The 57,671-nt window shown below is 74.8% G+C and carries 46 protein-coding genes, 1 tRNA gene, 1 other RNA gene and 1 riboswitch (1 of these 49 running past the window's edge); of the genes, 37 read left to right on the top strand and 11 right to left on the bottom strand.

Annotated features, from left to right (window positions below):
* Positions 1-183: 183 nt before the first annotated feature.
* On the bottom strand, positions 184-2,913 hold the full coding sequence (locus ACIQVD_RS27520) for an FtsK/SpoIIIE domain-containing protein (RefSeq protein WP_402292016.1): 2,730 nt from the start codon (positions 2,911-2,913) through the stop codon (positions 184-186).
* A gap of 341 nt (positions 2,914-3,254) precedes the next feature.
* On the opposite strand from ACIQVD_RS27520, the gene ACIQVD_RS27525 reads away from it, so the two are divergent.
* The 3 genes from ACIQVD_RS27525 (at position 3,255) to prfB (ending at position 7,612) form a co-directional block, all read left to right on the top strand.
* Entirely contained in the window at positions 3,255-5,078 is a 1,824-nt protein-coding gene (locus ACIQVD_RS27525; RefSeq protein WP_402292017.1) for a protein kinase, read from the top strand.
* A 142-nt stretch (positions 5,079-5,220) separates the two neighbouring features.
* Positions 5,221-6,474: a protein kinase gene (locus ACIQVD_RS27530; protein WP_400692623.1), complete on the top strand. Its 1,254-nt coding sequence runs from the start codon at positions 5,221-5,223 to the stop codon at positions 6,472-6,474.
* A gap of 34 nt (positions 6,475-6,508) precedes the next feature.
* On the top strand, positions 6,509-7,612 hold the full coding sequence (gene prfB / locus ACIQVD_RS27535) for a peptide chain release factor 2 (protein ID WP_100838057.1): 1,104 nt from the start codon (positions 6,509-6,511) through the stop codon (positions 7,610-7,612).
* A gap of 157 nt (positions 7,613-7,769) precedes the next feature.
* Here prfB and ACIQVD_RS27540 read toward each other — a convergent pair whose 3' ends face one another.
* Positions 7,770-7,961 (bottom strand): hypothetical protein, encoded by a 192-nt coding sequence (locus ACIQVD_RS27540; RefSeq protein WP_400692627.1) that lies wholly within the window; start codon positions 7,959-7,961, stop codon positions 7,770-7,772.
* Between the two features lie 261 nt (positions 7,962-8,222).
* Between ACIQVD_RS27540 and ftsE the strand changes: the two genes are divergently transcribed.
* The 11 genes from ftsE (at position 8,223) to ACIQVD_RS27595 (ending at position 21,344) form a co-directional block, all read left to right on the top strand.
* Positions 8,223-8,912, top strand: a complete 690-nt coding sequence (gene ftsE, locus ACIQVD_RS27545) for a cell division ATP-binding protein FtsE (RefSeq protein WP_035863161.1) — start codon at positions 8,223-8,225, stop codon at positions 8,910-8,912.
* A gap of 11 nt (positions 8,913-8,923) precedes the next feature.
* Entirely contained in the window at positions 8,924-9,829 is a 906-nt protein-coding gene (gene ftsX, locus ACIQVD_RS27550) for a permease-like cell division protein FtsX (protein ID WP_100838059.1), read from the top strand.
* 54 nt (positions 9,830-9,883) lie between these two features.
* On the top strand, positions 9,884-11,116 hold the full coding sequence (locus ACIQVD_RS27555; RefSeq protein WP_402292018.1) for a S41 family peptidase: 1,233 nt from the start codon (positions 9,884-9,886) through the stop codon (positions 11,114-11,116).
* Positions 11,117-11,160: 44 nt separating this feature from the next.
* Positions 11,161-11,643 carry an SsrA-binding protein SmpB gene (smpB, locus tag ACIQVD_RS27560; protein WP_123555373.1) on the top strand — a complete coding sequence of 161 codons (483 nt, stop codon included), beginning with the start codon at positions 11,161-11,163 and terminating at the stop codon, positions 11,641-11,643.
* 67 nt (positions 11,644-11,710) lie between these two features.
* The gene (locus tag ACIQVD_RS27565) at positions 11,711-12,976 is read left to right on the top strand and encodes an alpha/beta hydrolase (protein ID WP_402292019.1); all 1,266 of its coding nucleotides are present in this window, start codon (positions 11,711-11,713) and stop codon (positions 12,974-12,976) included.
* Between the two features lie 148 nt (positions 12,977-13,124).
* Positions 13,125-13,503, top strand: a transfer-messenger RNA (tmRNA) gene (ssrA, locus tag ACIQVD_RS27570).
* Positions 13,504-13,688: 185 nt separating this feature from the next.
* Positions 13,689-15,062: a nitrate/nitrite transporter gene (locus ACIQVD_RS27575; protein ID WP_402292020.1), complete on the top strand. Its 1,374-nt coding sequence runs from the start codon at positions 13,689-13,691 to the stop codon at positions 15,060-15,062.
* A 175-nt stretch (positions 15,063-15,237) separates the two neighbouring features.
* The gene (locus ACIQVD_RS27580; RefSeq protein WP_233533496.1) at positions 15,238-16,410 is read left to right on the top strand and encodes a uroporphyrinogen-III synthase; all 1,173 of its coding nucleotides are present in this window, start codon (positions 15,238-15,240) and stop codon (positions 16,408-16,410) included.
* A gap of 117 nt (positions 16,411-16,527) precedes the next feature.
* A complete protein-coding gene (locus tag ACIQVD_RS27585; RefSeq protein WP_400692639.1) occupies positions 16,528-18,822 on the top strand; it encodes a HelD family protein in 2,295 nt (764 codons plus the stop codon).
* A 323-nt stretch (positions 18,823-19,145) separates the two neighbouring features.
* A complete protein-coding gene (locus ACIQVD_RS27590; protein ID WP_400692643.1) occupies positions 19,146-20,621 on the top strand; it encodes an NAD-dependent malic enzyme in 1,476 nt (491 codons plus the stop codon).
* A 441-nt stretch (positions 20,622-21,062) separates the two neighbouring features.
* A complete protein-coding gene (locus ACIQVD_RS27595; RefSeq protein ID WP_030459611.1) occupies positions 21,063-21,344 on the top strand; it encodes an HU family DNA-binding protein in 282 nt (93 codons plus the stop codon).
* A 75-nt stretch (positions 21,345-21,419) separates the two neighbouring features.
* On the opposite strand, the gene murA is transcribed toward ACIQVD_RS27595, so the two are convergent.
* Positions 21,420-22,775 carry a UDP-N-acetylglucosamine 1-carboxyvinyltransferase gene (murA, locus tag ACIQVD_RS27600; RefSeq protein WP_100838067.1) on the bottom strand — a complete coding sequence of 452 codons (1,356 nt, stop codon included), beginning with the start codon at positions 22,773-22,775 and terminating at the stop codon, positions 21,420-21,422.
* A 226-nt stretch (positions 22,776-23,001) separates the two neighbouring features.
* Between murA and ACIQVD_RS27605 the strand changes: the two genes are divergently transcribed.
* The 6 genes from ACIQVD_RS27605 to ACIQVD_RS27630 all read left to right on the top strand — a co-directional run bounded on the left by ACIQVD_RS27605 (position 23,002) and on the right by ACIQVD_RS27630 (position 30,060).
* Positions 23,002-23,571, top strand: a complete 570-nt coding sequence (locus ACIQVD_RS27605; RefSeq protein ID WP_400692647.1) for a YqgE/AlgH family protein — start codon at positions 23,002-23,004, stop codon at positions 23,569-23,571.
* 60 nt (positions 23,572-23,631) lie between these two features.
* On the top strand, positions 23,632-23,907 hold the full coding sequence (locus ACIQVD_RS27610; RefSeq protein WP_030459614.1) for a DUF3039 domain-containing protein: 276 nt from the start codon (positions 23,632-23,634) through the stop codon (positions 23,905-23,907).
* A 73-nt stretch (positions 23,908-23,980) separates the two neighbouring features.
* Positions 23,981-25,618, top strand: coding sequence for a beta-N-acetylhexosaminidase (locus tag ACIQVD_RS27615; RefSeq protein ID WP_402292021.1), 1,638 nt, complete (start codon positions 23,981-23,983; stop codon positions 25,616-25,618).
* Positions 25,619-25,847: 229 nt separating this feature from the next.
* On the top strand, positions 25,848-26,744 hold the full coding sequence (locus ACIQVD_RS27620) for a xanthine dehydrogenase family protein subunit M (RefSeq protein WP_282205819.1): 897 nt from the start codon (positions 25,848-25,850) through the stop codon (positions 26,742-26,744).
* Positions 26,741-27,742: a (2Fe-2S)-binding protein gene (locus tag ACIQVD_RS27625; RefSeq protein WP_402292022.1), complete on the top strand. Its 1,002-nt coding sequence runs from the start codon at positions 26,741-26,743 to the stop codon at positions 27,740-27,742. The genes ACIQVD_RS27620 and ACIQVD_RS27625 overlap by 4 nt, the downstream gene beginning before the upstream one ends.
* Entirely contained in the window at positions 27,739-30,060 is a 2,322-nt protein-coding gene (locus ACIQVD_RS27630) for a xanthine dehydrogenase family protein molybdopterin-binding subunit (protein ID WP_400692655.1), read from the top strand. Before ACIQVD_RS27625 ends, ACIQVD_RS27630 begins: the two co-directional genes overlap by 4 nt.
* 7 nt (positions 30,061-30,067) lie before the next feature.
* Here the strand turns inward: ACIQVD_RS27630 and ACIQVD_RS27635 are convergent, their stop codons facing one another.
* A complete protein-coding gene (locus ACIQVD_RS27635) occupies positions 30,068-31,594 on the bottom strand; it encodes a hypothetical protein (protein ID WP_402292023.1) in 1,527 nt (508 codons plus the stop codon).
* A gap of 335 nt (positions 31,595-31,929) precedes the next feature.
* Here ACIQVD_RS27635 and ACIQVD_RS27640 point away from each other — a divergent pair, with 335 nt between their 5' ends.
* The 3 genes from ACIQVD_RS27640 to ACIQVD_RS27650 all read left to right on the top strand — a co-directional run bounded on the left by ACIQVD_RS27640 (position 31,930) and on the right by ACIQVD_RS27650 (position 35,284).
* On the top strand, positions 31,930-33,309 hold the full coding sequence (locus ACIQVD_RS27640; protein WP_402292024.1) for a S8 family serine peptidase: 1,380 nt from the start codon (positions 31,930-31,932) through the stop codon (positions 33,307-33,309).
* Positions 33,310-33,423: 114 nt separating this feature from the next.
* Positions 33,424-33,747, top strand: a complete 324-nt coding sequence (locus ACIQVD_RS27645; RefSeq protein WP_100838073.1) for a hypothetical protein — start codon at positions 33,424-33,426, stop codon at positions 33,745-33,747.
* A gap of 7 nt (positions 33,748-33,754) precedes the next feature.
* A complete protein-coding gene (locus ACIQVD_RS27650; RefSeq protein WP_402292025.1) occupies positions 33,755-35,284 on the top strand; it encodes a hypothetical protein in 1,530 nt (509 codons plus the stop codon).
* 111 nt (positions 35,285-35,395) lie between these two features.
* On the opposite strand, the gene ACIQVD_RS27655 is transcribed toward ACIQVD_RS27650, so the two are convergent.
* Positions 35,396-36,115 (bottom strand): DUF427 domain-containing protein, encoded by a 720-nt coding sequence (locus ACIQVD_RS27655; protein WP_402292026.1) that lies wholly within the window; start codon positions 36,113-36,115, stop codon positions 35,396-35,398.
* A gap of 149 nt (positions 36,116-36,264) precedes the next feature.
* Positions 36,265-36,339, bottom strand: a tRNA-Cys gene (locus ACIQVD_RS27660).
* A gap of 291 nt (positions 36,340-36,630) precedes the next feature.
* Positions 36,631-36,698: riboswitch (guanidine-III (ykkC-III) riboswitch) on the top strand.
* Between the two features lie 34 nt (positions 36,699-36,732).
* Between ACIQVD_RS27660 and ACIQVD_RS27665 the strand changes: the two genes are divergently transcribed.
* Together ACIQVD_RS27665 and ACIQVD_RS27670 are read left to right on the top strand one after the other, a co-directional pair.
* Positions 36,733-37,047, top strand: a complete 315-nt coding sequence (locus ACIQVD_RS27665) for a multidrug efflux SMR transporter (protein WP_100838077.1) — start codon at positions 36,733-36,735, stop codon at positions 37,045-37,047.
* A 206-nt stretch (positions 37,048-37,253) separates the two neighbouring features.
* A complete protein-coding gene (locus ACIQVD_RS27670; RefSeq protein ID WP_402292027.1) occupies positions 37,254-38,702 on the top strand; it encodes an MFS transporter in 1,449 nt (482 codons plus the stop codon).
* Between the two features lie 106 nt (positions 38,703-38,808).
* Here ACIQVD_RS27670 and ACIQVD_RS27675 read toward each other — a convergent pair whose 3' ends face one another.
* Positions 38,809-40,116 (bottom strand): hypothetical protein, encoded by a 1,308-nt coding sequence (locus ACIQVD_RS27675; RefSeq protein WP_400680238.1) that lies wholly within the window; start codon positions 40,114-40,116, stop codon positions 38,809-38,811.
* Positions 40,117-40,407: 291 nt separating this feature from the next.
* On the opposite strand from ACIQVD_RS27675, the gene ACIQVD_RS27680 reads away from it, so the two are divergent.
* Both ACIQVD_RS27680 and ACIQVD_RS27685 read left to right on the top strand, forming a co-directional pair.
* Positions 40,408-42,945, top strand: coding sequence for a phosphatidylglycerol lysyltransferase domain-containing protein (locus ACIQVD_RS27680; protein ID WP_402292028.1), 2,538 nt, complete (start codon positions 40,408-40,410; stop codon positions 42,943-42,945).
* A gap of 101 nt (positions 42,946-43,046) precedes the next feature.
* The gene (locus ACIQVD_RS27685) at positions 43,047-43,667 is read left to right on the top strand and encodes a class F sortase (RefSeq protein WP_400680233.1); all 621 of its coding nucleotides are present in this window, start codon (positions 43,047-43,049) and stop codon (positions 43,665-43,667) included.
* A 36-nt stretch (positions 43,668-43,703) separates the two neighbouring features.
* Here ACIQVD_RS27685 and ACIQVD_RS27690 read toward each other — a convergent pair whose 3' ends face one another.
* Positions 43,704-44,192 carry an SsgA family sporulation/cell division regulator gene (locus tag ACIQVD_RS27690; RefSeq protein ID WP_402292029.1) on the bottom strand — a complete coding sequence of 163 codons (489 nt, stop codon included), beginning with the start codon at positions 44,190-44,192 and terminating at the stop codon, positions 43,704-43,706.
* A 320-nt stretch (positions 44,193-44,512) separates the two neighbouring features.
* Here ACIQVD_RS27690 and ACIQVD_RS27695 point away from each other — a divergent pair, with 320 nt between their 5' ends.
* From ACIQVD_RS27695 to ACIQVD_RS27720, 6 genes are all read left to right on the top strand, one after another.
* Positions 44,513-45,358: an RNA polymerase sigma factor gene (locus ACIQVD_RS27695; protein ID WP_402292098.1), complete on the top strand. Its 846-nt coding sequence runs from the start codon at positions 44,513-44,515 to the stop codon at positions 45,356-45,358.
* 251 nt (positions 45,359-45,609) lie between these two features.
* Positions 45,610-47,433 carry a DEAD/DEAH box helicase gene (locus ACIQVD_RS27700; RefSeq protein WP_400681525.1) on the top strand — a complete coding sequence of 608 codons (1,824 nt, stop codon included), beginning with the start codon at positions 45,610-45,612 and terminating at the stop codon, positions 47,431-47,433.
* A gap of 193 nt (positions 47,434-47,626) precedes the next feature.
* Positions 47,627-47,863, top strand: a complete 237-nt coding sequence (locus ACIQVD_RS27705; protein ID WP_400680225.1) for a TM2 domain-containing protein — start codon at positions 47,627-47,629, stop codon at positions 47,861-47,863.
* Positions 47,864-47,963: 100 nt separating this feature from the next.
* The gene (locus ACIQVD_RS27710) at positions 47,964-48,341 is read left to right on the top strand and encodes a DUF2752 domain-containing protein (RefSeq protein ID WP_402292099.1); all 378 of its coding nucleotides are present in this window, start codon (positions 47,964-47,966) and stop codon (positions 48,339-48,341) included.
* Between the two features lie 389 nt (positions 48,342-48,730).
* A complete protein-coding gene (locus ACIQVD_RS27715; protein ID WP_014135981.1) occupies positions 48,731-49,381 on the top strand; it encodes an IclR family transcriptional regulator in 651 nt (216 codons plus the stop codon).
* 86 nt (positions 49,382-49,467) lie between these two features.
* On the top strand, positions 49,468-50,286 hold the full coding sequence (locus ACIQVD_RS27720; protein WP_402292030.1) for a hypothetical protein: 819 nt from the start codon (positions 49,468-49,470) through the stop codon (positions 50,284-50,286).
* A 46-nt stretch (positions 50,287-50,332) separates the two neighbouring features.
* On the opposite strand, the gene ACIQVD_RS27725 is transcribed toward ACIQVD_RS27720, so the two are convergent.
* On the bottom strand, positions 50,333-50,821 hold the full coding sequence (locus tag ACIQVD_RS27725) for an Lrp/AsnC family transcriptional regulator (RefSeq protein WP_100838086.1): 489 nt from the start codon (positions 50,819-50,821) through the stop codon (positions 50,333-50,335).
* Positions 50,822-50,909: 88 nt separating this feature from the next.
* Entirely contained in the window at positions 50,910-51,461 is a 552-nt protein-coding gene (locus ACIQVD_RS27730; protein WP_402292031.1) for a hypothetical protein, read from the bottom strand.
* Between the two features lie 179 nt (positions 51,462-51,640).
* Between ACIQVD_RS27730 and ACIQVD_RS27735 the strand changes: the two genes are divergently transcribed.
* The 3 genes from ACIQVD_RS27735 (at position 51,641) to ACIQVD_RS27745 (ending at position 55,487) form a co-directional block, all read left to right on the top strand.
* Positions 51,641-52,345 carry a response regulator transcription factor gene (locus tag ACIQVD_RS27735; RefSeq protein ID WP_100838089.1) on the top strand — a complete coding sequence of 235 codons (705 nt, stop codon included), beginning with the start codon at positions 51,641-51,643 and terminating at the stop codon, positions 52,343-52,345.
* 17 nt (positions 52,346-52,362) lie between these two features.
* Positions 52,363-53,751 (top strand): ATP-binding protein, encoded by a 1,389-nt coding sequence (locus tag ACIQVD_RS27740; RefSeq protein ID WP_402292100.1) that lies wholly within the window; start codon positions 52,363-52,365, stop codon positions 53,749-53,751.
* A 323-nt stretch (positions 53,752-54,074) separates the two neighbouring features.
* Positions 54,075-55,487: a glycosyltransferase 87 family protein gene (locus tag ACIQVD_RS27745; RefSeq protein ID WP_402292033.1), complete on the top strand. Its 1,413-nt coding sequence runs from the start codon at positions 54,075-54,077 to the stop codon at positions 55,485-55,487.
* A 181-nt stretch (positions 55,488-55,668) separates the two neighbouring features.
* Here ACIQVD_RS27745 and ACIQVD_RS27750 read toward each other — a convergent pair whose 3' ends face one another.
* Positions 55,669-56,088 carry an SsgA family sporulation/cell division regulator gene (locus ACIQVD_RS27750; RefSeq protein ID WP_400680212.1) on the bottom strand — a complete coding sequence of 140 codons (420 nt, stop codon included), beginning with the start codon at positions 56,086-56,088 and terminating at the stop codon, positions 55,669-55,671.
* A 408-nt stretch (positions 56,089-56,496) separates the two neighbouring features.
* Between ACIQVD_RS27750 and ACIQVD_RS27755 the strand changes: the two genes are divergently transcribed.
* Positions 56,497-57,671, top strand: the 5' portion of a protein-coding gene (locus ACIQVD_RS27755) for an RDD family protein (protein WP_402292034.1). Its footprint extends 583 nt past the window's final position; 1,175 of the gene's 1,758 nt are visible here — the first part of the coding sequence; it begins with the start codon at positions 56,497-56,499; its stop codon lies off the right edge, out of view.

The raw sequence follows: 57,671 nt of genomic DNA on the forward strand, positions 1-57,671 counted from the left end.
GGGGTTGCGCACAACACCGGGGGCCCCCCCCCCCCCGCCCCCGGGGGGGCCCCCCCCCCCGGGGGCCCCCCGGGGGGGGGGGGGGGGGTGTTGGGGGGGGGGGGGGGGGGGGGGGGGGGGCCCCCCCCCCCCCCCCCCCGGCCGCGTGCCCGGCGGCTCCCCGGGCCGCCGGGCACCCGGCCCTCAGCTCTCCGTCGCCCGGCGCAGGGCGGAGGCCAGCAGCGCCAGGTCCGTGGGCCCGTTGCCGAGTTCGCGCACCGGGCGGGGCGAGGGCGCGGCGCCGTGGTCCTCCAGGCGCTGGGCGACGACGGTGGGCCGCAGGGTCGCGGTGCGGGGGATGCGGCCGCTGACCCGGGCGCCCTGGAAGGCGGTGACCGCCCCGTCCGGGCGGCGCAGGTAGCCGCGGCCGGGCGTCGCCCCGGGGAGCGCGGCGGCGTCGGGCAGGTGGATCAGCAGGTCGGAGTCGCCGGCCTGCTCGGTGCGCAGCGCGATCCGCAGCTGGGCGGCCTCGTCCAGCTCGGTGCCGGCGGTGCTCTCGGGCGCGCCGGTCGCGGCGACCACGTGCACGCCGAGCCGGGCGCCGTGCACCGCGACGGCGGCGAGGGCGCGGGCGAGCGGACGGCCGCCGGGGGAGGCCGGGCCGAGCAGCGCGTCGTAGTCGTCGACCAGGACGACCAGCCGGGGCGGTGCCGCGTCGGCCGGGGGCGCGTCGGGGGAGCGGCGCGGTTCGACCACCCGGAGCGGCGCGGCCGGGTCGGCCGGGCCGCCGACCAGCGCCGGGGTCCGGGCGAGGGCGAGGGCCCGCCTGGTGTGCCAGTCGGTGAAGGTCAGGCCGTCGAACAGGGCTTCGCGGTGGGCGAGTTCGTCGCTGATCCGCTCGGCGGCGAGCAGCGCGCCGCGCGGGTCCTCGGCGGCGTTGACGTGGCCGGTGACGTGCGGGAGGTCGGTGCAGGCGGCCAGGCCGCCGTCCTCCGCGCGGTCCCCGTCGACCATCAGCAGGGCGAGCCGGTCCGGGCGTTCGGAGACGGCGAGGGAGGCGGCCAGGCTGCGCAGCAGCTCGGACTTGCCGGAGCCGGGGCCGCCGCCGATCAGCAGGTGGTCGCCGTCCTCGGCGAGGTCGACGGCGCAGTTCTCCTCGCCGCCGGGACCGCGGGCGGTGCCGAGCAGGGCGGCGGCGCCGCCGGCCCCGGCGGGCAGGGACTGCCAGCTCTCGGCGAGCCGGGCCGGGGAGAGCGACTCGGAGCGCAGCAGGTCGAGCAGGCGCAGCGCCTCGGGGAGCGGGCCGCGCGGCGAGGCCCCGGTGTCGGCCTCGGTGAGCGGGGCGAGGGTGCGGGCGAGGCGCTCGGCCCAGGCCGGGGAGACCGCGTCGAGGGCGACGTCGGTGAGGCGCTCGCGGGCGCCGGCGGCCGGGCGGTCGAGGGTGAGGCGGGTGGAGACCTCGCCGGTGACGGTGCCCAGCGCGCCGAGGCCGGTGGGGAGCTCCTCGGGGGACTCGGCCAGGCAGAGGGCGAAGACGCCGGCCGCGGGGCCCTGGCGCAGCAGCAGCCCGAGGGCGTGCCGGGCGGCCTCGGTGCCCGGGTCGCCGTCGACCAGGACGACGGTGGCGGGCGGGCCGGCGGTGGCGGCGGCGAGTTCGGTGAGGCGGGCCTCGGCCTGCTCGGGGCCGAGCCCGTACAGCAGGCGGCAGGACTGGCCGTGGGCGGGCCGCAGGTGCGGGAGCCACTGGGCCCAGGCCCAGTCCTCGGCGGGCCGCTCGGCGGCGACCACGACCAGGGCGAGGCCGCTGGGCGGGTGCAGGGCGGCGAGCTGGGCGAGGGCGGCCCGGGCCAGGCCGGTGAGGCGGTGGCGCGGGCCGGCCAGGCCGAGGCTGCCGGCGGTCTGCAGGTCGACGGTGACGGGGACGGCGGGCAGCAGGCTGCCGGGGGCGGTGCCGGGGCCGCCGGGCAGGTCGGCGGTGCCGAGCCGGAGGGTGAGCGCGTCGGGGTGGTCGGGGCCGCGCTCCCACAGCCGGGGGCCGGTGCCGAGCGCGGTGAGCAGCAGGGCGGCCGGGTCGGGCCAGCGCTCGCGCTGGTGGGCGGCCTGGCGCAGCCGGGCGGCGTCGTGCTGGCGGTCGGTGTCGGCGGCGGGCGGCTCGTTCCGGCCGCGGCGCAGCCAGCGGCCGCCGCGCCCGGCGGCGGCGGGGGCCGGGGCGGGCTCGGGCGGCCCGGCGGGCGCGGCCGGGCGGCCGGGGGCGGTGCGGGCGCCGGTGCGCGGGGCGAGCCGGAGGCGGCCCTCGCCGTCGGGTGCGGTGGGCCGGGCCGCCATGTCCTCGGCGCGGGCGAGCTGGAGGGTGGACTCGCCGATCCGCAGCAGGGTGCCGGGGGCGACGTCGGTGCTCTCCTCGCGCAGCCAGTGCTCGTCGAGCCGGGTGCCGTTGGTGGAGCCGAGGTCCTGGACGGTGGCGCGGCCGTCGGCGGCCAGGTGCAGGGCGAGGTGCAGCCGGGAGACGTCGGGGTCGTCGAGCGGGACGTCGGCCTCGGCGGAGCGGCCGATCCGGATCCGCTCGCCGTGCAGGCGGTGGACGCCGCCCGCGTCGGGGCCGCCGACCACCCGCAGCTCGGCGGCGGGGCGCTCGTCGGGGCCCTCCGCGTCCGGGTCGGGCTCGCCGAGGGCGAGCACCGCGCCGTCCACCAGCGGGGGGTGGCCGAGCGGGGTCTGCTCGTCCAGGCGCCGTTCCCCGTCGTAGAGGTGGACGTGCGTGGCGGAGCGGGGACCGCGGACGCCGACCGCGCCGGCCAGCGCGGCGGCGACGGCACCGAGCGCCGTCCCGGCCGGCGCGGTGACCAGTACGTCGGCGGAGCTGCCGGAGCTGCCGGCGCTGCCGGGGGCGGCCGGCCCGCTGCGCGGTCGAAGGACGGTGAGCCGGATCTGCATCTCGCCCGGGGTCCCTTCTGCACACGTGTGGTGCGTGCCATCCTGCCACTCGGGACGGACAGTCCGCGCACGGTACCGGATTTGACGATCTTGCGATCATCGCCATGGTGAATCCGACGGGGAGTCAGGTCAAGGCGCCCCGGGCACCCCGCCGGCCGACCGCGCGCGCCCCGGCCGGGCAACACCTCGGAAACCCGCTCGGGCACCGTTAGAGTTGCCGGACACACGGGAGCCCGTCCGCCCGGGCGGACTCCCCAGGCCCCGGCGCCGTTCACGGGAACGGGGGAGTGCCGGAACGCGGCCCCGGCAGCGGGCGCCGGGTGACCGAACGGAGTGCACAGGTGCGGCCTGTCGGCAGCAAGTACTTGTTGGAGGAGAGCCTCGGGCGCGGAGCGACCGGCACGGTCTGGCGCGGCCGGGTGCGCGAGGACGCCGCCGTGCCGGGCCTGGTGCCCGGCCAGGCGGTCGCGGTCAAGGTGCTGCGCGAGGAGCTGGCCGCCGACCCGGACGTGGTGATGCGCTTCCTGCGCGAGCGCTCCGTCCTGCTCCGGCTGACCCACCCCAACATCGTCCGCACCCGCGACCTGGTGGTCGAGGGCGAGCTGCTCGCCCTGGTGATGGACCTGGTCGACGGCCCCGACCTGTACCGCTACCTGCGCGAGTCCGGCCCGCTGTCGCCGATCGCCGGCGCGCTGCTGATGGCCCAGATCGCCGACGCGCTGGCCGCCAGCCACGCCGACGGCGTCGTGCACCGGGACCTCAAGCCCGCCAACGTGCTGCTGGCCACCCTCGCGGTGGACGGCGACGAGCGGATGCACCCGATGCTCACCGACTTCGGCATCGCCCGGCTCGCCGACTCCCCGGGCATCACCCGCACCCACGAGTTCGTCGGCACCCCCGCCTACGTCGCCCCCGAGTCCGCCGGCGGCCGCCCGCAGACCGCCGCGGTGGACGTCTACGGCGCCGGCATCATGCTGTACGAGCTGGTCACCGGCCGCCCGCCGTTCCAGGGCGACAACCCGCTGGCGATCCTCCAGGCGCACCTCGCGCAGGAGCCGCAGCGCCCCCGTACCATGCCCGAGCCGCTGTGGACGGTGGTCGAGCGCTGCCTGCGCAAGGACCCGGCCCAGCGCCCCACCGCCGTCGCGCTGGCCGAGGCGCTGCGGGTGGTCGCGGCCGGCGTCGGCGTGCACTCCGCCCCGGCCGCGGTGGAGGCCGCGCTGGCCGTCGGCGACCTGCTGGTGCCCGACCCGGCGCTGGCCGCCCCCGCGGTCTCCCCGCACGACGCCACCCTGCCCGGGGTCGGGTACGACCCGGCCGCCGCCACCCAGGTCATGGCGCACCGGCCGCCCGCGCCCGGCGCCGAGGACCGCACCCAGCTGATCGGCCCGCCGCCCGCCGCCCCGGCCGCGGAGCGCACCCGGGTGATGCCCGCGGTGCCGCCCGCCCCCGAGCAGGCCCCCGCGCAGCCGGACGGCCCGCACCCCTGGCAGACCCAGCTGCGCGCCGCCCGGGACCGCAACGCGCAGACCCAGGTCGGCTGGTTCGAGCCGGACGGCTCCGGCGAGCCGCAGGTCGCCCCGCGCCCGTACCAGGCCGGCCAGCCCCCGCAGCACGGCGGCCAGTACCCGCAGCCGGGCCCCGCCGGCCGCCCGCCGGCCGCCCCGCAGTCCTACCAGCGGCCCCCGCAGGACGGTCGGTACGCCCCGCAGGACGGCCGCTACGCCCCGCAGCAGGGCCCGTACCAGGCCCAGCAGCCGCACCCGCCGCAGGGCGGCCGGCAGTCCCGGCCGGGCTCCGGCGGCCGTCCGCCGGTCGCCCCGCCGCCGTACCAGGCCCAGCAGCAGCCGCCGGCCGCCTACAGCGGGCAGCCGCAGGGCTACGGCGCCCCGCAGCGCCGCTCCGAGCCGCCGGCCCCGCAGCGCCGCCCGGAGCCGGAGCCGCCCCGCGAGCGGGAGCGCGAACGCGAGCGCGAGCCGCGGCGGCGCAGCCCCAACCGGATGCGCATCCCCGGCCTGGGCTGCCTGAAGGGCTGCCTGCTGGTGCTGGTGGTGCTGGCCGTGGGCTGCCTGGCGCTGTGGAACTTCACGCCGCTGCCGCACTACTGGGACAACGTGGTCGGCTGGTACGACACGGCCCGGAACTGGGTCACCAGCCACACCTGACCGGGTAATTGACGCTTTGTCGACAATCCCGCGAAATTCCACCGGATCGGTACCTCGCCGGGGGCCCTCCGCGGCCCCCGCGACCGTCGCGGGCGCGTAGGTTGTTCGGCGAGCACCGACCTCACGAGCCCACGGAGCAGCATTGGCACGCAAGATCGGCAGCCGGTACACCGTCCACCAGGTGATCGGCCGCGGCTCGGCCGGCACCGTGTGGCTCGGCGAGGGCCCGGACGGCCCGGTCGCGGTGAAACTGCTGCGCGAGGACCTCGCGGCCGACCAGGTGCTGGTCGGCCGCTTCGTCCAGGAACGCGCCGCCCTCACCGGCCTCGACCACCCGCACGTGGTCGGCGTCCACGACATGGTGGTCGACGGCAGCGACCTCGCCCTGGTGATGGACCTGGTCCGGGGCAGCGACCTGCGCACCCGGCTGGAGCGCGACGGCGTGCTCAGCCCGCTGGTCGCCGCCTCGGTGATCGCCGACGTCGCCGACGGCCTGGCCGCCGCGCACGCGGCCGGCATCGTGCACCGCGACGTCAAGCCGGAGAACGTCCTGCTCGACCTCGCCGCCCCGCCCGGCCCCGGCGGCGCCCCGCGCGCCAAGCTCACCGACTTCGGCATCGCCCGCCTGGTCGACGCCCCCCGCCGCACCCGGGCCACCCGGATCATCGGCACCCCCGACTACCTCGCCCCCGAGATCATCGAGGGCCTGGAGCCGCGCGCCGCCGTCGACATCTACGCCACCGCCACCGTGCTGTACGAGCTGCTCACCGGCGCCACCCCGTTCGGCGGCGGCCACACCGGCGCGGTGCTGCGCCGGCACGTCACCGAGAACGTCCCCCCGGTCGAGGGCATGCCGGACGGCCTGTGGCGGATCATCTCCGAGTGCCTGGCCAAGGCCCCCGCCTCCCGGCTGCGCGCCGCCGAGCTGGCCGCCCGGCTGCGCGCCCTGCTCCCCGAGCTGGCTGGCCTCGGCCCGCTCGCGGTGCCCGCCCAGCGCGCCGCCGCCGAGGAGGTGCCCACCCCCGGCGAGGCGGTCTACGCCGAGAGCGACGCACTCGCCGGCGGCGCCCACCGCCGCCGCCGCGGCCCCGCCGTCCCGCTGGTGCCCGGCCCGCAGCCCGACTCCACCCGGGACACCCACACCAGCCTGCGCCGCCCCTCAGCCCAGGAGCTGGCCTCCTACGCCGAGGAGTCCCGGGCCCAGCGCGACCGCCCCGGCTCCGGCCCGCACCGCCGCACCCGGGCCCAGATGATCCGCCGCCGCCGCACCCTGGCCGTGCTGATCGCCGTCGTCCTGCTGCTGGCGGGCGCCGCCGCCGCGTGGACGGCGTTCGCCGCCGAGCCCCCCGCGGGCCCCTCCGCGGCGGTGCGCACCACCTGGTACCCCCGGTTGTAGCCGAGCCCCCCCGCGGAACCATTACCCTTGAGGCGTGGCAGCCGTCGATCCTTCCGAAGAGCTCAAGAACCTCGACTCGACCATGGCGTCGATCGAGGCCGTCCTCGACCTGGACAAGATCCGGGCCGACATCGCGACCCTGGAGGAGGAGGCAGCCGCCCCCACCCTGTGGGACGACGTCGCGAACGCACAGAAGGTCACCAGCCGGCTCTCCTTCCTCCAGGGCGAACTGCGCAAGTTCGAGACCCTGCGCGGCCGGGTCGAGGACCTGGGCGTCCTGTTCGAACTGGCCGAGGCCGAGGACGACGCGGACACCCGCGTCGAGGCCGAGGCCGAGCTGGTGTCGGTCAAGAAGGCCGTCGAGGAGCTGGAGGTGCGCACCCTGCTCTCCGGCGAGTACGACGCCCGCGAGGCCCTGGTCAACATCCGCGCCGAGGCCGGCGGCGTCGACGCCGCCGACTTCGCCGAGCAGCTGATGCGCATGTACCTGCGCTGGTCCGAGCGGCACGGGTACCCGACCGAGGTCTACGACACCTCGTACGCCGAAGAGGCCGGCATCAAGTCCGCGACCTTCACCGTCAAGGCCCCCTACGCCTACGGCACCCTCTCGGTCGAGCAGGGCACCCACCGCCTGGTGCGGATCTCCCCGTTCGACAACCAGGGCCGCCGCCAGACCTCCTTCGCCGGCGTCGAGGTGCTCCCCGTCGTCGAGACCTCCGACCACGTCGACATCGACGAGGGCGACCTGCGGATCGACGTCTACCGCGCCTCCGGCCCCGGCGGCCAGGGCGTCAACACCACCGACTCCGCGGTCCGGATCACCCACCTGCCGACCGGCATCGTGGTCTCCTGCCAGAACGAGCGCTCCCAGATCCAGAACAAGGCCTCGGCGATGAACGTCCTCCAGGCCAAGCTGCTGGAGCGCCGCCGCCAGGAGGAGCGCGCCGCGATGGACGCGCTCAAGGACGGCGGCTCGTCCTGGGGCAACCAGATGCGCTCCTACGTCCTGCACCCGTACCAGATGGTCAAGGACCTGCGCACCGAGTACGAGGTCGGCAACCCGCAGGGCGTGCTGGACGGGGACATCGACGGTTTCATCGAGGCCGGCATCCGGTGGCGCAAGCAGCGGGAGAGCTGATTCCACGGCGTGAGGAGGCCGGCTGAGATGAACGTCGGACGCAGCATCGAGGCCGGCATCCGGTGGCGCGAGCAGCGGGAGAGCTGAGCACGCCCGAACAGCAAGGGAGGGGCCCCACCGCCGCGGCGGTGGGGCCCCTCCCGTTCAGCGCTCGGGGTCAGTGCAGCAGCAGCAGGGCCAGCATGAGCACCGCGACGAACAGCAGGCCCAGCAGCACCGCGGGGTTGAGCGTCGCGAACGGCCCGTGCGGCTCCTGCTGGAGCCGGGCCCGGTTGGCGCGGCACACCGGGCAGCGGCCGTCGATCACGCGGCCGTTGCAGTTGGCGCACACCAGTTGGTCGCAGGTCATGCGATCTCCTCCTTGCTGCATAGCCAACGCGCCGGAGGCGGATTCGGTTCCGACTGCTTACCACTCTGCCAGGTTCCGTACCCCTCGGCTCCCGGAGGAGAAGGGTTATCGATCTGTGACGTACCTCGCAATTTCCGGGGCGAACCCGAACAACACCTGACGAAACCACGTTCAGTACGCGCCCCGCGACTGCGGGTGCGGTTGGGCATCGCGTAAGGTCACTGGCTCCGATCCACCTAGGATGGCCCCCGTGATGCAGCCGTGATCAGATTCGACAACGTCTCCAAGACCTATCCCAAGCAGAACCGTCCGGCCCTGGACAACGTCTCGCTGGAGATCGAGAAGGGCGAGTTCGTCTTCCTGGTGGGCTCCTCGGGTTCGGGCAAGTCGACGTTCCTGCGCCTGTGCCTGCGCGAGGAGCGCCCGTCCACCGGCGCGGTGCACGTGCTGGGCAAGGACCTGGGCAAGCTCTCGAACTGGAAGGTGCCGCACATGCGGCGCCAACTGGGCACGGTCTTCCAGGACTTCCGCCTGCTGCCGAACAAGACGGTGGGGCAGAACGTGGCGTTCGCCCTGGAGGTCATCGGCAAGCCGAAGAGCGCCATCAACAAGGTGGTGCCCGAGGTGCTCGACCTGGTCGGCCTCGGCGGCAAGGAGGACCGGATGCCCGGCGAGCTGTCCGGTGGTGAGCAGCAGCGCGTGGCGATCGCCCGGGCGTTCGTGAACCGCCCGATGCTGCTGATCGCCGACGAGCCCACCGGCAACCTCGACCCGCAGAACTCGGTCGGCATCATGAAGCTGCTCGACCGCATCAACCGGACCGGCACCACCGTGCTGATGGCGACCCACGACCAGGCCATCGTCGACCAGATGCGCAAGCGCGTCATCGAGCTCGACAAGGGCCTGCTGGTCCGTGACCAGGCCCGCGGCGTCTACGGCTACCAGAGCTAGAAGAGAGAAGCATGCGCGCCCAGTTCGTTCTGTCGGAGATCGGCGTCGGTCTCCGCCGCAACCTGACCATGACCATCGCCGTCGTGGTCAGTGTCGCGCTGTCGCTCGCCCTCGCCGGTGCCTCGCTGCTGGTCCGCGACCAGGTCAACTCCATGAAGGACTACTGGTACGACAAGGTCGAGGTCAGCATCTACTTCTGCACCAAGGCGGAGCACAACTCGCCGCAGTGCGCGGACGGCGAGGCGACCCAGGACCAGATCCAGGCGGTCAAGGACGGCCTGGCGAAGATGCCGCTGGTGCAGAGCTACACCTTCGAGAACTCGCAGGAAGCGTTCAAGCACTTCAAGGACAGCAACCCGGACAACCCGCTGCTGGCGGCGGTCGGTCCGGACTCCATGCCGCAGTCCTGGCGGGTCAAGCTGAACGACCCGACCCGGTTCGACGTGATCCAGAGCGCCTTCGCCGGCAAGCCCGGCGTGAAGTCGGTCGAGGACCAGCGGAAGATCCTGGAGAACCTGTTCGGCCTGCTGCGCGGCCTGCAGACCGCGGCCTTCGTGATCATGGTGCTGATGCTGTTCGTCGCGCTGCTGCTGATCGTCAACACCGTCCGGGTGTCCGCGTTCAGCCGCCGCCGCGAGACCGGCATCATGCGGCTGGTCGGCGCGTCCAACTTCTACGTGCAGATGCCGTTCATCGCGGAGGCCGCGTTCGCCGCGCTGCTCGGCTCGGCGCTGGCCTCGGCGCTGCTGCTGGGCGGGCACTTCTTCGTCCAGGAGTGGCTGGCCAAGAAGGTGGCGTTCATCCACTTCATCGGCCTGTCCTCGGTGTTGGCGGTGATCCCGCTGCTGGTCGTGGTCGGCATGGCGATGGCGGGCGTGGCCGCGTTCTTCACCCTGCGCAAGTACCTGAAGGTCTGACGGGTCGTCGGCGTCACAGGTCCACGTGCCCGTCGCGGCACTAGACTCGCGCACATGCCGACTGCACCGCGGGTACGCCAGGGGATGACGCTGGGCCTGGTGTTCGGCGCGGTGCTGTTCGCCGGAGCGGCCTCGGGGGCCTGGGGGGAGCCGGACGGCTCGCTCCGGGCCCCCTCGTCGTCCGAGGGACTGCCGCCCGCCGCCGACCTGGCGGGGGCGGACCTCACCCCGCAGCAGGCCAGGCAGTTGGTCGGCGCCAGCGGCGACCGCTGGGCGGCCTACCTGAGCCCGCAGCAGTACGCCGACCTCACCGGCGGCCGGTACGCGGGCGTCGGGCTGAGCGTGGACCGGGAGGCCGGCGGGCCCACCCTGGTCGCCGAGGTGGCGCCCGGCTCGCCCGCCGCCCGGGCCGGCATCGCGCCCGGCGAGCTGCTGGTCACCGTGGACGGCGCCGCCGCCGAGCAACTGCCGGTCACCGAACTGGTCTCCCGGCTGCGCGGCGGCCCGGCCGGCAGCGCGGTCGCGGTGGGCGTCCGGGACGCGGCCGGGCCGGTGCGCCAACTCACCCTGACCCGGGCCGAGCTGTCCACCCGCGAGGTCGAGGTCGCGCACCCGGCGCCCGGGGTGGTCCGGATCGCCGTGCACGCCTTCACCGAGGGCGTCGCCGACCAGGTGCGGGCCGCCGCGGCCGGCTCCCGGGGCGTGGTGCTCGACCTGCGCGGCAACTCCGGCGGACTGGTCGGCGAGGCCGTCGGCACCGCCTCGGTGTTCCTCGACGGCGGGCCGGTGGCCAGCTACCAGGTGCACGGCGAGCACCGCGAACTGACCGCCGCCCCGGGCGGCGACACCGCCGTCCCGCTGGTGGTGCTGGTCGACGGCGGCACCATGAGCGCCGCCGAACTGCTGGCCGGCGCGTTCCAGGACCGCAGCCGGGCCGTCCTGGTCGGCAGCCGCACCTTCGGCAAGGGCACCGTCCAGCAGCCCAGCCGGCTCGCCGACGGCTCCGTGCTGGAGCTCACCGTCGGCCGCTACCAGACCCCGGCCGGCCGCTCCCCGGACGGCACCGGCGTCCAGCCCGACGTGCCGGCCGCCGGCGAGGACCCGCAGGCGCTCGCCCTCAAGGTGCTGGCCGGGCTGCGCGGCTCCGCCCCCGACGCCACCGACGCGCCCGCCGCCGCCGCACCCACCGCCGGCCCGGGCGCCACCGCGCCCGCCACCGCCCCCGACGGCCCCCGCCCCGGCCCCGCCGCGGCCCCTTCCGCGCCGCCCGCGCCCGCCGCGCCGTAAAGGGGCTGCCGCGTCCGCCGCCGAAGTGCGAGAATGGCCGGGCTATGGCAAAGGAAACGGGCAAGAAGCTGGTCGCGCAGAACAAGAAGGCGCGGCACGAGTACACCATTCTCGACACCTACGAGTGCGGCATGGTGCTCACCGGTACCGAGGTCAAGTCGCTGCGCGAGGGCCGGGCCAACCTGGTCGACGGCTACGCGTACATCCAGGGCGGCGAGGCCTGGATCGACAACGTCTTCATCCCCGAGTACGCCCAGGGCACCTGGACCAACCACTCGGCGCGGCGCAAGCGCAAGCTGCTGCTGCACAAGATGGAGATCCGCAAGATCGAGTCCAAGGCGAAGGAGAGCGGCCACACGCTCGTCCCGCTGTCGCTGTACTTCAAGGACGGCCGGGCCAAGCTCGAACTCGCCCTCGCCGTCGGCAAGAAGCTCTACGACAAGCGGCAGACCCTGCGCGAGCGCCAGGACCGCCGCGAGTCCGACCGCGCGGTGGCGGCCGCCCGCCGCCGCTCCGGCCAGGGCTGATCCGCCGTCAAGCGCCTGACGGGGCCCGGCCAACCGGCGTGATGGAGCGTCTCCGTATCATCTCCGGGTGGACATCTCGCTGTTGAGTGGCTGGCTGCCGTGGACCTTCCGAATACTGGCCGTGGTGGCGGTCGCGGCGGCGCTGTTCAGGGGCAGCCCGTTCTGGGTCCGCCGCCGGCTGCCCTGGGTGGTCGGCGGGGCCGCCGCCGGCACCGGGCTGGCCGCGCTGCTGGTGCTGGCGTTCGGCGACGTCCAGGACCCGCTGCCGCCCGGCCTCTGGCTCTGGGTCTGCTGCGCCCTGCTGGGCCTGGGCGGCCTGGCCGCCGGGGTGCGCCGCTCCAGGTGGTGGAACCTGGCCGCCGTCCCGGTGGCGGTGGCGATGTCCCTGCTGTGCGCGGCCAACTCGATCAACATCTCCACCGGCTACTACCCCGACGTGGAGGCGGCGGTCGGCGACCTGTCCGACGCCCCGGTGCCGCAGCAGATGACCCTGGAGGAGGCCCTGGCCACCGTCGGCCGGGCCACCGAGGGCCGGGTGGTCGCGGTGGACGTCCCCGCCGAGCCGAGCGGCTTCAAGCACCGCCGCGAACTGGTCTACCTGCCGCCGGCCTGGTTCCGCAGCAAGGCCCGGCCCAAGCTGCCGGTGGTGGAGATGATCGGCGGCCAGTTCGCCGCCCCCGACAACTGGATCCGGGCCGGCGCGGCGGTCGAGACCGCCGACGCGTACGCCGCCGCCCACAACGGCTACGCCCCGGTGCTGGTGATGGCGGACGCCACCGGGAACTTCAAGACCGACACCGAGTGCGTCAACGGCAAGCACGGCAACGCCGAGGACCACCTGGTCAAGGACGTCCCGCCGTACGTCGCCCGGACCTTCGGCACCGCCACCGACCCGCGCTCCTGGGCCGTGGTCGGCTGGTCGATGGGCGGCACCTGCGCGGTCGACCTGGGCGTGGTGCACCCCGAGGTGTTCGGCCACTTCGTCGACATCTCCGGCGACCTCGGCCCCAACCTCGGCGGCCGGCAGGCCACCGTCGACGGCCTGTACGGCGGGGACGCCGCCGCCTGGGAGGCGCACGACCCGCTGACCGTCCTCGGCCGGGCCGGGAAGGACGCCTACCGCGGCTCCGGCGGCTACTTCCTGGTCGGCGCCGACGAGGGCGGCAAGCACCTGGAGAACGCCCAGGCCCTGGACCGGGCCGCCCGGCAGGCCGGCCTGGACACCAAGGTGGAGGTGCACCCCGGCAAGCACGACTGGCAGTTCGGCGGCGCGGGCTTCAGGCTGGCGCTGCCCTGGCTGGCCCAGCGGACCGGCCTGCCCGGCGCGAACTGACCGGCGCGAACCGGTGCGGATCCGCGCCGGGCCCGCGCCGGGCCCGCGCCGACCGTTAATGCGCTGGACCCTTGACGCGCGGGTTGAGTACTATGGCAGCGCACCACCCGGCGGGCCCGCCCGCCGGCGCTGTTTCTCAACACAACATGGGGATGATCGGTTTCGACAGTGACAGTCGAAACAGGAGAAGCGAGCCGAGGAACGCGGCAATGATCTCGTTAACCACCTGTCGCAAAAAAATAATCGCCAACTCTAAGCGCGATTCCCAGCAGTTCGCTCTCGCAGCCTGATCTGCGAAAGTGAATGGGTGTCAGCCCGGGGCGTTCCCGACCCGGATCCTGGCATAATCTAGGGAACTCAACCCGCCACCCGGGCCACGGGGGTGGCGGGGAAACCAAACAGTGGCTGGGCCTGTTGGCGGCTTGTCCGCGTGACCGCCAGGGCCGAGAAAATCACAGCGGACTGCGCTCGGAGAAGTCCTGAATCCACTTCACTGGACCCGGGTTCGATTCCCGGCATCTCCACCGCCCCATGTGCACCGCAGAGCCGCCCTCCGTCCGGAGGGCGGCTCTCGTGCGTTCCGGCCCCCTCACACCCCCGCCCCGCCCCGGGTGAGAGGACGGTTCCGCACCCTTCACACCGCACAACGGTTCCGAAATCGTGGACTCCTAGCGTCAGTGGCACAGGGCAACGGAACGCGAAGGAGCAGCCCATGGACGGCACCACCACGCGCGGCAGGACGGGCGGCCGCTGGATCCGGCGCTGGGACCCGGAGGACACCGCGTTCTGGGAGGCCACCGGCCGCCGCACCGCCCGCCGCAACCTCGCCTTCTCGGTGCTCTCCGAGCACGTTGGCTTCTCGATCTGGAGCCTGTGGTCGGTGATGGTGCTCTTCATGGGCAAGGAGTACGGCATCGACCCGGCCGGGAAGTTCTTCCTGGTCGCGATGCCCACCCTGGTCGGCTCCTTCGTCCGCATCCCCTACACCGTCGCGGTCGCCCGGTTCGGCGGCCGGAACTGGACGGTGGTCTCCGCGCTGCTGCTCCTGCTGCCCACCCTGGCCGCCGGGTACGTGATGCACCCCGGCACCTCGTACACCGCGTTCATGCTGGTCGCGGCGCTCACCGGGTTCGGCGGCGGCAACTTCGCCTCCTCGATGACCAACATCAACGCCTTCTACCCGGCCCGGCACAAGGGCTGGGCGCTGGGCCTCAACGCGGGCGGCGGCAACATCGGGGTGCCCGTCATCCAGCTGGTCGCGCTCGGCGTGATCGCCTGGGCCGGGGCCGGGCACCCGCGGATCGTCCTCGGCGTCTACCTGCCGCTGATCGTGCTCGCCGCGCTGTGCGCCGCCCTGTTCATGGACAACCTGGCCCCGGTGCGGGCCGACACCCGCTCGCTGGCCGCGGTCGTCCGGGAGCGGCACACCTGGCTGATGTCGGTGCTGTACGTCGGCACCTTCGGCTCCTTCATCGGCTTCTCCTTCGCCTTCGGCCTGGTGCTGCAGAACCAGTTCGGCCGCACCCCGCTCCAGGCCGCCCAGCTCACCTTCCTCGGCCCGCTGCTGGGCTCGGTGGTCCGCCCGCTCGGCGGGAAGCTCGCCGACCGGTTCGGCGGCGCCCGGATCACGCTGTGGAACTTCGCCGCGATGGCCGCCGCCGCGAGCGTGGTCACCTACGCCTCGTCGATCCGCTCGCTGCCGGTCTTCCTGGTCGGGTTCGTCGCCCTGTTCGCCCTCGCCGGACTGGGCAACGGCTCCACCTACAAGATGATCCCCGGCATCTTCGACGCCAAGGCCCAGGACCGGATCGCCGCCGGGGCCACCGCGGAGGAGGCCGCCGCCTGGTCCCGGCGGATGTCCGGCTCCGCGATCGGCGTGATCGGCGCGGTCGGCGCCCTCGGCGGGCTGTTCATCAACCTGGCCTTCCGGGAGTCCTTCCTGGTCGCCGGGTCCGGCACCCCGGCCTTCGCCTCCTTCCTGGCCGCCTACGCGGTCTGCTCCGCCCTCACCTGGACGGTGTACCTCCGCCGCCCCGCCGGCACCCCCGCCGCCGCCGGCGACGGCGCCGCCCTCGCGCGGGTCTGACCCCCCGCCCCCCGGGACCGCCCCGCCCCCGGGACCGCCCCGACCAGCGGCGAAACACGCCGGTAATCGGAGCGACCCGGGGGTGACACCGCGACCGGACACGATTGATCACCCACCCGACCGCGGCCCGTCCCCAGCCAGGACACCCGGGCCGCGCAGCTAAGGACGACACCGCATGGCCGACCCGAACCGACGCCAGCCGGACGGACCCGGGACCGCCGGGACCGCCGGGAGCACCGAGAGCACCGAGGCCGGCCCGCTCGCGGGCTGGACCGTCGGCATCACCGCCGCCCGCCGCGCCGACGAACTCGCCGCCCTGCTCCAGCGCCGCGGCGCCAGCGTGCTGCGCGCCCCCGCCCTGCGGATCGTCCCGCTCGCCGACGACACCGAACTGCACACCGCGACCCGGGCGCTGATCGCCGACCCGCCCGACCTGGCGGTCGCCACCACCGGCATCGGCTTCCGCGGCTGGCTGGAGGCCGCCGAGGGCTGGGACCTGGGCGACGAACTGCGCGGGGCGCTCGGCCACGCCGCGGTGCTCGCCCGCGGCCCCAAGGCCAAGGGCGCGATCCGGGCCGCCGGGCTGCGCGAGTCCTTCTCCGCGGCCACCGAGTCCTCCGCCGAGGTGCTCTCCCACCTGCTCGACCAGGGCGTCGACGGCCGCCGGATCGCCGTCCAGCTGCACGGCGCCCCGCTGCCCGGCTTCGTCGAGTCGCTGCGCGCCGCCGGGGCCGAGGTCGTCGAGGTCCCGGTCTACCGCTGGCTCCCGCCCGTCGACCTCGGCCCGCTCGACCGCCTGCTCGACGCGGCCTGCGCCGGCGCGCTCGACGCCGTCACCTTCACCTCCGCCCCCGCCGCGATCAGCCTGCTGGAGCGGGCCGCCCAGCGCGGCCGCACCGAGGAGCTGCTGCACGCCCTGCGCCGCGACGTCCTCGCGGTCTGCGTCGGCCCGGTCACCTCCGCCCCGCTCGACGCGCTCGACGTCCCGACCGTCTGGCCCGAGCGGATGCGCCTGGGCGCGATGGTGCAGACCCTCACCGCGGCGCTGCCCGGCCGGGCCCGCCCGCTCCGGGTGGCCGGCCACCTGCTCGAACTGCGCGGCCAGGCCGCCCTGGTCGACGGCCGGCTGCGCCCCGTCCCCCCGGCCGGCATGGCCCTGCTGCGCACCCTGGCCCGCCACCCCGGCTGGGTCGTCCCCCGGGCCGACCTGCTCCGCGCCCTGCCCGGCAGCGGCGACGACGAGCACGCCGTGGAGACCGCGATGGCGCGCCTGCGCCAGGCGCTCGGCGCGCCCCGGCTGATCACCACCGTCGTCAAGCGGGGGTACCGGCTGACCCTCGACCACTGAGGCCCGGGCCCCCGCCCCTGCCCGCTCCCGCTCCCCGCCCGCCCCGCCGTTCGGAGCGGTCCCCGGTTCCCTGTAGGATCTTCCGTCCGCCTTTTTCTCCGCACCTTTGGGGGCTCCTTGGGCGCGCACGGTTCTACCGAGCACCGATCCGACACTGTCCGCGACCGCGAGATCGCCGGGGAGCAGCGGCATCTCGACACCGTCTACCGGCGGTTGGAGGAGAAGCTGGCCGAGGCCGAGTACATCCTGGAGGACGCCGCCAAGCGGGTGCAGGTCGGCACCCCCGGCGCGCTCGCCGAGCGCGACGCGCAGGTGTACCGGGCCGGCGCCCACCTGCAGCGGTTGAACAACGAGTTCGAGGACTTCCTGTTCGGCCGGATCGACCTCCAGCAGGCCGACGCGCCGGAGGAGCACGGGATCCCGTCCCAGACTCCGCTGGACCCGGCCGACCCGGCCGTCGCCGAGAGCCTGCACATCGGCCGCCTGGGCGTCCTGGACGCCGAGTACGGCCCGTTGGTGATCGACTGGCGGGCCCCGGCCGCCGCGCCGTTCTACCGGGCGACGCCGCTGGAGCCCGGCCGGGTGGTCCGGCGCCGGGTGATCCGGTCCAAGGGCCGGAAGGTGGTCGGCGTCGAGGACGACCTGCTCCGTCCCGACCTGGCGCCGACGCTGGACGGCGAGGAGCTCGCCGTGGTCGGCGACGGCGCGCTGATGGCGACGCTGGGCCGGGCCCGCGGCCACTCGATGCGCGACATCGTCTCCTCGATCCAGAAGGAGCAGGACGAGGTGATCCGGGCGCCCGCCGCGGGCGCGACCCTGGTCACCGGCGGCCCCGGCACCGGCAAGACCGCCGTCGCCCTGCACCGGGCCGCGTTCCTGCTCTACCAGGACCGCCGCCGGTACGCGGGCGGCATCCTGGTGGTCAGCCCCACCCCGCTGCTGGTCTCGTACACCGAGGGCGTGCTGCCCTCGCTGGGCGAGGAGGGCCAGGTGGCGATCCGCGCGGTCGGCAGCCTGGTCGACGGGATCGAGGCGACCCGGTACGACAGCCCGGAGGTGGCCCGGATCAAGGGCTCGGCGCGGATGGTGCAGTTGCTGCGCCGGGCCGCCCGGGGGGCCCTGGAGCTGGGCGCGCCCGCCGAGCTGCGGGTCTTCGCCCGGGGCCGGGCGCTGCGGCTGGACGCGGGCCGGCTGAAGGCGGTGCGCGGCAACGTGGTGGGCGGCGGCGGCACGCCGCTGAACCTGCTGCGCCCGCGGGCCCGCCGCCTGCTGCTGGACGCGCTCTGGTCGGAGGCGGTGCGCGACCTGCCGAAGCCGAACACGTACGCCGAGCGCGAGCAGCGTCAGGAGGAGCGCGAGTCCTTCGACGAGTACGTCTCCGACGAGGCGGTGTTCCTGGACTTCCTGGACGCCTGGTGGCCCGCCGTCACCCCGCGCCGGGTGCTGGCCACGCTCCGGCAGCACCGGCACACCAACCGGATCGCCCGCCGCGCGGTCACCCCGGAGGAGGCCCGGCTGCTCGCGGCGTCCTGGCGGCACCTGGACGAGCGCGGCGCGGGCGCCCTGTCGGCGCACGACGTGGCGCTGGTGGACGAGCTCCAGGTGCTGCTCGGCGAGCCGGCCCGCCCGAAGGTCCGCGAGGTGGACGCGGTGGACGCGCTCACCGGCCTGGACGAGGTCACCACGTACGGCGAGCGGACGTACGGCCGGCGCGAGCGCGTCGCGGAGGAGCGCCGGGAGTACGCGCACGTGATCGTCGACGAGGCGCAGGACCTGACGCCGATGCAGTGGCGGATGGTCGGGCGGCGCTCCCGGATGGCGACCTGGACGATCGTCGGCGACCCGGCGCAGTCGTCCTGGCCGTTCCCGCAGGAGGCGCAGGCGGCGATGGACGAGGTGCTGGCGGGCAAGCCGCGCCGCCGGCACACGCTGACGGTGAACTACCGCAACCCGGCGGAGATCGCCGAGGTGGCGGCGAAGGTGCTGGAGCTGGCCGCTCCGGGCACCCCGTCGCCGAGCGCGGTGCGGGCCACCGGCGCGCACCCGCGGTTCGCGGCGGTCCGCGAGCCGGACCCGGCGGCGTTCGGCGCGGCGGCCCGGGCGGAGCTGGAGCGGCTGCTGGCCGAGGTGGACGGCACCGTCGCGGTGGTGGTCCCGATGGACCGCCGGGCCGAGGCGGCGGGCTGGGCCGAGGGCCTGGGCGGGCGGGTGGTGGCGCTGGGCAGCCTGGAGGCCAAGGGCCTGGAGTACGACGCCACGGTGGTGGCCGACCCGACCGGCATCGCGGGCGAGTCGGAGGCGGGCCTGCGGGTGCTGTACGTGGCGCTGACCCGGGCCACCCAGCGGCTGACCGTGCTGTCCGGCCCGGACGACCTGCCGGACGCCGCGGGCGTCCCCGCGCTGCTGAAGTAGCCGGGCAGCACGGAGGCCCCCACCCGTCGGGTGGGGGCCTCCGCCACGTTGAACACCGGCCCGCCATGCTCGCCTCGCGGCAAGTGGTCCCTCGAAGGGACGAAGGTTGGGCCCGGGGGCTTGGATCGAGCCGGTGCCGTTCCAATGTAACGCATCCGTGCCGACGGGCAAGGAGGCCGCGTCCCGCTCCGGCCGGTTTGTCGGGTCCGCACACTCCGCGCACGTTATTTCTGGCGGGCCCTTGGTCGGTGCGACCATCGAGGTCTAGCATGCCGAGCGGCATGGAACTTCAACAGTTTGTTGATTCAGGAAGAAGGACGTCGATGGCGACGGTGCCCAGTGTCTCGAACTCGATCACGGTCCGGTTGGAGGTCCCGGCCACCGGCAACGCGGTGAGCTCGATCACCACCGCGGTGGAGTCCTCCGGCGGTTCGGTCACCGGTCTCGACGTCACGGCCTCCGGCCTGGAGGCGCTGCGGATCGACGTCACGGTGGCGGCCTCCTCGGTCGCGCACGGCCAGGAGATCGTCGAGAAGCTCCGCACCATCGACGGCGTGAGCATCGGCAAGGTCTCCGACCGCACCTTCCTGATGCACCTCGGCGGCAAGATCGAGATGTCCTCGAAGCTGCCGATCCGCAACCGCGACGACCTGAGCATGATCTACACCCCCGGCGTGGCCCGGGTCTGCATGGCGATCGCGGAGAACCCGGAGGACGCCCGCCGGCTGACCATCAAGCGCAACAGCGTCGCGGTGGTCACCGACGGCTCGGCCGTGCTGGGCCTGGGCAACATCGGCCCGAAGGCCGCGCTGCCGGTGATGGAGGGCAAGGCGGCGCTGTTCAAGCGGTTCGCGGGCATCGACGCCTGGCCGCTCTGCCTGGACACCCAGGACGCCGACGAGATCGTGGCGATCGTCAAGGCGATCGCGCCGGGCTTCGCCGGCATCAACCTGGAGGACATCTCCGCGCCGCGCTGCTTCGAGATCGAGGCCCGGCTGCGCGAGGCGCTGGACATCCCGGTCTTCCACGACGACCAGCACGGCACCGCGATCGTGGTGCTGGCCGCGCTGACCAACGCGCTGAAGGTGGTCGGCAAGGAGATCGGCGAGATCCGGGTGGTGATGAGCGGCGCCGGCGCCGCGGGCACCGCGATCCTCAAGCTGCTGATGGCCGCGGGCGTCGAGCACGCCACCGTGGCGGACGTCCGCGGCGTGGTCCACCGGGACCGGGACGACCTGAACGACAGCCTGCGCTGGATCGCCGAGAACACCAACCGCTCCGGCCGCACCGGCACCCTCAAGGAGGCGGTGGCCGGCGCCGACGTGTTCATCGGCGTCTCCGCCCCGAACGTGCTGGACGGCGACGACCTGGCCACCATGGCCAAGGACGCGGTCGTCTTCGCGCTGGCCAACCCCGACCCGGAGGTCGACCCGGCGGTGGCCCGGCAGACCGCCGCGGTGGTCGCCACCGGCCGCAGCGACTTCCCGAACCAGATCAACAACGTGCTGGTCTTCCCGGGCGTCTTCCGCGGCCTGCTGGACGCGCAGAGCGCCAGCGTGGACACCGAGATGATGCTGGCCGCCGCCCGGGCGCTGGCCACCACCGTCACCGACGAGGAACTGAACCCCAACTACATCATCCCCAGCGTCTTCCACCCGGGGGTGGCCAAGACCGTCGCGGCGGCCGTCCGGGACGCCGCGGTGGCCGCCCGGGGCGACGCGGAGGCCGCCCCGGAGAGGCCCACCGCGGGCATCGTCGGGACGCTCGACACCGGCACTTTCCCGGCCGTTCGGTTCTGAGTCCGGAGGGGGCCCGGCCCGCCCGCCGGGCCCCGCTCGCGGCGAACCGCGCGGAGCCCTTGCGACACAAGGGCAAGGGGCGTGTTTGGGCTTGTCGGTGCCAGGGCGTACGGTAGCCCTGCGACGGGGAGGCGTGTCCGACAAGTACGGTACGTCCCCAGTTGCGCCACGGCGTGTCGTCCCGGCCGCCGCCCGCTCCGGACACTCCGGAGCCGACGGAGCGTCACACCTCCGTCCGGCGGGCGCTGTTCGGGTCAACCACGCCGGTTCCCGATTGGCTTTCTCAGTGCCGGTCGGGGCAGGATTCGTACCCAGGCGGGCAGTTTGTGGCGCTTCGCGGTGCGAGCCCGGCCCCTGACCAACCCCTCGCCTGAACGAGCACCGTCGCGCGGACCGGCCATGCCTCCGCGCACGGCAGAGCAACAGACCACAGGAGTACACATGAACCGCAGTGAGCTGGTGGCCGCGCTGGCCGAGCGCGCCGAGGTGACCCGCAAGGACGCCGACGCCGTGCTGGCCGCCTTCGCCGAGATCACCGGCGAGGTCGTCGCCAAGGGCGACGAGAAGGTCACCATCCCCGGTTTCCTGACCTTCGAGCGCACCCTGCGCGCCGCCCGCACCGCCCGCAACCCGCAGACCGGCGAGCCCATCCAGATCGCCGAGGGCTACAGCGTCAAGGTCAGCGCCGGCTCGAAGCTGAAGGAAGCCGCGAAGGGCAAGTGACCCCCCGCAGCTGAACGCACCGGTGGCCGGCCTCCCCTCGGGGAGGCCGGCCACCGGCTTTCCGGCCCGCCGCGCTCAGGCGGTCAGCCGGACCTCGGGCGCCTCGGCCTCCGAGGGCAGCTCGATGTGCGCGCCCAGGTCGCGCAGCTTGTCCATGAAGTTCTCGTAGCCGCGGTTGATCAGGTCGATGCCGTGCACCGTGGAGGTGCCCTCGGCGGCCAGCGCCGCGATCAGGTACGAGAAGCCGCCGCGCAGGTCGGGGATGACCAGCTCGCCGCCCATCAGCTTGGACGGGCCGGAGACCACCGCGGAGTGCATGAAGTTGCGCGCCCCGAACCGGCACGGCGTGCCGCCCAGGCACTCGCTGTAGAGCTGGATGTGCGCGCCCATCTGGTTCAGCGCCCCGGTGAAGCCCAGCCGCGACTCGTACACCGTCTCGTGCACGATCGACAGGCCGGTGGCCTGGGTCAGCGCCACCACCAGCGGCTGCTGCCAGTCGGTCTGGAAGCCCGGGTGCACGTCGGTCTCCAGGGCGATCGCCTTGAGCTCGCCGCCCGGGTGCCAGAACCGGATGCCCGCGTCGTCGATCTCGTAGGCGCCGCCGACCTTCCGGAAGGTGTTCAGGAAGGTCATCATCGGGATCTGCTCGGCGCCCCGGACGTAGATGTCACCCTTGGTGGCCAGCGCCGCGCACGCCCAGGAGGCCGCCTCCAGGCGGTCCGGCAGCGCCCGGTGGGTGTAGCCGTCCAGCTCGTCCACGCCGGTGACCAGGATGGTGCGGTCGGTGCCCAGCGAGATGATCGCGCCCATCTTCTGCAGCACGCAGATCAGGTCGACGATCTCCGGCTCGATCGCGGCGTTGCGCAGCTCGGTGACGCCCTCGGCGAGGACCGCGGTCAGCAGCACCTGCTCGGTCGCGCCGACCGACGGGTAGGGCAGCTCGATCTTGGTGCCGCGCAGCCGCTGGGCGGCGACCAGGTAGGTGCCCTGCGGGTGCTTCTCGATGGTCGCGCCGAACTGGCGCAGCACCTCGAAGTGGAAGTCGACCGGCCGGCCGCCGATGTCGCAGCCGCCCAGGCCCGGGATGAAGGCGTGCCCGAGCCGGTGCAGCAGCGGGCCGCAGAACAGGATCGGGATGCGCGAGGAGCCGGCGTGCGCGTCGATGTCCGCGACGTTGGCGGACTCCACGTGCGAGGGGTCGAGGATCAGCTCGCCGTCCTCGTCGCCGGTGCGGACGGTGACCCCGTGCAGCTGCAGCAGGCCGCGGACGACCTTGACGTCCCGGATGTCCGGGACGTTGCGCAGTCTGCTGGGGCCCTGGCCGAGCAGCGCGGCGACCATGGCCTTGGGGACCAGGTTCTTGGCGCCGCGGATCTGGATCTCGCCTTCGAGCGGGTTTCCGCCGTGGACCAGCAGGACGTCGTCGGTCATCGTTCTCGCAATCCGGGTGCGCAGGGGAGGTTTTCGGCTGCGGAGTTGGGGGAAGGGCCCTTCACCACCACTAGATGGTAGGGGGTGGGCGATTGGTTCCGGTGTGTCCTCATGGTGATCATGCTGTGGGGGAGGCTCCGCGGCATCGCCACTGGGCCGGACGGGTGGCCCGCGGGGTGGACCGCCGGGTGTCCGGGGAGGGCCGGTACGGGGCATGATGTCAGACATGGAAGCGGCCCCCTCGCTCACCGGGCGACTGCTCGTGGCGACGCCCGTGCTGACCGACCCGAACTTCACCAGGTCGGTGGTCCTGCTGCTCGACCACGACGCCCAGGGCGCGCTCGGGGTGGTGCTCAACCGCCCCACGCCGGTGGACGTGGCCGCCGTGCTGGACGGCTGGGCGCCGCTGGCGGGCGACCCGCCGGTGCTCTTCCAGGGCGGGCCGGTGGCCCTGGACTCCGCGCTGGCGGTGGCCGTCGTCCCCGGCGAGGAGCACGGTGCCGCGCCGCTCGGCTGGCGCCGGGTGCACGGCGCGATCGGCCTGGTCGACCTGGAGGCGCCGCCCGAGGTGCTGGCCGGGGTGCTCGGCGGGATGCGGGTGTTCGCCGGCTACTCGGGCTGGTCGCCCGGGCAGCTGGAGGAGGAGCTCGCCGAGGGCGCCTGGCACCTGGTGGACTGCGAGGCGGGGGACGTCTCCTGCGCCGAGCCGGACCGGCTGTGGCGCGAGGTGCTGCGCCGCCAGCGCGGGCCGCTGGCGATGCTCGCCACCTATCCCGACGACCCGCTGCTGAACTGACCGAGGAGCCCGGCGCACGCGGTGGCCCGGTCCCGGGCGGCCCCCATAGACTTGGCACCCATGAGCACTCTTGAGCCCGAGCGCGGTCTCGGCACCGGCACCCTGGTCGAGCCCGTCCCGCAGACGTCGCACGGGGACGGCGACCACGAGCGCTTCGCCCACTACGTCCAGAAGGACAAGATCATGGAGAGCGCGCTCTCCGGGTCCCCCGTGGTGGCGCTGTGCGGCAAGGTCTGGGTGCCCGGGCGCGACCCGAAGAAGTACCCGGTCTGCCCGATGTGCAAGGAGATCTTCGACGGGCTGAACAACCCCGGCGGGGACGACAAGAAGGACTGACGGCGCACGACCTGCGCGAACACCTCCCGAGTGGTCTATGCCAATCGGGGTGGTCCGGGGCAGGATGAGGCGCATGGACCTCATCCCCGCCCCGTCGCACGTCCAGGCCCGCAGCGACGCCCCGCCCTTCGTCCTGCACGCCGGCTCCCGGATCGCCGCCGCCCCCGGCGCCGAGGCCCCCGCCCGCCGGCTGCGCGCCGAGCTGTCCGCCGCCACCGGCTTCGACCTGGACCCGGCCCCGGCCGGGCAGGACGGCGACCTGCGGCTGGCGCTCGACCCGGAGCTCGGCGCCGAGGAGTACCGGCTGAGCGCCGACGCCGCCGCCGTCCGGCTCACCGGCGGCAGCGCCGCGGGCCTGGCGCACGCCGCGCAGACCCTGCGCCAGCTGCTCGGCCCCGCCGCGTACCGCAGCGCCCCGCTGCCCGGCGCGGACTGGAAGGTCCCCGCGGTGGAGATCCGCGACGCGCCCCGGTTCGGCTGGCGCGGCGCCCTGCTGGACGTCTCCCGGCACTTCATGCCCAAGGCCGGCGTGCTGCGCTTCATCGACCAGCTCGCCGCCCACAAGCTCAACGTCTTCCACTTCCACCTGACCGACGACCAGGGCTGGCGGATCGAGATCCGGCGCTACCCGAAGCTCACCGAGGCGGGCGCCTGGCGCGAGCGCTCGATGGTCGGCTACCGGGCCGGCGGCCGGCACGACGACCAGCCGCACGGCGGCTACTACACCCAGGACGACCTGCGCGAGATCGTCGCCTACGCCGCCGCCCGGCACATCACCGTCGTCCCCGAGGTCGACCTGCCCGGCCACAACCAGGCCGCCATCGCCGCCTACCCCGCGCTCGGCAACACCGACGTGGTCGACACCGCCGCGCTCGGCACCTGGACCGACTGGGGCGTCAGCGCGAACATCCTGAACGCCTCCGAGGCCACCCTGCGCTTCTACGAGCACGTGCTGGAGGAGGTGCTGGAGATCTTCCCCTCCACCTTCGTCCACCTCGGCGGCGACGAGTGCCCCAAGGACCAGTGGAAGCAGTCCGACGCCGCCCAGGCCCGGATCGCCGAACTCGGCCTGAAGGACGAGTTCGAGCTGCAGAGCCACGTCATCCGGCACTTCGACCGCTGGCTGGCCGAGCGCGGCCGCCGGCTGATCGGCTGGGACGAGATCCTGGAGGGCGGCCTGGCCCCCGGCGCGGCCGTGTCGTCGTGGCGCGGCTACGAGGGCGGGATCGCCGCCGCGAACGCCGGGCACGACGTGGTGATGTGCCCCGAGCAGCACGTCTACCTCGACCACCGGCAGGCCGACGGCGCGGACGAGCCCGTCCCGGTCGGCTGGGTGCGCACGCTGGAGGACGTCTACCGCTTCGAGCCCGTCCCGCCGCAGCTCGACGGGGCCGCCGCCGCGCACGTCATCGGCACCCAGGCGAACCTCTGGACCGAGTTCATGAACGACGGCCGGGACGTCGACTACAAGGCGTTCCCGCGGCTGGCCGCGTTCGCCGAGGTCGCCTGGTCCGACCTGCCGCGCGAACCGGCCGACCGCGACTTCGCGGACTTCGAGCGCCGGATGGCCGGCCACTACCCGCGGCTGGACGCGCTCGGCATCGAGTACCGCCGCCCCGGGGGACCGCTCCCCTGGCAGCGCAAGCCCGGCATCGTCGGCCGCCCGCTGGACGGCCCGCCCGGACCGTCCGGCGAGCACACCGCCCCCTGACGCCGGTGACGGAGCGTCAGCGGCGGGGAACTCCGGGCGAGGACCGCTCGTCATGACCGGGTGAACAACCGATCACCCCGGCCACGACCTGATCGCGGTCGCGCCCGGAGTTGTCCCGAGTTGTTCGGACCTGTCCGCCACCCGGGAAATGATCAGCGGTCTTTGTGTGCCAGAGTTGCCCAACCCGCACCGATCGCCCGTACCCTACGGGCGGCAGTCCGCACTGCAAATGGAGCACGGTGGGAACCTGGTGAACCGGACGATCATGTTGCCGGCCTCGGTGGACGAGGCGGTCGAAGCGCTGGCCGCCACCCCGGGGGCGGTGCCGGTGGCGGGCGCCACCGACCTGATGGAGGCCGTCAACGCCGGGCGGCTGCGGCCCGCCGCCCTGATCGGACTCGGCCGGATCACCGAACTGCGCGGCTGGCGCTACGAGGACGGCGGCACCGCCGTCCTCGGCGCCGGGCTCACCCACGCCCGGATGGACCGCCCCGACTTCGCCGCGCTCATCCCCGCCCTCGCCGACGCCGCCCGCACCGCCGGACCCCCGCAGGTGCGCAACGTCGGCACCCTCGGCGGCAACGTCGCCGCCGGCGACCCGGCCGGCGACACCCTGCCGGTGCTCGCCGCCCTGGAGGCCACCGCCACCCTCGCCCGGGCCGGCGCCGTCCGCGACGTGCCGATCAGCCACCTGCTCACCGGCCTCGACCCGCTGCGCCCCGGCGAACTGCTCACCTGGGTGCGGGTCCCGCTGCTGCACGCCCCCCAGGTCTTCCTCAAGTCCACCGGCCGCAGCGGCCCGGCCCGCGCCACCGCCTCCGTCGCCCTGGTCCTCGACCCCGCCCGGCGCGGCGTGCGCTGCGCCGTCGGCGCCGTCGCCCCCGTCCCGCTGCGGCCGCTGGAGGCCGAGAGCTGGGTGGCCGGCTGCATCGACTGGGACGCCCGCGGCGCCGAGGGCGCGGTGCTGATCGACCCCGCCGCGCTCGCCGCGTTCGGCGAGTACGTGGCGGGCGCGTGCGTCCCCGAGAACGGGGCGCACGGAGAGGGGGCGGGCGCGGCTGCGGCCCGCCTGCGGCGTACCGTGGCGGTGCTGGCCCGCCGGGCACTGGGAAGGGCGCTCAAGTGACGGACGAACTGCTGAACCACCCCGGGGCGCTCACCGCCGACGTGCGCCCCACCGCCTCGTACACGCTGCGGGTCAACGGCGTGGACCGGCCCGTCACCGACGCCTGGATCGGCGAGAGCCTGCTGTACGTGCTGCGCGAGCGGCTCGGCCTGGCCGGCGCCAAGGACGGCTGCGAGCAGGGCGAGTGCGGGGCCTGCTCGATCCAGGTCGACGGACAGCTGGTCAACGGCTGCCTGGTGCCCGCCGCGCTCGCCGCCGACAGCGAGATCAACACCGTCGAGGGACTGTCCGGCGCGGGCGGCGCCAGCGACGTCCAGCAGGCGCTCGCCGACTCCGGCGCCGTCCAGTGCGGCTACTGCACGCCCGGCATGGCGATGGCCGTCCACGACCTGCTCCAGCGCAACCACCGGCCCGGCGAGGTCGAAGCCCGCCAGGCGCTGTGCGGCAACCTGTGCCGCTGCACCGGCTACCGGGGCGCGCTGGCCGCCGTCCAGGCCGTCGCCGACGCCCGCGAGGCCGCCCTCGAAGCCGAACTGGAGGCCGCCGAGCAGGCCGCCGGACAGGCGCCCCCGGCCGGCGCTCCCGCCGCCGGGCCGCCGTCCTACCCCGACCAGGCCGGCGAACTCCCGCTGTACGCCGACTCCGAGCTCTGGCACGAGGCCGACCAGCCGGCCCCGCCCGCGCCCCCCGCCGGGCAGGACGACGGCACCCTGCGCACCGGCGGCTACGCCTACCCGCCCACCCCGCCGCACGGCACCCCCGTCCCGGCCGACTGGGCCGCCGACCCCGGGGCCCCCGGCGGCGCCGGTGCTCCCGGCCCGTTCGCCGGTCCCGGCGGTACCGACCCGTTCGGCACCACGGCCTACCAGGACGCGGGCCCCTACGACGGCACCGTCTACGCCACCGACGGGTACGGCCAGTACCCCGGCCACGACGCCACCGGCTACGACGCCACCCCCGCCCACGGCATCCGCCTCCACGAGGACGAGAACGCATGACCTCCGCCACCGAGCTCCCGGCGGCCGCCCCCGCGGACCACGAGACCGGCACCACCGGCCTCGGCACCTCCCCGCTGCGCACCGACGCCCTCCCCAAGGCCCTGGGCATCTACCCCTACGCCGCCGACCTGTGGGCCGAAGGGCTGCTCTGGGGCGCCGTGCTGCGCTCCCCGCACCCGCACGCCCGGATCGTCTCGGTGGACACCGCCCCCGCGCTCGCCATCCCCGGCGTGCACGCCGTGGTCACCGCCGCCGACCTCCCGGCCGGCCCCGACGGCACCCCCGACGGCGGCCCCGCCGGGTCGGCCGCCGCCGACCGCCCGGTCCTCGCCGCCGGCGTGGTGCGCCACCACGGCGAACCCGTCGCCGCGGTCGCCGCCGACCACCCCGACACCGCCCGGCTCGCCGCCGCCGCGATCCTGGTCGAGTACGAGCCGCTGGAGCCCGTCACCGACCCCGAGGCCGCCTTCCACGCCCCCCCGCTGCACCCCGACGGCAACCTGCTGCGCCACCTGCCGCTGCGCACCGGCGACCCCGACGCGGTCGGCGCGATCGTCGTCGAGGGCCTCTACCAGGTCGGCCGCCAGGACCCGGCCCCGATCGGCGCCGAGGCCGGACTCGCCGTCCCCCGCCCCGACGGCGGCGTCGAACTGCACCTGTCCTCCACCGACCCGCACGGCGACCGCGACCGCACCGCCGCCCGCCTCGGCCTCGACCCCGACCGGGTCCGCCTGGTCGTCACCGGCGTCCCCGGCGCCACCAGCGACCGCGAGGACCTCTCCTTCCAGGTCACCCTCGCCCTGCTCGCGCTGCGCAGCGGCCGGCCGGTCAAAATGACCCTCACCCGCGCCGAGTCCTTCCAGTCCCACCCCACCCGGCACCCCGCCCTGCTGCGCTACCGCCACCACGCCGACGCCGAGGGCCGGCTGGTCAAGGTCGAGGCGCAGATCCTGCTCGACGGCGGCGCCTACGCCGACGTCTCCGCCGAGGCGCTGGCCGCCGCCGTCGCCTTCTCGGTCGGCCCCTACACCTGCCCCAACGTCTTCGTCGACGCCTGGGCGGTGCGCACCAACAACCCGCCGGCCGGCCGGATGCGCGGCGAGGGCGCCCTGCAGACCTGCTTCGCGTACGAGTCGCAGCTCGACCAGCTCGCCAGGCAGCTCGGCATCGACCCGGTCGAGATCCGCCGCCGCAACGCCATGACCACCGGCGACCCGCTGCCCACCGGCCAGGCCGTCACCTGCCCCGCCCCGGTCGAGGCCCTGCTCGACGCGCTCGACGCCTCCCCGCTGCCCGCCCTCCCGCTGGACGACCCGGAGGCCGACTGGCTGCTGCCCGGCGGCCCCGGCGGCGCGGGCGACCCCGCCGCGGTGCGCCGCGGCATCGGCTACGCGGTCGGCATGGTGCACATGCTCGGCGCCGAGGGCGAGGACGAGGTCTCCACCGCGACCGTCCGGGTCTCCGGCGACCACGCCACCGTGATCTGCGCGGCCGTCGACTCCGGCCAGGGCTTCGCCACCCTGGCCCGGCAGATCGTCCAGTCGGTGCTCGGCGTCAGCGAGGTGTACATCGCGCCCGTCGACTCCGACCAGTCCGCGGCCGGCCCCGCCTCCCGCGGCCGGCACACCTGGGTCTCCGGCGGCGCCGTCGAGCGGGCCGCGCTGATGGTCCGCCACCAGATGCTGCAGCCGATCGCCGCCGACTTCGGGATGTCCGTCGAACTGCTCACCATCACCGACGGGAAGATCACCTCGTACGACGGCGTGCTCGGCATGCCGGTCAGCGAGGCCCTGGAGGGCCGCGAGCTCTGGGCCACCGCCCAGTGCCGGCCGCACCCCACCGAGCCGCTCGACCCCGAGACCGGGCAGGGCGACGCCTTCGTCTCCATCGCGTTCTGCGCGATGCGCGCCGTGGTCGACGTCGACATCGAACTCGGCGCCGTCCGGGTCGTCGACGTCACCGTCGCCCAGGAGGTCGGCCGGGCGCTGAACCCCCGGCAGATCGAGGACCGGATCGAGGGCGCCGTCGCCCAGGGCGTCGGACTCGCCCTGCTGGAGAACCTGCGCACCGAGGGCGGCGTCCCCGTCAACGCCTCGCTCACCGGCTACCGGCTCCCCACCGCCCTGGACACCCCCGACGTCCGGATCGCCGCCCTGCTGGAGGAGCGCGACGTGGTCGCCCCGTTCGGCGCCAAGGCGGTCAGCGCGGTGCCCGCCGTGGTCGCCCCCGCGGCGGTCGCCGCCGCCGTCCGCGCCGCGACCGGGCTGCCGGTCGGGCGGCTGCCGATCCCGCCGGAGGACGCCACGCTGCCCGTCTGACGCCCCGTCACTTCTTCCGGGCGGCCGCCGCCGCCGTCGTGGTGCGGACGTGCTCCGCCCAGGCCGCCTGGAACGCGTCGGCGCTCCCGCCGGTCGCCTCGGCCAGCTGCTGGGCGTACTCGCTCGGCCTGGCGTAGTGCGCGGCGACGAAGGCGAACGCCCGGGCCTCCCCGTAGGTCGCCGCCAGGTACCGCACGGCGTCGCCGCTCAGCGCGTAGTTCGCGGACCTGGCCCCGGCGGTGTCCGCGTAGAACTCGCCCTGCTCGCCCGGCAGTCCGCCGTCGAAGCGCACCTCGCGCAGGTCGCCGACCAGCTCGTCGCGGGCCGCCGCGTCCTCGCCGCGCAGCGCCATGAACTCGGCGAAGCCCTCCGCCACCCAGTCGTGCGGCTGCCCCTTGCCGGTGGGCGAGGGCCACTCGGACAGCAGCGTCGCGACGATCGCGTGCGCCATCTCGTGCCGGCCGATGTCCGTCACGCCGTCCTGCCAGCGCGAGCCGGTGAACCGGCTGTCGGTGGTGTCCATCACGATCCGGCTGCCGCCGACCGTCATCCCGCCGCCTGCCGTCCCGCCGCTCGCCGTCCCGCTGCCTGCCGTCCCGCCGCCCGCCGTGCTCCGGGCCGCCCCCTCGGCCGCCACCACCGGCATGTTGACGCCGGCCTCCAGGCTGTCGTCCTGCTTCCCGTCGCCCTGGTACAGCTTGTTGTAGACCTCCCGGTTCTTCTCCAGCACCACGAAGAACCCCCGCGCGCCCCGCCGGCCGCCGGCCGGCACCGGCGCGTACTGCTGCCAGGCCGCCAGGTCGTCCCCCGCCGCCCGGGCCAGCACGTCGACGTCCCGGTCCAGCTCGGCCTCCTGGCCCTTGTCCGCCATCGCCACCAGGTGGTCGCGCACCCGCACCGACAGGTCGTCGTACACGTCCCACGGGGCCGGGTAGTAGCCGGCGTCCAGGCTCTTGCCCTGGTGGTCCCGCACCGCCCCGACCCCGGTTATCACCTCGGTGCCCGACTCCACCGGCAGCACCTGCCACCCGTACTCCTCGGCGATCGGCAGGTTGTCCACGTCCTTCACCTGGTGCACGAAGTCCACCCGCAGCCGCCCGTTCAACGGCGAGTTCGACACCTCCCAGCGCGCCGTCTCCCACGGCACCTTCAGCAGGTTCCGGAACACCAGCCGCTGCCGCTCCTTCACCTCCCCCGCCGCGAACGGCCGGACGAACCCCTCCTCGTCCCCCGCCGCCAGCGCCCGCGTCAACCCGTCCGCGACCCGCCGCCAGTTCTCCTGCTCCACCACGTACGCGGGCGTCGTCGCCCCCTTCCGCCCCACCTGCAGGTACGCCGTCCCGCCCACCGCGGCCACCACCACCAGCACCACCAGCGCGATCCCCAGCACCCCCAGCGCCCGCGACCCCCGCCCCGGCGGCTGCGGCGGCGGGTACGCGGGCTGCCAGCCCTGGCCCTGGTACGGCGGGGGCGGGAACCCCGGGTACGACTGCTGCCCCGGCACGGGCGCGCCGGACTGCGGCGGATGCGTCAAGAGTTCCCCCAAGGACGAACGACGCGCCATTCATAGCACAGCCCCCGACCACCTCCACCAGCCCTTTCCCCCACCGGCGGTGCACGAACGAGACCGGTTCCCCGGCGGTGGGCGTCCAGCGGCCCTCGTCCGGCCCCACCCCGTATCGCCGGTGCCGCGGTGGCGCGCGGTCGGAAACGCCGCCCGGCCGTCCGCAGTCGCCGCGGGGCGGTGAAATGTAGTGGCCCTGCCACGAGAGGCCGGTGCCAGGGCGGGTGACGGACGATACGATCGAACCGTCCTGTGTTCCGGGGGCGCTGCGAGAGCGAACGGGCTGTCTACTGACGGGGTGTTTGATGGGGCTGGCCAGACTGACGGGCGCGCTCGGCGCGACCGCTTTGACAGCGGGCATGCTGTTCGCCGGCGCACCGGCGGCGTCGGCGGACCAGGTGCGGGACGCGCAGTGGGCGAACGCGTACTTCGACCTGGACAAGGTGTGGTCGGTCAGCAAGGGCGACGGCGTGATCGTCGCGGTGATCGACACCGGGGTCAAGGCGAATCATCCGGACCTGTCGGGGTCGCTGCTGCCCGGGTACGACCCCGGCGGCCAGGGACGTGAGATCAAGCCGACCACTGAGCACGGGACGGGCATGGCGAGCCTGATCGCCGGTCACGGGCACGGCAACGGCGAGGGCGTGACCGGCCTCGCGCCCGGAGCCAAGATCCTGCCGATCTTCCACGGGGACGGCGGCGCGATGCCGCAGGGCATCAAGTGGGCGGTCGACCACGGTGCCAAGGTCATCAACATCTCCCAGGTCACGGATCTGGTGGAGCAGGACTCCTTCACCGATGCGGTGGCCTACGCGCTCCAGCACAAGGTGCTGATCGTGGCGGGCACCGGCAACGACGGGGGGCCCGTCCGTCCTCCGGCGAACGTTCCCGGGGTGCTCGCGGTCGGTGCCGTGGACAAGAACCAGAGGATCTGGCCGCAGTCGAACTACGGCCCCGAGGTCATGTTGACGGCACCGGGTGTCGACATCGTGATGGCCGGCAGCGGCGGGTCGGGCTCCTGCACCTCCCAGTACTGCATGGCTGACGGCACCTCGGACTCCACCGCCTACGTCTCCGCCGCGGCGGCCCTGGTGTTCGCCAAGTACCCCGACCTCACGCCGGGTCAGGTGGCCAACCGGCTGGTGAAGACGGCCGCGGCTCCTGCGGGCGCCTCCAAACTGCCCGACAGCCACTACGGATACGGTGTCGTCCGCCCGTACCAGGCCCTGACCGCAAACGTTCCGGCCGGATCCGCGCAGGGGCCGCTCGCGGCGGCCGCCGGTGCCGCCGCTCCGTCGGCCGGTGCCGGGGCGACGCAGGAGACGAAGGACCCGGGCAGTGACGGAGTGGGGACGGGCGGGCTCGGTTCCCCAGGGGCGGTGCCGGGCGTCAAGCAGTCGTCGTCGGGATCGGCCCTGCCCCTGGTCCTCGCCATCGGCGGTGGGCTGGTCGTGCTGCTCATCGTGGTCATCGCGATCGCGGTGTCCAGCAGCCGGAAGCGCAACCGCAACCGCGCACAGGGCTTCCAGGCCCAGGCCGGGGTCTCGTACGGTGCTGCACCGGGGTGGCCCCCGGCCCAGCAGCAGCCGTACGGTCAACCGGGCCAACAGCCGCCGCCGTACGGCTACCCACCGCAGCAGCCGCCTTACAACAATCCGTACCAGGACGGCAACCAATCGCGTTGACGGTGTGTTAGGGCATCGTCCGAACGCGATACGATCGAACGCTCTGACTGGGACAACCCGTCAGCCAGAGAGTTACCACGGGGAAGTTTCGACACTCCAGGGGGAGAGGGCCTCGTGTCCGACGGATACAGCGTCAACCCTGCAGAGCTGGAGGCAGTCGTCAAGCGACTGCGGGCCCTCCAGCAGAACATCAGCACCTGCGGGACCAACACCAAGTACAAGACCGACATCACTCAGGATGCCTTCGGCGGTGACTTCGTCGAGGCCCGAGCACTGTACAGCGCGCATGGGAACATGCAGGCGTTCCTGACCCAGACGATCTCGTCCATCGACGCGCTCATCAGCGAGTACGGCGACAAGACCCAGCTCGTCCACGACCGTTACGTGGGGCGTGAGGACGACGGCCAGTCAACCATGAACCAGATTCAGGCAGGGTGAGTCAGAGATGGCCGACACGACTCCATTCGACAGTTACGCCCTGATCCCGCTCAAGAACATGGTTTCCGGCTCAAGTCCCGAGCGGATCAAGGAAGTCGGGCAGCACTGGTTGAACGTGCACCAGGAGCTGACGCAGGCCGCCGCCGATCTTCAGGCGGCGATCGACCACGCCACCGCGAACTGGACCGGGGCGGCCTCGCAGGGCTTCGCCACGAAGGGCTCGCAGATCCAGCAGGGCATGGTCAGCACCGCCGCGCACGCGCAGAACACGTCCGTCGCGATGACCTACGCGGCGACCGCGCTCGAGCAGACCAAGTCGACCATGGACCAGATCAAGGTCCCGAGCTTCATGGACCGGGTCGGCAAGACCTTGAGCGACGGCTTCGCCAGCTCGGACGAGGGGTTCAAGCGCGACCTCGCGTCGGGCATGAACCGGATCGACGCGGTCAACAAGAACGCGCACGACCTGTCCGCCACCGAGGTCGCGCACCAGTACGCGATCGGCGTGATGGAGCACCTGGGCCCGCAGTACACCGAGGCCGCGTCGTACATGGGTACTGGCGACCACGAGGTCACGAGCCCGTCGAAGAACTTCCCGCCGGACCCGCCCGCCACGGTCGTGCCTCCCGGCCACACGCCGCCGAGCATGCCCAACCCGAAGTACCCGGGTGGGGTGCCGCCGCAGCAGACGACTCCGTCGAACGTCTCGCCGGGCCTGCCCTCGGTGCCGCAGCCGACGCAGCCCGGGCATCCGGTGGTGCCGGTGGTGCCGCCGGTGGGGTCGGTGCCGCCCGGTGGGGATCTGCCGCCGTTCACTCCGCCGACGTTCACGCCGACTCCGGTGCCGCCGTCCACGGGGATCCTGGGGGTCGACCCGCCGTCCGTGGGGTTGACGCCTCCGGGGTCGGTCGGTGGGCTGCCCGGTGGGGTGGGGACGTTGCCCGGTGGTGGGTCCGCTGGCGGTGGGACCGGTGGTGGCGGGTACGTGCCCGGTGGGTTGGGCGGTGGGTACCTGCCCGGTGGCGGGCTCGGCGGTGGTGGCCGGGTGTCGACCGGCGGGTTGTCCGGGGCCGGTGGCGCCGGTGGTGGTCGGGCCGGTGGCTCGGGTACCGCGGGTGGGGCCGGCCGGGGCGCCGCTGGTGGGGCCGCCGGTTCCGGGGCCGGTGGCTCGGGTTCGGGTGCCGCGGGGGCCCGCGGTGTCGCGGGTGCCGGCGGGATGGGCGGCATGCACGGCGGTGGCGCCGGTGGTGCGCGGGGCGGTGCGGCCGGTGGCAAGAGCGCTGCCGGCGGCCTGGTGCGCAAGGCCGGTGGCACGATCGGCGGTGCGAAGGCGGCCGGTGCCGGTGGACGGGCGTTCACCGAGGGCGGGTCGGGCATCGGGAAGGGGCGTGCCGGGCAGGCGGGCGCGGCCGGGATGCACGGCGGCTCGGGCAGCGGCGGCAGTAAGAAGAAGAACCAGGGGCACCGTCCCGACTACCTGGTCGAGGACGAGGACACCTGGCGCGGTGGCGAGGCCAACCCCGGCGTCATCGAGTAGCAGTCGGCTCGACCGGAGTCGGTAGGGGTGTGCGGCGGGCGCCGTCGGTGGTCCAGGAGGACCGTCGGCCGGCGCCCGCCGTCGTCGTAGCCGTCGTGCCCGCGGGGGCGCTCAGTCGACGTGCAGGGTGACCCGGTTGTCGTAGAAGGCGACCAGGCCGGCGATCTTCTGCGATTCGGCGAATGGGGTGGGGTACGTCCAGGCGACGTCCGGGTGGAGGGTGCCGCCGATCCGGACGGACAGGTGGTCGGCGGCGCCCTTGTAGGGGCAGTGGGTGGTGCGGGTGCCCGGTTCGAAGAGCGGGAGGACCAGGTCGGTGGGGGCGAGGTAGTAGCGGGTGGGCAGGCCGGTCTCGAAGAGCAGCCGCGGGGAGCGGGAGAGCGCCAGCAGGGTGCCGTCGAGTTCGACCCGGACGGTGCGGGAGGACGCCAGGATGTCGATCCGGGTGTACGGGGAGCGGGCGTGGGTGAAGACCTGCTCGTCCTCCTCGTACCAGGCGTCCATCGCCGCCCAGTCGAAGCGCAAGTGGTCGCGGAGCGCCTCGGCGGGGGAGTCGGGGTACTGGCGGACGGCGCGGGCGGCGGTGCGGCCGTTCGCGGCGAGGTCGAAGACCAGCGCGTCGCCGAGTGCGGGACGGTCGGCGGCCCGGTCGGCCGGGGTCAGCAGGTCGGTGCGGACGTCGGCGGCCGGGACGTAGTGGACGGGGTACTGCGGGCGTTCCCAGACCAGCAGGGCGCGGGTGGTGTCGGCCACCGCCAGCCCGCCGAGGTAGGTGCGGATGCGTTTGCCGCAGGGCTCGACCCGCGGCACGGTGCGGTCACTGGAGGGCATGACCGGTACAACGGCCGGGCCGGCGGGAGAATTTCCGGGCGGTCGAAAAGGAAAGGAAGAGGGAAAGGGAAAAGCCGGAAAACGGCGTGGAATTCACCGGCCGCCCGCGCGGGAACGACGGGCGGCCGGTGAATCGCGGATGGAGTGCGTGGAGACCATGACGGGAATCGAACCCGTGTAAACCGCTTTGCAGGCGGTTCCCTCAGCCACTCGGGCACATGGTCAGGGGTGGGGCGGGTGAGCACGCGCGGGCGTCAACGAGCCCGCGGGACAGGGAGGTTGCGAATCAAGCGCAACAGCGGCCGCGACGACAGGAACGCGTGCGACCCGGACAGGGGGCACAGGTGCGGGGCGCTGCGAGGGCCACCGTCTTCCTGTTCATCGCCATCTCCTGTCGTCCGGGTTCGCACCGGCTCGTTCCTTCGCTCCGGTGAATTCACTATAGCGGGCGGAAGCGGGGCGGAGTCAATATCCGTTCATGAATTCCGTGTGTCGCCGCCGTGCTACCGTCGATGGTGAGGCGGCCGTTCGCGGCGCGTCCCGGACGAGGTGCGTCGTACCCGGCACGACAAGACGGCGCGGTAGGTGGTTCGACTACTGCGGAGGAGTCTGTCGTCATGGCCTGGGTCGTTCTGATCGTCGCCGGAGTGCTGGAGACCGTGTGGGCGGTGGCACTGGAGGCGTCCAAGGGGTTCTCCCGGCTGGTGCCGGGCACGGTGTTCGTGGTGGCGCTGGCGCTGTCGATGGGCGGGTTGGCGTACGCGATGCGGAGCATCCCGCTGGGGACGGGGTACGCGGTCTGGGTGGGCATCGGCGCGGTGGGCACCGCGGTGTACGGGATGGTGGCGCTGGGGGACGCGGTGAGCGCGGCCCGGATCACCTGCCTGGTGCTGATCCTGTCCGGCGTGGTCGGGCTCAAGGCGCTGCACTGACGGACCGGTACTGACGGACCGGTACTGACGGACCGGTACTGGCGGACCGGTACTGGCGGACCGGTACTGACGGACCGGTACTGGCGGACCGGCACTGACAGACCGGCACTGACAGGCCGGCGGGGTGGTCCTAGGCCGTCGGACGGAGGCCCCGTTCCGCCCGCAGGTCAGGATCGAAACGCGGCCACGGCACTTACCATGTCGAGGTGACCAGCACCTCCCCGGCCGAGACGGCAGCACCCGCGCACCCCCTCCACCCCGACGACGACGGCACCGGCGGGGTGCTCAGCGGCCCCTGGCGGGCGCTGACCCTCGGCATCGTGTCGGTGGTGCTGCTGCTGGCCTTCGAGGCCACGGCGGTCAACACCGCGATGCCGACCGCCGCCCAGCAGCTCGACGGCATCGGCCTGTACGCCTTCGCGTTCTCCGCGTACTTCACCACCACGCTGCTGGCCCTGGTGGTCTCCGGGCAGTGGTGCGACCGCGGCGGCCCGATCGCCCCGCTGTTCAGCGGCATCGCGGTGTTCGCCGCCGGGCTGGTCACGGCCGGCACGGCGGTGAACATGTGGATGTTCGTCGCCGGCCGGGCGGTCCAGGGCCTGGGCGGCGGGCTGGTGATCGTCGCGCTGTACGTGGTGGTCGGCCGGGCGTTCCCGGAGCGGCTGCGGCCGGCCGTGTTCGCGGCCTTCTCGGCGGCCTGGGTGCTGCCCTCGATCCTGGGCCCGGTGATCTCCGGCGCGGTCACCCAGCACCTCGGCTGGCGCTGGGTGTTCCTCGCCGTGCCGGTGCTGGTGCTGCCGCCGCTCGCCGTGATGGGCCCGGCGCTGCGCCGCTCGGAGCGGTCCCGGCCGCCGCGCCGGGTCGCCCCGTACGACTGGCGGCGGACCGGGGACGCGGCGATGGTCGCGCTCGGCGCGGCGCTGCTGCAGTACGCGGGCCAGCGGCTGGACGGGTGGGCCGTGCTGCCGGCCGCGGCCGGGGTCGCGCTGATGGGCCCGGCGGTACTGCGGCTGCTGCCGCGCGGCACGCTGCTGGCGGCGCGCGGGCTGCCGACGGTGATCCTGCTGCGCGGGGTCGCGGCGGGCGCGTTCTTCGCCTCCGAGCTGTTCATCCCGCTGATGATGCAGACCCAGCGCGGGCTGTCGGTGACGCTGGCGGGCCTGACGTTGGCGCCCGGCGGGCTGTCCTGGGCGTTCGGCTCCTGGCTGCAGGGCCGGCCGGGCGCGGACCGGCACCGGGCGGCGCTGATCCGGATCGGCTTCGTGTCGACGGCGGTGGCGGTCGGCGGGGCGGCGCTGGTGCTGTTCCCGGCGGTGCCGGTCTGGGTGACGGCCGCGTTCTGGGCGGTCGGCGGCGCCGGGATGGGCCTGGCGATCGCCAGCATCAGCGTGCTGATGATGAAGCTGTCCAGGCCGGAGGAGACCGGCGGCAACTCGGCCGCCCTGCAACTCAGCGACGCGCTGGGCAACGTCCTGCTGACCGGCCTGGCCGGGGTGCTCTTCGCGGCCCTGGGCGGCGGCGCGGTCGGCGCGGCGGCCCACGGCGGGGCGTCGCTGCCGGCGGGGGCGTTCGCCGCGGTGTTCCTGACCATGCCGCTGGTGGCCCTGGCCGGCGCGGCGCTCTCGGGGCGGGCGACGGCGGCCGGGAAGTCCTGACGGGGAGCCGAGGGGGCGACGGAGGGGGCCGGCCGGGCAGCGCTCCGGCCGGGCCCCGGTCGAGGAGCACCGGGGTCCGGCCGGAGGGGAACGCGGGGCCGGGGGCCTACTTGCCGCCCGTCACCGCCGGGACGGACGGGGACGCCGCGCCGCCCGCCGGGCCGCCGGACCCGGAGCCGCCGAGGTAGGCGTTCCAGCCGCCGGCCGGGGCCTGGCCGGGGGCGAGGGCCTGGAGCTTCTTGAGCACCGCCGGGTCCTGGACCTCCAGCCATTCGACGAGCTGCCGGAAGGAGACCATCCGGACCTCCGGCTTGTCGGCGATCTGCTTGAGCGTCTCCTCGACGGCGTTCATGTAGATGCCGCCGTTCCACTGCTCGAAGTGGTTGCCGATGATGAACGGCGCCCGGTTGCCGTTGTAGGCGCGGTCGAAGCCGGCCAGGTACGAGTCGCGGGCCTGGTTCTGCCAGGACGCCTGCTTGCCGGGGTCGCCCTTGGTGTTGTCGCCGGACTGGTTGTACATGATGTTGTAGTCCATCGAGAGCACCTGGAAGCTGTGCCCGGGGAACGGGATGGACTGCAGCGGCATGTCCCACAGCGCGCCGCCGGCGAACTTCTGCGGCCACATCTGGAGGCCGCCGGGGCCGGAGCTGTCGTACTTCCAGCCGCGCTTGACGGCGGTGGGGAGCAGGCCGCGCTGGCCCTCCAGACAGGGGGTGCGGCCGCCGATCAGCTCCTTGCGGTAGTCGAAGGGCAGCGCGGGCAGGTCGGTGTTGCCGGTGTTGGTGCGCCAGTTCATGACGAAGTCCATGGCCTGCTGGATCTCGCTGTCCCAGTCCTCGGGGGACCACTTCCCGCCGCCGTTGGCGCCGCAGAAGTGGCCGTTGAAGTGGGTGCCGATCTCGTGGCCCTCCAGCCAGGCCGCGCTGACCTGCTCGATGGTGGCGCGGATGTGCTGGTCGCTGAGGTAGCCGATGTCGGAGGCGCCGATCGAGTGCTGCGGGGGGTGGTAGAGCGTCTTCTTCGACTCGGGCAGGGTGTAGATGCCGCTGAGGAAGAAGGTCATGGTGGCGTCGTGTTCCTTGGCGAGCTTCCGGAACCGGCTGAACAGCTGGTTGTCGAGCTCGCCGGCGCCGTCCCAGGAGAAGACCACGAACTGCGGGGGCCGCTGGCCGGGCTCCAGCGGGACGGCCTGGGGCTGGTTGGGCTGCGGTCCGGTGTCGGAGGTGGAGCCGTCGCCGATCAGGGTGGCGGGGGGCTTGGGGACGGCACTGGGGCTGCCGTTCGCGGCGAGGCCGTCGGCCTGCGCCGGCGGGGCGGCGCCCCCGTTCCCGGAGGAGCTCGCGCAGCCGGCGGCGAGGGTGGCGGCGGTCGCCGCACCGGCGGCCAGCAGCGTCCTGCGGGAGAGGGCGTCCATGTCTCACATCCGTTCACCAGGGAGTAAGGGGAGGCACCGACCGGAGTAACGGATCATCAGATGAAATGACGAGATGCGTCGTCCGGGGGAGTCGGGCTCAGCATGGCACGCGTCCGGACATCGCGCCGGTAAGCACGCCCCGGGTACGGATGACCGGGGGACGCCACGCCGGGGCGCTCACCTGTTCGGAGCACCGGACCGGGGCCTCGGCGCCGCCGGAGAGTTGACTGGACGTCAGGAGCGGCCGAGGACGGCACCGCCCGCCCGCAGACACGGAGGTCCCACCCGCCGATGTGGCAGTCGCTGATCGACGCCTACCGCGACCGGATCGTCGACACCGGACGGGAGCCGCTGTTCCTGCTGCTGCTCGGCCTGGTGCTGTCGTTCCTGTTCATCCGGCTCAGCACCCGGCTGATCCGGGCCCGGGTCCGCTGGTGGCCGGGCAACGTCGCCCCGGGCGGGCTGCACATCCACCACGTGGTGTTCGGCCAGACCCTGCTGCTGGTGTGCGGGGTGGCCGCGTTCGCGGTGCGCGGGGACGGCGGCGCCTGGTGGAACCTGCTCGGCTTCGGGTTCGGCGTCGGTGCGGGCCTGGTGCTGGACGAGTTCGCGCTGGTCCTGCACCTCAAGGACGTCTACTGGTCCACCCAGGGCCGCACCTCGGTGGACGCCGTGGTGCTGGCCGTCGTGACGATCGGGCTGCTGCTGCTCGGCGAACTCCCGCTCGGCGGCTTCGCCCGGCACCCCGACGGGCCGACCCTGGCCGGGGCGTCCGTGCTGCTCGCGCTGGTCGTGGTCACCCTGCTCAAGGGCAAGACCTGGACCGGGCTGCTGGGCATCATGCTCTGGCCGCTGGCCCTGGTCGGCGCCGTCCGGCTGGCCCGCCCCGCCAGCCCGTGGGCCCGCTGGCGCTACCGCTCCCGCCCCCGCCGACTGGCCCGCGCCGAGCGCCGCGAGGACCGGATCCACCGCCGCCTGGTCGCCGCCAAGACCGCCGCGTACGACCTGGTGGCCGGCACCCCCGACGCCGACCCGGAGAGCCCGGAGACCCCGGAGAGCCCGGAGGCCCCGACCGCTCCGGAGCCGGTCGGGCGGCAGGCCGGGCGGCCGGCCGAGCCGCCCGTCGGGCGCCCGCCCGCGCCCTGGCGGCTGCGCTGCGCCGCGGCGGCCCGCTGGTACCTGCGGATCGCCACCCTGCTGAACCTGCTCGGCGCGGTGGTCGCCCCGTTCCGGGCCCAGGTCGAGCGGGCCGACCGGGGCGAGTACTTCACCCCCGTGCTGGTCACCTCCGGCTTCACCACCGCGCTGCTGGCCGGGCTGCTCGCGGTCATGCTGCGCCGCCGCAAGCGGGCCGCCTGGATCGCCGCGCTGGCGCTCAGCGCCGGGCACGCCGCCGTCTACGCGGTGGCGCTGGCCTTCCCCGAGTACCGCGCCCACCCGTTCAACCAGGTCTCCACCGGGCTCACCGTGGCGCTGCTGCTGGCCCTGCTGGCGGCCCGGCCGGTGTTCCGGGTGCGCGGCGGGCGGGGCAACCTGTCGCTGGCCGCCGCCGTGCTGCTGCTCGGCGGGGCGCTGCTGACCGGCCTGGGCGCGGTCGCCGTCCGGCTGGCGCACACCGGCGCGGTGCCCGGCTGGGGCGCGGCGGCCCGGTACGCGGTGCTGCGGCTGGTCACCGTCTCCGGCGTGGTCGAGGTCACCGACGTGGACGTGCCGGGCTGGCTCGACCTCGGCCTCAACCTGCTGGCCACCGCCCTGCTGCTGCTCACCCTGCGGATCCTGCTGCGCTCCCCGCGCGGCGCCGAGGGGCGGCGCCCGGAGGACGAACGGGCGCTGCGCGACCTGCTGGAGCGGCACGGCGGGCGCGACTCGCTCGGCTACTTCGCGCTGCGCCGCGACAAGGCGGTGTGCTTCTCGCCCAGCGGCAAGGCCGCCGTCGCCTACCGGGTGGTCAACGGGGTGGCGCTGGCCTCCGGCGACCCGGTCGGCGACCCGGAGGCCTGGCCGCAGGCGATCGAGGAGTGGCTGCGCCGGGCCCGCGCGCACGCCTGGATCCCCGCCGTCACCGGCGCCGACGAGCGCGCCGGCACGGTGTACGTCCGGACGGCCGGGCTGCGCGCGCTGCACCTGGGCGACGAGGCGGTGGTCGCCGCGGCCGGCTTCACCCTGGACGGCCGGGAGATGCGCGGCCTGCGGCAGACCTGCCGCCGACTGGCCCGGGCCGGGTACACCGTGGTGGTCCGCCGGCACCGGGACGTCCCGCCCGAGGAGTTCGCCGGTCTGGCCCGGCTCGCCGACGCCTGGCGGCACGGCCGCACCGAACGCGGCTTCTCGATGGCGCTGGGCCGGCTCGGCGACCCCGCGGACGGCGACTGCCTGCTCGCCGAGTGCCGCGACGAGGCCGGGCGGACGGCCGCGCTGCTGTCGTTCGTCCCCTGGGGCGCGGACGGGCTCTCGCTCGACCTGATGCGCCGCGACCGGGAGTCCGACAACGGCCTGGTCGAGTACACCGTCGCCGAACTGCTGCGCCGCGCGGGGGAGTTCGGGGTGGCCAGGGTGTCGCTGAACTTCGCCATGTTCCGCGAGGCGTTCGAGCCGCGGATGGGCGCCGGGCCGGTGCTGCGGCTGTGGCGCGGGGTGCTGCGCTTCCTGTCCCGCTGGTGGCAGCTGGAGTCGCTGTACCGGGCGAACGCGCGCTACCGGCCGGCCTGGGAGCCGCGCTACGTGCTGTACGAGAAGCCCTCCGAGCTGCCCGCGATCGGCCTGGCCAACGCGCTGGCGGAGGGCTTCCTGACCAGGCCCCGGCTGCGGCGGGGCGACCGCACCCGCTGACGGCGGGTCACCCGGACAGAACCCACCGGGTGCCCGAACCCGGGCCGCCGGGTGAACTGGGCGGGTCGGGGCCGGAGTCGCTGGCGGACGGAGGGCGTGCGGTGGGCGAGCGGACGTGGACGGGCGCGGTGGCCGCCTCGGGGGCCGTCCTGGCGGGCGCGTGGCTGCTGAACGGCGGCCTGACCGGCACCCTGCCGCCGGCCCCGGTCGCCGCGCAGGCGTACGACGGCACCCCGGTCGGCCCGGCCGTCCCCGCGCTGCCGCCCTCGCCGCCGGTACGGGTCCGGATCCCGGTGCTCGGGGTGGACGCGCCGGTGGCCCGGCTCGGGCTGGACGGCGAGGGCCGGCTGCAACCGCCGCCGGAGGAGGACCGCAACCTGGCCGGCTGGTACCGGGACGGCGCCGCGCCCGGGTCGAGCGGGACGGCGGTGCTGGCCGGGCACGTCGACAACGCGCACGGCCCGGCGGTGTTCTACCGGCTGGGCTCGCTGCACAAGGGCGACCAGCTGGAGGTGGCCCGGGCGGACGGGGCCGGCGCCTGGTTCCAGGTCGACGGGGTGGAGGTCTACCCGAAGAGCGACTTCCCCGACCGCAAGGTGTACGCGGCCACCCCGGACGCCCAGCTGCGGCTGATCACCTGCGGCGGGGGCTTCACCCGGGCGGGCGGCTACGACGGGAACGTGGTGGTGTACGCGCACCTGGTCCGCACCCGGCGGGCCTGAGCGCGGGCCCGGCCGGGGCCGTCCCGGCGCGGCCGGTCAGGCCAGCAGCTCGGCGAGCGCCCGGTCGCAGTCCAGGTGGCTCAGCTCCTGGCCCTCGGGCACCGCGAGGTAGCTGTGCCACAGGAAGCGGCGCAGCTCGACGCGGTCGAACTGGAGCAGCGCGACGCCCTCGGGGGAGCGCAGCTCGACCACGGTGCGGGCGCCGAGCGCGGGGCGGATGTGGACGTCGCCCTCGCCGCTGGGCAGGTCGATCCCGGAGGCGAGCAGCTGGCGGGCGAACACCCACTCGACCCCCTCGGCGGGCCCGGCCGCCGTGGGCGGCCCGACCGGCAGCGCGGGCAGGTCCAGCGCGGTGCCGTCCGGGTCGGCCGGGTCCAGGGCGTACTCGGTGGGGAAGACCATCCGGACCGCCAGCGGGTCCTCGGCCCGGTAGCGCAGGGTGACCCGCAGCAGCGCGGAGCGGTGGGTGCTGACGATCAGCCGGGCGTGCGTGGTCTGCTCGACCGGTGCGGGCGCTGCGGACACGGCGGTTCCTCCCGAGGGTGCGTGCTGGTGCGGGTGCGACCGGTGCCGCCCCCTGGTGGTGAAGAGTCAGGAAGGGCGGCGGGGATTACACCGGTTTCCCACTTCCCCGAAGTGATCTGCGTCACACCACGGCGGACCAATCCGGGCATTCCGGGTCAACGGCGCGGCCACCCCATGGGCAGGGGCGGGCCGCCCGGGCAGGATCGCGGGAGCCGCGCGGGCCCCCACGAACCCCCGTCCGGCGACCTCAGGGGAGGGCCGCGACCATCGAGGAACGCGCACGGACGGCCGAGCGTGCCCCGCTCGCCGCGTACACCGAGCTGTACCGGCGCCACCACCCCGGCCTGCTGCGGTACGCCGGCGGCCTGACCGGGGGCGACCGCTGGCGGGCCGAGGACCTGGTGGCCGAGGCGCACCTGCGGGTGTGGCGGCGGATCGCCGCCGGGCACCGGATCGAGGACCCGCGGGCCTACCTGGCCGCCACCGTCCGGCACCTGGCGGCCGCGCCGGTGCGCGAGCGGGCCGTCGGCGTGCTGCCCGAACCGGCCGGCGCGGCGTCCGCCGACCCGGCGCCCCGGGTGGCCGAGACCGACCGGATGCGCGGACTGCTCGCCCAACTGCCCGAACGCTGGGCCCGCGCGCTATGGCTCGCCGAGGTCGAGGGACTGCCGCCCGGCGAGGTCGGCGCCCGGCTCGGGGTGGGCCGCGGCGCCGCCGCCGTCCTGCTGCACCGCGCCCGCGAGGGGCTGCGGCTCGCCTACCTGCGGGCCTACCCCGGCGACCCGCGCGACCCCGGCTGCGCCGGGCACTGGGCGGCGCTGGCCGGCCAGGCCCGCGGCCGGGCCGGGCGGAGGGTCCAGCGGCACCTGGCGGGCTGCGCCGACTGCCGGGGCCGGCTGGCGCTGCTGCGCCGGGTCAACCTGCGGCTGGCCGCGCTGGCGGGCAGCGCGGTGGCGCTGCTGGCCGGGCTGCTGCTCGCCCCGTTCGACGGCGCGGAGCGGCGGGCGGAGGCGGTGGCCGCGGCGGCGGCCTGCGAGGTGCGCCAGCGGGTCGCCGGCGAGAAGGACGACCGGTTCACTGTCCGGGCCGTGCCGCGCGACGCCTCCGGCCGGCCGGCCCCCGGCTGGGCGCCGGACCGGCCGCCGCCCGCCGACGGGCGGCCGTGAGGGGCGCGCGGGAGCGGGGGAGGCGACCGCCCCGGGCGGGCGGCCCGGCCCGGTGAAGGTCGGGTGACAAGCCGACGATCATCCTGGGACGCGCGCCACAGGGGCGTGCCGCGGCGGCCGTCCGGGTGTCGGGAGGGGCTAGGCTGGGCAGGTTCCACGACCGCCCGCCGCCCGCGGGGGAAGGGCCGCACATGGGCCCTGACCTGCGACGACCCCGTTCGGAGACCGTGACTACCGCCGCCTCCTCCGCGATGTCCCCGCTGTTCTCGCACGCCGACAGCGCCCACCCCCGCCCGAGCGGCACCGCCGCCGCCGCGCACCTCTCCCCGGCCTTCCCGGGCCGCGCCCCCTGGGGCACCGCCGGCCGCCTGCGGGCCTGGCAGCAGGGCGCGCTGGACTCGTACATCGAGAAGCAGCCCCGGGACTTCCTGGCGGTCGCCACCCCGGGCGCCGGCAAGACCACCTTCGCCCTGACCCTGGCGTCCTACCTGCTGCACAACCACCTGGTGCAGCAGGTCACCGTGGTCGCGCCCACCGAGCACCTGAAGAAGCAGTGGGCCGAGGCCGCCGCCCGGATAGGGATCCGGCTCGACCCGGCGTACTCCTCGGGCCCGCTGTCCAAGGACTACCAGGGCATCGTGATCACGTACGCGGGCGTCGGCGTGAACCCGATGCTGCACCGCAACCGGACCGAGGCCCGCAAGACGCTGGTGATCATGGACGAGATCCACCACGCCGGCGACTCCAAGTCCTGGGGCGAGGCCTGCTTCGAGGCGTTCGAACCGGCCACCCGGCGGCTCGCCCTCACCGGCACCCCGTTCCGCTCCGACACCAACCCGATCCCGTTCGTCCAGTACGAGGCCGGCAGCGACGGCCTGCGCAAGTCGGTCGCCGACTACACCTACGGCTACGGGCACGCGCTGGCCGACCACGTGGTCCGGCCGGTGATCTTCCTCAGCTACTCCGGCAACATGCGCTGGCGCACCAAGGCCGGCGACGAGTTGGAGGCCCGGCTCGGCGAGCCGATGACCAAGGACCTGATCGCCCAGGCCTGGCGCACCGCGCTCTCCCCGCAGGGCGAGTGGATCCCGGCCGTGCTCCAGGCCGCCGACCGGCGGCTGACCGAGGTCCGCAAGGGCATCCCCGACGCCGGCGGCCTGGTGATCGCCACCGACCAGACGGTGGCCCGCGCGTACGCCAAGCTGCTGCGCGAGATCACCGGCGAGAAGGTCACCCTGGTGCTCTCCGACGAGGCCGAGGCGTCCCAGCGGATCTCCGACTACGCCGAGGGCACCTCGCGCTGGATGGTCGCGGTCCGGATGGTCTCCGAGGGCGTCGACGTGCCCCGGCTCTGCGTCGGCGTGTACGCCACCTCGATCTCCACCCCGCTGTTCTTCGCCCAGGCCGTCGGCCGCTTCGTGCGCGCCCGCAAGCGCGGCGAGACCGCCTCGGTCTTCCTGCCGACCATCCCGATGCTGCTCGGCTTCGCCAACGAGATGGAGCTCCAGCGCGACCACGTCCTGGACCGCCCGAAGAAGGAGGGCGAGGGCCTGTTCGACGAGGAGGACCGGCTGCTCGCCGAGGCCGAGAAGGCCAACGACGGGGCGGACACCGGGACGGAGGAGTTCTCCTACGAGGCGCTGGGCAGCGACGCGGTCTTCGACCGGGTGCTGTACAACGCCATGGAGTTCGGCATGCAGGCGCACCCCGGCAGCGAGGAGGAGGAGGACTACCTCGGCATCCCGGGCCTGCTCGAACCCGACCAGGTGCAGATGCTGCTGCAGAAGCGCCAGCACCGGCAGATCCAGCGCTCCAAGACCAAGCCCGCCGAGGAGGCCGACCTGCTGGAACTCCCCGCCGACGAACGGCCCGTGGTCACCCACCAGGAGCTGCGCGAACTGCGCAAGGAGCTGAACGCGCTGGTCGCCGCCTGGCACCACCGCACCGACCAGCCGCACGGCACCATCCACAACGAGCTGCGCCGCCAGTGCGGTGGCCCGCTCACCGCGCAGGCCACCGCCAACCAGCTCAAGGCGCGGATCGGCCGGATCCGGGAGTGGGCCAACCAGGCTTGACGGGGCGTCAGCCACACCTTCAACACTTGGCAAAGAAAGTGTGGAGACATGTGATCACATGATCCGCTAATCTTCCACATGCCGGTGCTGGGGGGGACGCCATGCATGGGGACGCCCCGGCATGCGGTCACACCTGCCGACGCCGCCGCCCACGCGGCGGGCCGGCCCGCGCATTCCCCTGAGGAGCACCACCGTGGCGAACCCCGCCCAGAACCCCCCGCTGTCCGACAAGTCGAAGCTCGTCGCCGGCCTGCTGCAGATCTTCCTCGGCAGCTTCGGCATCGGCCGCTTCTACACCGGCCACGTCGGCATCGGCGTCGCCCAGCTGCTCACCTGCGGCGGCCTCGGCTTCTGGGCGCTGATCGACGGCATCATCTTCCTGGTCAGCGACACCCGCACCGACGCGCAGGGCCGCCTGCTGCGCCCCTGACGTGCCCACCGAACCGGCCGGCCGGCCCCCCCACCCCGCGGACGACCGCGACGGGGGCGCCGGCCGGCGGCCGTTCACCGGCCCGCGCCGCCTCGCGGCCCTGCTGCGCCACCCCGCGGCCGCCCCGCTCGGCCTGCTCGCCGCCGGCTCGGCCGGCGCGGCGTACCTCTCCTCGCGCGACCCGCACCGGCCGGGCCAGCTGCTGCCGTTCTGCCCCTGGCGCCGCCTGACCGGCCTCCAGTGCCCCGGCTGCGGCGGCACCCGGATGGCGTACGACCTGCTGCACGGCGACCTCGCCGCCGCCTGGCACGACAACGCCGCGCTGCTGCTGACCCTGCCGTTCGTCGCCGCCTGGTTCGCGGTGCGGCTGCGGCACGGGCTGGCCGGGCGCCACTGGCGGCTGCGGACGGGACCGCGCGCGGTGGCCGCGCTGCTCGCGGGCGCCGCGCTCTGGACGGTCGGCCGCAACCTGCTCTGAGCGCTCCGGGCCGTCCGGCCGGGGCGCCCCGGCCGGACGGCCCGACCGGCGGTGCGCTCGACGCGGCGGCGCACAGATAGCGGACGCTTGAGCGCTTGCGGCGCGAGTTATGGGCGCCTTATCCGATTTTTCATCACGACTTTTCATCGATGCTGCCCGAATTTTGGACAACCACTTCCACCGGGCGTCCCCGTTCATTAGCGTCTCCCCACACTCGTCCGGACCCCACCCACCGGTTCGGACGGGTACCGCGGAGCCCCGCGCCCCGTCGACGTCGCCGAGGTCGGACTCCCGCGCCGGACACCCTTCCTGCGCGCGACCAATTCCGGTGCGGCCCACGGCAGTTGTGTCGTAGGGTCGGACTTGCCGCGGAAAGGACCTGGCGCCTCGTGACTGCTGAGACTTCCCAAACCCTGGACAGGGGTGTCCGGGTACTGAAACTGCTCGCCGACTCCGAGCGCGGGCTGACGGTGACCGAGCTGGCCGCCCGGCTGGCCGTCAACCGGACGGTGGTCTACCGCCTGCTCGCCACCCTGGAACAGCACGGACTGGTCCGCCGGGACATCGGCGGCCGGGCCCGGGTCGGCCTCGGCGTGCTCCGGCTCGCCCACCGGGTCCACCCGCTGCTGCGCGAGGCCGCGCTGCCCGCGCTGCGCTCGCTCGCCGAGGACCTGGGCGCCACCGCCCACCTCACCCTGGTCGACGGCAACGAGGCGCTGGCCGTCGCCGTGGTCGAACCGACCTGGACGGACTTCCACGTCGCCTACCGCACCGGCCTGCGCCACCCGCTCTCCGAGAGCGCGGCCGGCCGGGCCATCCTGGAGGCCCGCAGCTTCCCCGGCCAGCGCCGCCCCGAGCAGGGCTGCGTGATCACCCGGGCCGAGGAGCAGTCCGGGGCCAGCGGGGCCGCCGCCGCGCTGATCGGCCTCAGCGGCATCGAGGGCAGCGTCGGCGTGGTGATGCTCAACGGCCTCGTCCCGGAGCGGGTCGGCCCGCGGGTGATCGAGGCCGCCACCGAGGTCGCCGACGCACTGCGCTGAACCCGCCGGTCCCGGTCCCGGCCCCGATCCGCGTGACCGGCCCCGATCCGCGCGGCCGTCCGTACCGGGCCGCGCGGTGTGTTTGGATGCGGGGTGTGCCTTCCCAGAACCTGCCCCCGGCCCTGACCGCCCCGCGCACCCGCGCGCTCGCGCTCTGCGCGCTGCCGGTGCTCGCACTGCTCGCGGTGGCCGCGTTCGTACCGCTGCCCTACACCCTGGAGTCGCCCGGCGACACCGCCGACACCCTGGGCGCGTACAACGGGGACAACCCGGTGATCCGGATCAGCGGGACGCCGCAGCGCCCGACCACCGGGCAGCTGCGGGTGGTCACCGTCGAGGCCACCAACCCGGGCCAGCGCAACACCCTCTGGGACTCGCTGACCGCCTGGGTGGACCCGAAGCAGGCCGTGGTGCCCACCGAGGAGGTCTACCCGGAGAGCGACAGCGGCGAGGCCGACGAGGCGACCCAGCAGCAGATGACGCAGTCGCAGGACAGCGCCACCCTGGCCGCGCTCAACTACCTGCACCTGTCGCCGGACCAGGTGAAGGTCGACATCGACCTGGGCCGGATCGGCGGCCCGAGCGGCGGCCAGATGCTGGCGCTGGGCATCGTCGACAAGATCGCCGGCGACGGCAGGGGCGGCGACCTGACCGGCGGACGGGACGTGGCCGGCACCGGCACGGTCGACCCGGACGGGCGGGTCGGCCAGGTCGGCGGCATCCCGCTCAAGACCCGGGCGGCGCGCGCGGCCGGGGCCACGGTGTTCCTGCTGCCGCGCAGCGAGTGCGCGCAGGGCAAGGTCAACACCCCCGACGGCCTCCAGCTGGTGCCGGTGGACACCCTCGCCGACTCGATCGCCGCGCTCCAGGCACTGAACAACGGCACCGCCGTCCCGCACTGCTGACGGGACGTCGCGCCAGCAGGGCGTCACGGCGCGGGCGCGGCCCCGGTCAGGACCCGTTCCCGGCCGCCTGCTCCACCAGCGGCAGGATCCGGAACGGCACCGGGTTCTCCAGCGCGATCGCGGTGGACGCCCGGACGATCCCGTCGAACCCCACCACCCGGTCGATCACCCGCTGCAGGTCCGCGTTCGACCGGGCCACGATCCGCACCAGCATGTCCCCGTGGCCGGTGATGGTGTGCAGCTCCAGCACCTCCGGCACCGCCGCCAGGTGCGCCCGGACGTCCGCGCCCTGCCCCTGCGAGATCTCCAGGGTGGCGAACGCCGTCACCGGGTAGCCGAGCGCCGCCGGGTCCACCTGCGGGCCGAAGCCGCCGATCACCCCGCGCGCCTGCAACCGGTCCAGCCGGGCCTGCACCGTGCCGCGCGCCACCTGCAGGCGGCGCGAGCACTCCAGCACGCCGATCCGCGGCTCCTCGGCGAGCAGCCGGATCAGCTTTCCGTCCAGCGCGTCGATGGCGTCGGGCTGCGGGGGCACGGGGCGGCTCCAGGGGCGGGGCGGGGCGGACGGTGCGGGCGGTCGGGCGTCGAGCGACATGGTGCGGCCGGTCCGGTCCGGGGACCGGTCAGTTGCCCACGACGAAGGTCTGCACGTTGGGCTCGGTCCCGTTCCAGGACACCATGAGGGTGGAGACCCGGTCGTCCTGGGAGAAGTTGACCTGGAGCCACTGGTCGCCGTGCCAGACCTGCATCGACCAGCCGGCCTCCGGCACCGCCGACACCAGCCGGGCCTCGGTGGGCCGCACGTCGAGCGCCACCCGGCCGCCCAGCATCGGGTAGCTGTGCACCGTGCTCGGCGGGCTGGCGCTCTTCCGGGCCGTCGCGGTCGCGGTCGCGGACGCCGTCGACCGGGCCGGCGCGGTCGCCCCCGGCGCCCGGTCCGGGTCCGGGTCCGGACTCGGGCTCGGCGCCGCCGCGGACGGCGGCGGAGCGCTGCTGGGGGCGGGCGGAGGGGGCGTCCCCGCCGGGGTCGAGGAGGCCACCGAGGGCAGCTGGACCGCCACCGGCTGCTCGAACACCGTGTCGACGAGCACCGCGTGCACGCCGAGCCAGGACAACGCCACCGCTGCTCCGGTGGCCGCCGTCCAGGCGCCCAGTTGAACCAGTCCGCTCCGCATCGCGGGCCCATCCTGCCGTACGAAGGTCACGGGCAGGTCAGTGGGCCGGGCAATTCGCAGAAACCTTGTGGAAAAAGCGCGGCCGGCTTCAGAGAAGCTCAAGCCGGGCCCCGGACCGGGCCGCTCACGGGCCCCCGAGGTACAGACCAGTAGGCTGCCATGCCGTACCGTGCAGCCCCATGGCAACAGTGCTTGTGGTCGAGGACGACCCCTTTGTGCGTTCCGCCCTGATCCGCCATCTGGCCGACACCGGCCACGCCGTGCGCTCCGTCGGCACCGCGCTGGAAGCCCTGCGCGAGGTCGCCCAGGTCGGCTGCGACCTGGTGGTCCTCGATCTGGGCCTGCCCGACCTGGACGGCAGCGAGGCGCTCAAGATGATCCGCGGACTGACCAACGTCCCGGTGATCATCTCCACCGCGCGGGACGACGAGGCGGAGATCGTCCGGCTGCTGAACGACGGCGCCGACGACTACCTGGTGAAACCCTTCTCCGGGGAACACCTGACCGCCCGGATGGCCGCCGTCCTGCGCAGACTGGGCGGCGGCGCCCTGACGGCCCCCCAGATCCTCCGGGTCGGCGGCCTCGCCATCGACCCGCAGCGCCGCGAGGCCCTGCTCGACGGACAGCGGCTCGACCTCACCCGCCGCGAGTTCGACCTGCTGGCCTTCCTCGCCGCCCGCCCCGGCGTGGTCGTCCCGCGCAAGGAGATCCTGGCCGAGGTGTGGCGGCAGACCTACGGCGGCGACCAGACCATCGACGTCCACCTGTCCTGGCTGCGCCGCAAGCTCGGCGAGACCGCCTCCAGCCCGCGCTACCTGCACACCGTCCGCGGCGTCGGCGTCCGGCTGGAGGCCCCCGCCGGGCCGGTCGGGGGCGCGACGTGAAACGCGTCCTCCGCTCGCTGCGCTGGGCGATGGTCAAGGCGGCCATCGCCGGGACCGTCATGGTCGCGCTCGCCTTCCTCATCCCGCTCGGCCTGATGGTCCAGCAGACCGCCCGCGACCGGGCGTTCACCGCCGCCGAGCGGCAGGCCGCCGCTCTCGGCCCGGCGCTGGCCATCACCACCGACCAGGAGGCCATCGCCAAGGCCATGGCCTCCACCGACTCCGGCGCCCGGGAGCGGATCGCCGTCCACCTGCCCGGCGGCGCGACGGTCGGCAGCGCCCGGACCGACAACGACCAGCTGCCCAGCGCCGACAGCCAGGGCTGGACCCGCACCGTCCGGGCCGGCACCGTCCGGGTCGAGGGCGGCTACGCGCTGCTCCAGCCGGTCGCCGTCGACGACGGCCGGGTCGCCATGGTCGAGGTGTTCGTCCCGGACTCCGATCTGTCGCGCGGCGTCGGCACCGCCTGGCTGGTGCTCTCCGGCGTCGCGCTCGCCCTGGTCGCGGTCTCCGTCGCGGTCGCCGACCGGATGGGCACCCGGATCATCCGCTCCGCCCGCCGACTGGCCACCGCCGCCCGCTCGCTGGGCTCCGGCAACCTCACCGTCCGGATCCCGGTGGAGGGGCGCGAGGCGGCCGGCGCGCCCGAGGAACTCCGCGAGGCCGCCTACGCGTTCAACGCCATGGCCGACCGGGTGGTCCACCTGCTCGCCGCCGAACGGGAACTCGCCGCCGACCTGTCGCACCGGCTGCGCACCCCGCTCACCGTGCTCCGGCTCAACGCCGCCGCGCTCGGCGGGGGCGACGCCGCCGACGCCACCCGGCACGCCGTCTCCCAGCTCGAACGGGAGGTCGACCAGATCATCCGCTCCGCCCGCCGCGACCCGGTGGACGCCCCGCCCGTCGTGCTCGGCTGCGACGCCGTCGAGGTGGTCCGGGACCGGGTCGCGTTCTGGTCCGCGCTCGCCGAGGACGAGGGACGCCCCTGGCAGCTGGCCGGCGACGAGGCGCCCGCGCCCGTCCTGGTGCAGCGCGGCGACCTGGCCGCCGCCGTCGACGCGCTGCTCGGCAACGTCTTCCGGCACACCGCCGTCGGCACCCCCTTCGCCGTCGACCTGATCACCGCCGAGGACGCGGTCACCCTCCTGGTCGGCGACGGCGGGCCCGGCTTCACCGACCCCGACACCGCGATCCGCCGCGGCGCCGGGCACGGCGGCGAGGGCTCCACCGGCCTCGGCCTGGACATCGTCCGCAAGCTCGCCGAGGGCACCGGCGGCGACGTCGTCCTCGGCCGCTCCGCCGTCCTCGGCGGCGCCGAGATCGCGGTGCGGCTCAACACCCGCACCACGGTCGAACTGCCCAGGCAGCAGCGCCGCCGCACCGGCCGGCTGATCCGCAAGGACTGAGGCACTCCGCGAGGACTGCGACCCTCCGCGAGGGCCGGGGGCCGGGACCACCGGTGCCGGCACGGGAGCCGTCACCGCGGGGGCGACGGCTCGGCGTCACTCCCCTCCCTTAAACACGTCCTAAGCGTCGGCCAACGCTTCCTCATGACGCCCCGGCCCGGACGAGGGCGCCCGACGCCCCGCCCGACGCCTGCCACCGCCGGGGTGCGCGGCCCCGGATCCGCGCGTTCCCGTCGGCCGACCGCGACCGGTGGCGGCCGACGGCCGTTCGGGTAGTGTCGGCTGCTGGCCCAGCTGAGGTCGACGGCGGACGGAGCAAGACAGTGAGCACGGTGCAAGCGGAACGCGGCACGCCCCCCGGCAGCCCCGACCGGCCGCCCGTCCCGGCCTGGCAGCGCGCCCTGACCGCCCCCGGCCGACAGCTCACCGCCGCCGTCGAGGCCCTGCGCGCCGCCCCCCGGCGCCCGCTGCTGCTGGCCGGCGCGGTCGCCCTGGTCTCGCTGCTCGCCTACGCCACGGTGCGGCACTTCGTCGGCACCTCGATGGTCGACATGGTGGTCTACCGGGCCGAGGGCGCCGCCGTCGCCGACGGCCACGACCTGTACGCGCTGCGGGTCACCGAGTGGAGCCTGCCCGCCACCTACCCGCCGTTCGCCGCGATGCTGTTCGTGCCGACCACCTGGTTCGGCCTGCCGTTCCTGCGCGTCGCCGTCACCGCCGGGAACGTGCTGCTGCTCGCCGCCCTCGCCCACCTGTCCTTCAAACTGGTCGGCTGGCCGCGCCGCGACCTGCGGCCGATCGGCATCCTGCTGGTCACCGGACTGGGTGTCTGGCTGGAACCGGTCTTCACCACCCTGCGCTACGGCCAGATCAACCTCGCGCTGGCCTGCCTGATCCTCTGGGACCTCACCCGCCCCGACCGGGCCCGCAGCAAGGGCGTCGCCATCGGCATCGCCGCCGGGATCAAGCTCACCCCCGGCCTGTTCGCCGTCTACCTGCTAATCACCGGCCGGGTCCGGGCCGCGTTCGTGGCCGGCGCCACCTTCGTCGGCACCTTCCTGATCGGCGCGCTCTTCCTCCCCGACGCCACCCGCGGCTTCTGGACGACGTACCTGTTCGACTCCAGCCGGGTCGGCAAGACCGTCATCGTCGACAACCAGTCGCTGCGCGGCTTGGTCGCCCGGCTGACGCACCTCGAAACCCCGGGCGCCGCCGCCACCCTGCTCGGCGTGCTGGTCGCCGCCGCCGGCCTCGCCGTCGCCGTCTGGACGCACCGCAGCGCCCACTGGTCGCCGCGCGCCGACGCCTGGAGCGTGTGCACCGCCCTGGTCACCGCCGTGCTGGTCTCCCCGATCAGCTGGACCCACCACTGGGTGTGGTGCGTCCCCGTGCTCGTACTGCTCGCCGCCGAGGCCGCGCACGAGCGCTCCCGTCCCGCCGCCGTCCGGCACCGGCGCTGGCGGGTCATCTTCGGCCTGACGCTGCTCGGCTTCCTCTCCTTCGCGATGTGGATCGTCCCGCACAAGGGCGACCTGGACCTGCACCTGACGCCGCTCAAGCAGTTCCCGGCGGGCGTCTACCCGCTGATGGGCCTCTGCTTCCTGGCCGTCGCCGCCCTGCGGGTCCGCTCCCGGCGACGCGCGGCCGGCGCCCCGCTGGTGCGCGTCCCCGCCCCGCGCACCGGCGTGGACGGGCTCGGCAGCGCCGGTGCGCAGAAGGCCCCCGCGGCCCGCTGAACCCCGGCGCCGACCGCCCGTCCCGCCCCCTCCGCCCGTCCCGGCGTCTCGGCCCGCCCCGGACGCCCCGAGGGCGGGCGCTCCGGCGGACGGCCGGGCGGACGGGTCGGGCCCGCCGCGGGTCCGTGGGCCGGTCGTGCGTGCGCCGCCGCCAGCGCCCGGGGCCGACCCGCACGCCCCCTCACGCCAGTAGCTCCGCCAGCGAACCGTCCAGGTCCATCGCCTCCAGCTCCGCCCCCGGCGGCACCAGCCGGTGCGCCCGCTCCAGCCAGGCCGCCACCGTCGGCAGCGGCGCCTCCAGCAGCGCGTCGCCGGCCGGCGAGCTGAGCGCCATGCACAGCAGGCTGCGCCGCCCCGACCGAATCGGCCAGATCCGCACGTCGCCCTGACCGCACGGCCGGAACGTCCCCTCCACCAGCAGCTCCCGGGCGAACACCCAGGTCACCGGCGTCCCGCTGTCCAGGTGGAACGTCACGTACACCGCGAACGGGTCGTGGCTCCCGTACGACAACCGCGCCGCCACCGGGACACTGCGCTCCGGCGACAGCACCAGGCTCAGCTCCAGCTCCTGCTCCACCACTCCGGTCGACTGTCCGGCCATCGCCCTCACCTCTCCGCCACCCGGGGCCGCCGTTCGGCCCCGCACCAGCCGAGAGCGGGGCCGCCGCGGACTCTTACACGGGTTCCGAGACTTTCCGGCGAACTTTTTTCCCGCCGAACCTCCAGAACCTTTTCCGCCCCGCCCCGGTTGTTCCGGACGGGAACACCGGAACCCGGGACCGCGCCGACCACCGCCCGCCACCACCCCGGGCCGCCCCCCACCACCACCGGGGGAACCTGCGGTACCACGTGTCCCCGCTCGTTTCACGAGTTCCGGTGAACCAGGGGGACGAGGTCGCTCCAGGTACTACCCTTTGTGACTGCCCGGCGACTCTCCGCCCGCGGCTCCCCCCACGCACGTCCGCAGACCCGCACGCCGCGGTGCCGGTACGAAGGAAGACGCGACGCAATGACGGACCGGCCCTCCACCGCAGGCTCGACCCTCGGCGCGACCCTGGCCGGGGAGGTCGGAGCGCCCGGCTACTACCCCGACCCCTCGGTCCCCGGGTTCCTCCGCTACTGGGCCGGCCACGCCTGGGTCCCCGGCACCAGCCGCCCCGCCCCCGCCCCCGGCGAACCGCTCGACCCGCCGCGCTTCGTCGCCCGCTACCTCACCGCGCCCCCCTACAACCCCCCGCCCGGCCTCGTCCCCGCCGCACCCACCGGCCCGCTGGTCGAGACCGGACCGATCTACTTCGACGAGACCACCGCCCAGGCCGTCTTCGCCGTGCCGGTCCACCCGGAGCCGACCGGGCCGGAGCCGACCGGGCCGGTACCGACCGGGCCCGGCGGCGGACCTGACGCGGGCCCCGGCACCGGCACCGGCTCCGGCGCGGGGGAGTACGCGGCGACCGCCGGGCCGGGGGAGCTGGAGGTCCGCCCCCGGAACGCGGTGGAGCCGCTGCGCCCGGTCGAGGCGGCCCCGTGGGCGGTCGCCGGGAGCGGGCTGCAACCGGTCACCGCCGAGTCCTGGGCCACCGCCGCCGCGCTGAACCTCGGCGCGGGTGCCGGTGCGGGACCGGACGCCCCGGCCGGTGCCGTCGTCGCGCCGCAGGGCGGGCGGGAGGTGCGCGGGGTGCGCGGGGTGGAGCCCGCCGTCCGGCCGCTGGAACTGCCCGTGCCCGTGGCGGAGGAGCCGGAACCGCGGGCCGCGCAGCCGCTCGGCGGTACGCCCTGGCACGGGGCCGGTGGTGACGGCGGCGACGGTTCGGTGGGCCTGTCCGCCGGGCCCGGGGCGCTGTTCGAACCGGTGCCGACGCCAGAGCAGTTGACGGAAGCGCTGTCGGAGCCGGAGCCGGAGCCGTCCTCGGCCGACCCCGCTTCGGGCTGGCGGGCCGATCCGCAGGCGCAGCGCGGACTGATGGAGACCGGCGGGGCGCCGCGCTGGGTGTCCTGGGGCGTCGAGCAGGAATCCGCATCCGAGCCCGTACCCGAGCCTGCGCCCACGCCTCAGCCCGCGCCGGAGCCCGAGCCCGAGCCCGAGCCCGTACGGACTCCGGCCGCGGCCAAGGCCCAGCCGCCCGGGCGGGAGCCGCGGACGGCGCACGTCACCAGCGAGCGGGTCCGTCCGCCGCGTCGGGCCGC

This window comes from Kitasatospora sp. NPDC090308, assembly GCF_044769485.1.
Classification (GTDB): domain Bacteria; phylum Actinomycetota; class Actinomycetes; order Streptomycetales; family Streptomycetaceae; genus Kitasatospora; species Kitasatospora fiedleri.

Excerpts from the sequence above, each read along its gene's own strand:
- ACIQVD_RS27520 (WP_402292016.1), bottom strand. The coding sequence starts at position 2,913 with ATGCAGATCCGGCTCACCGTCCTTCGACCGCGCAGCGGGCCGGCCGCC.
- ACIQVD_RS27540 (WP_400692627.1), bottom strand. The coding sequence starts at position 7,961 with ATGACCTGCGACCAACTGGTGTGCGCCAACTGCAACGGCCGCGTGATC.
- ftsX (WP_100838059.1), top strand. The coding sequence starts at position 8,924 with ATGCGCGCCCAGTTCGTTCTGTCGGAGATCGGCGTCGGTCTCCGCCGC.
- ACIQVD_RS27555 (WP_402292018.1), top strand. The coding sequence starts at position 9,884 with ATGCCGACTGCACCGCGGGTACGCCAGGGGATGACGCTGGGCCTGGTG.
- smpB (WP_123555373.1), top strand. The coding sequence starts at position 11,161 with ATGGCAAAGGAAACGGGCAAGAAGCTGGTCGCGCAGAACAAGAAGGCG.
- ACIQVD_RS27575 (WP_402292020.1), top strand. The coding sequence starts at position 13,689 with ATGGACGGCACCACCACGCGCGGCAGGACGGGCGGCCGCTGGATCCGG.
- ACIQVD_RS27580 (WP_233533496.1), top strand. The coding sequence starts at position 15,238 with ATGGCCGACCCGAACCGACGCCAGCCGGACGGACCCGGGACCGCCGGG.
- ACIQVD_RS27590 (WP_400692643.1), top strand. The coding sequence starts at position 19,146 with ATGGCGACGGTGCCCAGTGTCTCGAACTCGATCACGGTCCGGTTGGAG.
- ACIQVD_RS27595 (WP_030459611.1), top strand. The coding sequence starts at position 21,063 with ATGAACCGCAGTGAGCTGGTGGCCGCGCTGGCCGAGCGCGCCGAGGTG.
- murA (WP_100838067.1), bottom strand. The coding sequence starts at position 22,775 with ATGACCGACGACGTCCTGCTGGTCCACGGCGGAAACCCGCTCGAAGGC.
- ACIQVD_RS27605 (WP_400692647.1), top strand. The coding sequence starts at position 23,002 with ATGGAAGCGGCCCCCTCGCTCACCGGGCGACTGCTCGTGGCGACGCCC.
- ACIQVD_RS27610 (WP_030459614.1), top strand. The coding sequence starts at position 23,632 with ATGAGCACTCTTGAGCCCGAGCGCGGTCTCGGCACCGGCACCCTGGTC.
- ACIQVD_RS27615 (WP_402292021.1), top strand. The coding sequence starts at position 23,981 with ATGGACCTCATCCCCGCCCCGTCGCACGTCCAGGCCCGCAGCGACGCC.
- ACIQVD_RS27620 (WP_282205819.1), top strand. The coding sequence starts at position 25,848 with ATGGAGCACGGTGGGAACCTGGTGAACCGGACGATCATGTTGCCGGCC.
- ACIQVD_RS27630 (WP_400692655.1), top strand. The coding sequence starts at position 27,739 with ATGACCTCCGCCACCGAGCTCCCGGCGGCCGCCCCCGCGGACCACGAG.
- ACIQVD_RS27640 (WP_402292024.1), top strand. The coding sequence starts at position 31,930 with ATGGGGCTGGCCAGACTGACGGGCGCGCTCGGCGCGACCGCTTTGACA.
- ACIQVD_RS27650 (WP_402292025.1), top strand. The coding sequence starts at position 33,755 with ATGGCCGACACGACTCCATTCGACAGTTACGCCCTGATCCCGCTCAAG.
- ACIQVD_RS27655 (WP_402292026.1), bottom strand. The coding sequence starts at position 36,115 with ATGCCCTCCAGTGACCGCACCGTGCCGCGGGTCGAGCCCTGCGGCAAA.
- ACIQVD_RS27665 (WP_100838077.1), top strand. The coding sequence starts at position 36,733 with ATGGCCTGGGTCGTTCTGATCGTCGCCGGAGTGCTGGAGACCGTGTGG.
- ACIQVD_RS27675 (WP_400680238.1), bottom strand. The coding sequence starts at position 40,116 with ATGGACGCCCTCTCCCGCAGGACGCTGCTGGCCGCCGGTGCGGCGACC.
- ACIQVD_RS27680 (WP_402292028.1), top strand. The coding sequence starts at position 40,408 with ATGTGGCAGTCGCTGATCGACGCCTACCGCGACCGGATCGTCGACACC.
- ACIQVD_RS27700 (WP_400681525.1), top strand. The coding sequence starts at position 45,610 with ATGTCCCCGCTGTTCTCGCACGCCGACAGCGCCCACCCCCGCCCGAGC.
- ACIQVD_RS27720 (WP_402292030.1), top strand. The coding sequence starts at position 49,468 with ATGCGGGGTGTGCCTTCCCAGAACCTGCCCCCGGCCCTGACCGCCCCG.
- ACIQVD_RS27730 (WP_402292031.1), bottom strand. The coding sequence starts at position 51,461 with ATGCGGAGCGGACTGGTTCAACTGGGCGCCTGGACGGCGGCCACCGGA.
- ACIQVD_RS27735 (WP_100838089.1), top strand. The coding sequence starts at position 51,641 with ATGGCAACAGTGCTTGTGGTCGAGGACGACCCCTTTGTGCGTTCCGCC.
- ACIQVD_RS27750 (WP_400680212.1), bottom strand. The coding sequence starts at position 56,088 with ATGGCCGGACAGTCGACCGGAGTGGTGGAGCAGGAGCTGGAGCTGAGC.